Here is a 57671-nt window from a genome sequence, read left to right as displayed (position 1 = left end):
AAAGCTACAAAAAGAAGTACATTTCATATGTACCAAGCCTTACTCACATTAACTTAAAATAATCCATTTAAATAAAACAAAGACACTCTACAACTAATTAGTAAAATTACTACAATTCATTTTTGAAATACTACGTGAACGAAACTATCATGCGGAAATATTTTTACGTATAGGAACTCAATAAAATTAACCTGAAGAATATTTCATGTGGTGTAACTATTTTGGCAACATCACCCACTTTACAACAGTTTTCTAAATGATTCAAGTAAATTGTATGAACTTCAGACACAATTTAACCGGTAAAACGTTTTCATTTTTCGAATAAAACTAATAAAAAACGTAGCCAAAAAGCTACGTTTTTCTTTCATCATTTCGGTGTATTTTTATGATTCTTCAAAAACGGAAGCGGGAATTGCTTACGGAAATGTTCTTTAATCATATACTCTACACCGTTCTCACTATTTGAACGTGTAATCCAGTCAGCTGCTTGTTTTAACTCTACAGGCGAGTTCCCCATCGCTACCCCGAGTCCTACATTTTCAATTACTTCTAGATCTTCTAAACTATCTCCAATCGCAACCATTTCGTTTAGCGAAATATTTAAATGTTCTCCAAGCAATTGTAATCCACGTAATTTTGATACATTTTGCGGTAAAATTTCTATTCGTTTTGAATCACACTCAACATACTCTAAATCTTGGAACGCTTTTCTTAATGTATGGAGCCCTCGTTCTTTTTCACCTTTCGTTTGGAAAATAACATCAATTTTTGGCGCCGCTACTGGATGATCACGAAGTGCATCACCTAACGAGTCTACAAATTGAACTGGATAAAATAATGGATCTGCGCTTGATAATACAGTACGCGCAATTAAATTTGGTGTATTTCTCTCACGATTTCCGATTGAAAACCGTTCATGAGAAATGCGGACGTTACAATCAAAGTGCTCTAACACTTGCACAATGTTAAACGTCTTCTCTTCCGATAATCTTCTTTGAACATACGGCTTATCTAACGTTGCTGAAACGAAAGCACCGCCATGTGTCACTAATATAGAATCTAATTTTAACGCCTTTGCTACTTTATGAGCGGACTGAAAATTACGGCTCGTAAATAATGTAACGTATACATCTTTTCTTTTCACAAATTCAATTGTTTCTCGTAATCCTTTTGCAATTTTTCCGTTGTTGTATAGTAGTGTCCCATCTATATTAAGAGCTAGTAAGCGATAAATCATGTCGCACTCCCCCTCTTCGCTGTTGTACTCTATCCATAATTTATGAAATAAATGTAGCAAATAGAACGAGTTAGAATTACTACTGAAAATTTGGTTTACTATATACATATACACTTAGCAAAGGAGATAGTACAATGCAAGCACCTCCTTCCTTTTATGAAGGCGATACGTTAGAAGTCGCAAAGAAATTACTCGGACAAAAACTTGTACATACTGTAGATGGAATAAAAAGAAGCGGAATCATTGTAGAAGTAGAAGCATACAAAGGTCCCGATGATAAGGCCGCACATAGTTACGGCGGCAGACGGACTGATCGCACAGAAGTCATGTTTGGTGCACCGGGACATGCTTACGTATATTTGATTTACGGTATGTATCATTGCTTTAACGTCATTACAGCACCAGTGGGCACCCCGCAAGGTGTTCTCATTCGAGCCCTTGAGCCGGTAGATGGAATAGAAGAAATAAAACTAGCGCGCTACAACAAAACAGACATTACAAAAGCGCAATATAAAAACTTAACGAACGGACCTGGCAAACTATGCCGTGCACTCGGAATTACTTTAGAAGAACGAGGCATATCATTACAAAGTGACACATTACATATTGAACTCGTTCCAGAAGAAGAACACATATCATCACAGTATAAAATAACAGCAGGACCTCGTATTAACATCGACTATGCAGAAGAAGCTATACATTATCCGTGGCGTTTTTATTATGAAGGGCATCCGTTTGTTTCAAAGAAATGAACGATATCAACGATTTTTCGAATATATCTATCGTAATTTACAATATATCAACGATTTTTTTAATATATCTATCATAACTCAAAATATATCAACGATTCGACAAGAAATATCGATTTACCGACAAATGATGACAATTACGAATAAAAGAAGACTGTTCCAAAATGGAACAGTCTCTCCCTTTTACTCCGCACCTTCCGCAGTCGCAATATTATCCTCTAAGTTTTCTCTAGATAATTCAGCCGCCATAAAATCAGCTGTTTCTGGAAGTGCTAAATGCATATGAGCTTTTTGACAAATTTGGATTGTGCAGTTTTCAACAACATAATCGAAAACGTGCCCGCCTCCGCTTCTTTCATCATCAATATAATGTAAGTGGAAACCAGCTACACCAATACCTTGTGCATAATCTGGCGTCCAAAATCCAGCTAGCGTACCTTCTGTATATTTAAATGAGAAGATGGGTTGTGATTTCGTCACTTCAACGAGCGGTGTATACGGTTTTTCTTGTCTTGGAACAGTTCTCGTTCTTACTTCGCGGAATGTACCATCCATTCGAATACCATAAAATAGGTTTTTACTCGGCATTAATTCATGTAATAAAGCTTCCACTTCTTCACGATTCATCGGACGGTCTACCGTATAACTCATTTCTTTTTCAAAAAACGTTACAGTCGCAAATGGTGTTGTTTCTTCCGGCTCTACTTTTTCTGCTGAACCGTCTGAACGTAAATGATAAAATTCATTATCAAATGCGATCATTTCACCATCTAATTGATCAAATGTGCCGATACCGAAATCACCATGTTTTTTCAAATCTTCAAAGCTAATTACACCATCATATATACCATCTAATAGTGCAAGCATTGTAGATGTTTGATATACTTCGTTACTCGTTTTCGTTCTTTTTGCATCAATATCAATTAATTGCGCAACAGTCATCTCAAATCTGCCTCCATTAGTTTAATTGGTTTGGTAATAATTTTTCACTTAATTTAATGTTATCACGGTAATCGATTGGAATATCAATAATGACAGGGCCGTCTGCTGCTAATGCAGATTTTAACACACCTTCTAATTCATCAGGCGTGTTAACACGAAGACCTAACGCCCCGAAACTTTCCGCATATTTCACAAGATCAACATCACCAAACTCTGTAGCTGATGTTCTGCCGTATTTCATCATTTGTTGGAATGCAACCATATCATACGTACCGTCTCTCCAAACAAGATGGACGATTGGAGAATTTAAACGTACCGCTGTTTCTAACTCCATCGCTGAGAATAAGAAACCACCGTCACCTGATACGGAAACTACTTTTTTACCTGGTTCTACTAAAGTAGCTGCGATTGCCCAAGGAAGTGCAACACCTAACGTTTGCATACCGTTACTAAATAATAATCTACGTGGTTCATAAGAACGGAAACATCTTGCCATCCAAATAGAATGGGAACCGATGTCACATGTAACGGTTGTATCGTCACTAATTAAAGAACGAAGTGTACGAATCACTTGAAGCGGATGCGTAACACCTTCTGAAGCACGGTTTGGAACTTCTGCTTGTTCTGATAATTTCGCGCGTAATCGTTCTAACACTGCTTCTGATTTCGTACTTAATACAAGTTTCGGTAATTTCTCCGCAATGCTATTTACAGTTAAAGCGATATCACCAATTAATTCACGCTCTGGTTGATAATCGTGGTCGATATCTGCTTGATGGTCATCAAGATGAATAATCGTTCTGTCCCCAAGTTTATTCCAGAATTTCGGATCGTACTCAATCGGGTCATAACCGATCGAAATAACAAGATCTGCTTCTTCTAGTAAAATATCACCTGGTTGGTTACGGAATAAACCGACGCGGCCGAAGAAATGATCTTCTAACTCACGTGAAATGGCACCAGCTGCTTGATATGTTTCAACGACAGGAAGTTCTGTATCTGCAATTAATTCACGAACAGCTTTCGTCACTTCATTTGTGCTCGCTCTCATACCGAGTAAAATAACTGGTAATTTTGCTGACTTTATTTTTTCTACTACATATGTAATTTCATGTGTGGGAGCGATTCCAAGCTGTGGCTTAGAAAGCGCACCGATAGACTCTACAGTCGTTTCCGTAGTCATAACGTCTTGCGGAAGACTTACTAAAGTTGCTCCTGGATTTGTGGAAGTCGCACTTCGAAATGCATTACTTAATGCTTCTGGCACATTATCCGGATGCTCTACTTCTACGCTATATTTTGTGATTGGTTCGAATAGTGCAGCATTATCCATAGATTGGTGCGTACGTTTTAATCGATCCATACGTGGAACTGCACCAGCTAAAGCAACAACGGGATCACTCTCCGCATTCGCAGTAACAAGACCTGTCGCTAAATTTGATGTCCCTGGTCCTGAAGTTACAAGACATACGCCCGGTTTTCCTGTTAATCTACCAATCGCAGCTGCCATAAATGCTGCATTTTGTTCATGACGACAAACAATTAACTCTGGTCCTCTTTCTTGCAGTACATCAAATACAGAGTCAATCTTCGCTCCTGGAATACCGAAAACATGTGTAACACCTTGTTTAATTAAACAATCAACAACAAGATCTGCTCCTTTTGTTTTTGTCTTCACGTCGTTTGCTTTTACACTTGTCAAACTAATCATCCCTTTATTTCATAATGTGTGTAATAAAGATTTTTAATTTCACCTAGTTAATTAACGTGGTGAAGTATTGTTTATCATTATATTACAAATACATTATTTTTCCAATGATATGAATTTGACAGTTTTTTGACAACCATTAAAGAATCCGCTTACAAACCTTTATTTATCCTGAAATAATATTTTTATATCTCATCTAAAAATCCCCGAAAAACTTCCATCTCATCACAGTATTAAAAACATTACAGTACCTTGCAAAGAACACTAGTAAATGATACATTTGTAAATATTAGAATACCCATTAATTGGAACTCTCTTTTCAAAAATCAGATTCTCATCTGTAATTCATCATTTTATAAAGGAAGTGATTGTTATGAACAAAAATGAATTTTTGGAACAACTTAGTTCCTCCCTGCGGAATATGCCTAATGTAGAAAAGAAAGATATTATTTCAGAGTATGAAACTCATTTTATCAGCGGTAAACAAGATGGAAAATGTGAAGAAGAAATTGCTAGAAAACTAGGAAATCCTAAAACCATTGCTAAAGAACTTACTGTTTCCTATGCAATAAGCAATGCTGACAGTAAACGAAGCTTTAAAAATATAATAACCGCACTATTTTCTGTTATGAGCTTAAGTGTTTTAAACTTTGCCTTTATCTTTATCGCCTTTTTCGTACTACTCTTTTTATTACCGATTCTTCTAGCACTTATCATTGCCACGCCAGTATTAATTATTTCACCTATTTTATTAATAGGATTAGGATTCTTTAAAGGGTTTCATCAAATTAGTTATTCCGATGTTTATAATGTGTTCATCGCTTTTTGCGTCGGTTTACTCATATCCGTCATATCTTATCAATTGATAAAACATCTATACGCACTTTTAGTAAAGTATTTGAAATGGAATATTGCTATTTTACAAAGACACTAATGAATGTAAAAGGAGATTAAAATGAAGAAATATACTTTATATTCACTCATGCTACTTACAGTTTTATTTCTATCAGCTTGTTCAAACAGTGCAGAACCTAAGGAAGAAAACGATGTACAATCTATTAAAGATGTTACGGTTAAAATTCCGGAAACTATATTCACTTCTTCAAAAAAGAATGAAACGATTAATGAAGATGAAATGAAACAAAATATAAAAACGTATTTAAATTATAGCGGAGAGTTAGACGAAAACATCGTTCCACTTTCGTCAGCCATGTCTGATGAGGAAGTTACGGAATCCGATCGGGAGAAATTAAAACAACTAGTAGATTTAGCGCAACAAAATGATGCGAATTTCCATAATTTTATTAGTAACAATACGATCCCCGATAATTACAAACAGCCTTCGAAGGAAATTCATGAATATATTTCATCGTCTACGGCACTTTCAGTAGAACTAGAGAAAGAATTAGACAAGCTCGCTGAAGATGGTAACTTATTCAAAACTGATTTTTCTTTTACAAAACGCTTTGAGAAAGTGAATGGTAGGAAGCAAAAAGAAATTGAAAAGTTTTTGAAGGAGAAGAATATTGAAACGGAGTATTTCAAAAAATAAAAAATAACAAACAAAAAAGACGTGTGTAGAGATAATAAAGTTGTTTACTTCTTATAGAACTAACGAAGTAGTTTAATAGAAGAAGAATTTATAGTGAGTGTTATAATAATCAATAACTTAAGCAAAGGAGGCAGCATTTTTGCACAAACTCAATGCATTAATACCAGAGCTATCAGTTTCAGATATGGAGAAAAGTTTAAATTTCTATTCGGAAATTCTCCTATTTAAAATTGAATATCAAAGACCAGAGGATAAGTTTGCTTTACTGTCTTTAAATGACTGCCAGATTATGATTGAAGAAGTAAATGGTCATTGGAGTACTGGGGAGTTATCTTATCCCTACGGAAGAGGAATCAATTTTCAAATTATCATAAATGATATTGATTCACTATATGATAGTTTGAAAAAGAACGAGTATCCAATTAAATTTGATATTCAAGAGAATTGGTATAGAGCTGATACTAAATTAAAGGGACAAAAAGAATTTTTAATTATGGACCCTGATGGTTATCTATTAAGATTTGTTCAAAATTTAGGTGAAAAAGATGTTGAGGCAGATTAAGCTATGTAAAACAGGATGAAAATTTAGTAAATGGAGCAAGCTACTTTTTTTCAATAAGCGGCATTAGTTGAAAAAGAATTAACCAACTTTATTATTTTTATAAATTAAAGGCCACAACAATTAAATTTAGTCTTAAATAACTTTAAAACCACCTACAAGTTAATTTTAGTAGGTGGCTATTACATTTCTTATACTAAAATTAAATACCTTTATTGTCACTGAAAAAGACGCCCCTATACTAGGAGCGTCTTCACTATTACGCTTGTTGTTGCGCGTTATATAAATCTTCAAGTGGCTTCATGATAATTTTGTTAACGTCAGTGATAACGATGTTTAGGCGTTGTTCAGTTTCCATTAATTTTGTAATTTTAGCATCTTGTTGAATGCGAGCTACAACTTCTTGTGCTTTTTGGTTATCTTCTTCAGTGATTTCTTGACCTTGCATCATTTTTTGTTGTAGGCCAAGTTGCATTGTGCGGAACTCATCAAATAAGTTCTTTGAAGCTGCGTCACCTTGTACTGCTGCGTAGCTTGCTTTTAATGTTTGGAAATCTTCGTTTCCAGCGATTGCTTTTTGTAATTCATATGCAACATCATGAATGTTTTTTGTCATTTTATTTTTCCTCCTTTAGAAGGCTAGCACTTGTCATGCGCACTGCCTTTTCAGTACGTTTACATACGCACCTCTTCTTACCATATCAAACTATGCAAGAGATGTGAAGAAATTTCACTTTTATTTCTATGTACTTAGCTTATTATTTAAGGAACAACAGTAATAATCCTTGCACGATTCCAATCATCCCGCCTAATAGTGCTCCTAAATACGTAATCATTTTCAGTTCATTTTTTGTAATGGACAACACTAAATCTTCTAGTCTCTCCGTTGAAAATGTGGATACTTCTTGTTGGACAATTTCCGCAAGATGGAGATTCTTTAATATACTCGCTACGTTTTCTGTCCCCCACTTCAAACCTTTCGTTACTGCACTTGGGACTACCTTTTCCATAATTGTTTCTCGAACTGGCTCACATACTTGCTGCACAGATTGGTTTAAAAACTTACTCACTGTTTCCTCAACTTTAACTGCTGACAATATAGAGCTCACAATCATTTCTTTTTCTACAAACGTTTCTAATTCTTTTACATCTCTTCCTTTTAACTTTTCCCACTCTTTTTGCAGTACATCAGTTAAAAGTTGTTTCGTGCCTTCTTGCCCTAAAAACTTAATGACTTCTGGCTGCACACGATCCACTACACTTACATTCCCTAAAAACATTCCGACTAAGTTAAGCAATGTCCCGCGAGAAGCAAAGAAATCATCAATCATTTTTGAAAGACGTGCTTTCCCTTCTTCACTTTCAAAAAATTGAGTTGCTCTTCCTAAAATAAACGCCGAGACATTTGGGATCGCATTCTCTATTTTTTCATGAATAGAATGAGGTAAAGCTTGTTCCCATGTATATGTATAGTACTCTTCTAAAAATGCCTCAATCTTTTCTGTAATCACATGTTCGATTTTCCGGGTTGCCTCTTTTTCTACATGCGCTACATTCCATTTTTCTAACATATGTCGTAATGACTGTTCATTCGTCATTACTTTATCCACTTCTACTTGTGTCCATTGAATTAAACCTTTTTGGAACTCTTCATTTGTTAGCTTCTTTCCGATTCCTTCTGGCGTTAACAAATGCTCGACAACCATTTTTCCTAATTGAACAGCAAGCTCATCGCGTCGCTTCGGAATTAATCCTGGTGTAAATGGAACTTGAAATTTCCCAATATAAATAGGGCGATGAGGACGAAATAACATTTTTATCGCTAAATGATTTGTGAATCCTCCAATAATTGCTCCGAGCCCTGTCGTCGTTAACATACTTAACCATATATTCATTACAATCAACCTTTCGCTTCTCCAAAACTATAGCATATCATCATACGGACAAAAGTATAATGGTATAAAAACGTATTTGCAATATATAGCTTCGCCTATTGTGCCAACATTTTGTTAGTAAAGGAGTGATTTCGTTGGTTCTTGGTATTTTAACTTCTCAGCCTCATTATGAGCAAACGTATTACACCGAAATCGCTAAACGCGCTCGGCTTTATCATAATGTCGTTGCCCAGTTTACGCCATTTAGTATTGATCCTAAAACAGATCTTATTTCTGGTCTGATTTATGATACAGATACAGGAAAATGGAAAGAGCAAACATTCCCTATTCCTTCTTATATATACGATCGTTCTTCTTTTAACGAGGACACAGACTTTGAAAAAGCAAAGTCAATTATTCAATCATTACACAACCATCCTACCACTACCTTTTTAAATAACACACTCATTGACTTAAGTGAACTACATGATGTATTTCTCACGAATAAAAAATTATCTCCTTATATACCAAAATTTGAAATAGCGACGATACAAAACATTTTCAAACTGTTATTAAAAACAAAAGATATTATTATACGTCCTACTAACACACATTCCAATGAAAGTCTGTACCGAGTCGTTTATAAAAATAAAACGTTTCATATTGATACGATAAATACCGCATATCGTACTTCTGTTCCAATCAAACGGACAGATGAATTTATATCTTGGTACAAATCTAATATACGATCAGCACGTTACATTACCCATACAATGTTGCAACCACCAAATCAATTAACATACCCACTCCATATTCGAACCATTTTACAAAAAAATAAAGAACACAATTGGAACGCTATCGGTCAGTTTATACAAAAAAGCTCATTTCCGAATCAACTTTTATTTTCGGTAACAGATGATTCCTCGCTGCATTCATTTTCAAAAGTTAAATACGTATTATCTAGTACTGGTGTACAATTATTACAGGACGCTTTACACGATATTATAAATGAAGTGTTCCAAACATTAGATCAATCTTATTCTTCGTTATTCGAACTAGAGCTTTCCACCATTATGGATCAAAAGGGGGCAATTTGGCTTATGTATGTCAACACGATTCCCCCGTACGAACATTACATTCGTCATAGTGATTCATTAGCCGAAAAAATATATCACGGACCACTAAAGTTTAGTCGCTTTACACCATAATGAAAGGAGGTCATTTCATTTTGAAAGAGCACATATATACGTTAAACATTTCAGATGAGCATCCAAATAGTATTACTTTACCTTATATTTTTTCCATTACACCACCCATTACATCCCTTTCCTTCGGCGTACGCCATGTTGCAAGTGAAGAGGTGAAAATTCATTATTCCTTTACTCGTGAAATCATTATCGGAAAACAAATCGCAGAGAAACTTTTACTTCCTCATTCCACTACTATCCATGCATTCATACAAAATGAAACCATTATTTTCGGACCATTAATTGGCATATTTACAACTGGTTTTAACGATGACTCTTCTAATCCTTTAGGGAACCGTTCAACTTCTCTTGGCGAGTTACTAACGCCGCCATTCACCTTGCGACCATTTGTATTCGTTTTTGGTGTGCAACATATAGACTGGGAAGATGAAACAATTGAAGGATATTTCTTTCAAGAGAAACAGTGGATAAAGAAAAAAGTACCTTTTCCGAATGTCATTTACGATCGATTACCAAATCGGAAAGCCGAAAATTATAAGCCAATTGTAAGAGCAAAAAGAAAATTAGAACATGACTATGCGATTCCATGGTTTAATCCAGGTTTTTTTAATAAATGGGAAGTGCACCAACTTCTTATGAAAGATGAATCCATTATGCCGTTATTACCAAACACAGAAACATTTCAGCACTTCGAGCAAGTTGAACGATTTCTCGGAACGTATAAATCGATTTACATGAAACCGATTCACGGCAGCTTCGGTAGAAATATTCATCAACTATTTTATTCTCAAGCAGAGAATTGCTACTACTGTCGTTATCGCGAAAATGAAGAAAACAAACTAAGAAAGTACCAATCATTAGAAACGCTTCTAAACCATGTGTTAAAAGGACATGATTTAAAAAAGTTTATCGTACAACAAGGTATTCCATTACTTCGCTTCGATGGGCAACCTGTTGATTTCCGCATTCATACAAATAAAAATCATTTCGGCCAATGGATGGTCAGTGCAATCGTTGCAAAAATTGCTGGCAAAGGTAGTTTAACAACGCATGTAAATAGCGGTGGCGATACAAAACTACTACAAGAGCTATTTCCTGATTCAACGAAACAAGTTCAAATTGAAAACAAATTAAAACATACTGCCTTACAAATCAGTTACGCGCTCGATGAACAAGTAACCGGAAATATCGGAGAAATTGGTTTTGATATCGGTTTAGATACGCAGGAAAATCCATGGCTCTTTGAAGCAAACTCTAAACCTGGGCGAACTGTGTTCCAAGATGAAAAGTTAAAAGAACAAAGTGAACTGACGCGCCAATTATTTTACGAATATGCCATCTACTTAACTGAGCATTCTTTGCGCGATGCAAAAGAAAAAATGTCTCAAATAAAATCAGAGGCTTCCTCAAACACCGAGAATATCCCGTCCCCTATGATTCACTCACAAATAAGAAAACAAAAACTTCCACCTCATTCATAAGGTGGAAGTTTTCTATTTACACAAGTTTCACTACAACCTCTGTTTCCACATTACACATCCCGCAATAAAAAACATGATTACAGTACTCTTGTGAATTACTATGTGTTAAACCATCTACTGCACTTAATAATTCTTGATCCATATACGCACTATAATCGTCTATGTAATCTACAGTTTTCCCGTAATCTTGGAGTATACCTTCGCAATTTTGACAAGAATATGTTTGTGATTCTAATGCGTTGCAAAGCGGGCAAATTCCCATCACGATTCCTCCATACGTTATCATTTACAAGCAGATTGAAAAGAGCATCTAGCCGTGCATAGGAGCATTTTGTTCCGCTCCTATTCAAAATAGAACTATAAAGTTAATGATTCTCCCCCGAGTAGCGGGATACAAAAAACATATTTCATATCGCTCTTAGTTTAGCCTTCTTTCTAAAAAATACAACGATTACTCTTATTTCATAATTTACGAAATCACTAAGATTTTTTTACAAAATTTACAAATTATTATTTCGTATATCTTTCTAGGTAACATCCATACTATGAGTACAAACTTAATTACCGATGGATTAGCGCCAACCGGGGCGATAATCTGGTTCAACTCCAGCTAGTCCAACCAAAAAAAATTTTTATAACTCTAAGGAGGATATATTCCTATGGCAAACCAAAATTCTTCAAATCAATTAGTAGTACCAGGAGCAACAGCTGCAATCGACCAAATGAAGTACGAAATCGCTCAAGAATTTGGTGTACAATTAGGAGCAGATTCTACGGCTCGTGCTAACGGTTCTGTTGGTGGCGAAATTACAAAACGTCTAGTTGCAATGGCTGAGCAAAGCCTTGGCGGATTCCAAAAATAAATATATATGGCAAAAAGGTCTCAAGGCATATGCCTTGAGACCTTCCTTAATTTATTGCAACATTTGTAAAAACTTTTTCGTGCGTTCTTCTTTTGGATTTGTAAATACATCTTCTGGTGTACCTTGTTCGACAACGACACCGCCATCCATGAAAATAACGCGGTTTGCAATTTGATGTGCAAAGCGCATTTCGTGCGTTACAATAACCATCGTCATACCTTCTTTAGCAAGTTCTTTCATGACTTTCAGAACTTCTTGAACGAGTTCAGGATCAAGTGCTGACGTCGGTTCATCAAATAGTAACACTTCTGGCTCCATCGCAAGTGCGCGAGCAATCCCAACGCGCTGTTGTTGTCCGCCTGATAATTGGAACGGATATAAGTCTACTTTATCCGCAAGACCAACTTTTTCAAGGAAATAGTTTGCTTTTTTCTTCGCTTCTTCTTTCCCCATCCTTTTCACTGTAACGAGCCCTTCCATAACATTTTGAAGTGCTGTTAAATGCGGAAATAGATTATGGTGCTGGAATACCATACCTGTTTGCGTACGAAGATTGACAATATCTTTCTTCGTTACTTTTTGAGAGAAATTAAGCTCTTTATCGCCAATACGAATATTACCAGCGTTTGGCGTTTCTAGTACGTTAAGGCAGCGTAGAAACGTCGTTTTACCAGATCCAGACGGACCGATAATAACAACAACTTCTCCCTTCTCAACTGATAAATCTATATGCTTTAGTACGGTATTATCTCCGAAACTTTTTTGTAAATGTTGAATTGAAATCATAAAAACAAAAACTCCTTTTATGAAAGGGTTATTTTAGAGTGTAACGTTCTGAACGTTTTTCTAATATTTGTTGCACAATAGATAATAAGAAGCAAATTACCCAATAAATAAGACCTGCTTCGAAATAAACAATTAAAAACTCGTAGTTCATTGCCGCAATTTCCTGCGCTTTTCGGAACATTTCTGTTACTAAAATTAACGATGCTAACGAAGTATCTTTCACTAAACTAATAAATGTATTCGAAAGCGGCGGGATAGATACGCGCGTCGCTTGCGGTAAAATAACACGTTTTAGCGCTTGTGGATACGTCATCCCAATTGTGTAAGCTGCTTCCCACTGCCCTTTCGGAATTGAAAGGATAGAAGCACGAATAATTTCAGATGCATATGCACCGACATTTAATGAGAATCCAATAATTGCTGCTGTATATGGCTCAACTTCAATATTAAGAGTTGGAAGACCATAGAAAATAATAAATAACTGTACAAGAAGTGGCGTTCCGCGAATGATAGATACATAGATACGAGCAATCCATTGTAAAATACGACTACCTGAAATACGTGCAAGCGCCGTTAACGTCGCAAGTATAAGACCGATAATAAATGTAATAAGCGTTAATGGAATTGTCGTAAAAACAGCTTCCTTCAGCATAGGCATGAAGGAAGACTGCATAATATCCATCCAAGTAGACAATCGATCTGAAACCAACGCACTACTTAGATACATTTTCACCGAACCATTTTTTCGTTATTTTGTCATACGTACCATCTTTTTTCATATCTTCTAACGCTTTATCTACTTCTTGTACAAGCTTAGTGCTACCTTTACGGAATAAAAATCCACTTTCTGAAGCTTCTTTTTCTGTATCTACAATTTTAATTTTTGCATCTTTTTTCGTTTCTAAATAGTTTAACACTGATAATTTATCATTAATTGTAAAATCAACGCGTCCTGAAGCTAATAATTCTGCTGCTTGGCTAAATCCTTCTACACCAACAATTTCCGCACCATTTTTCTTAGCGATATCTGCATAGTTACTTGTTAAAGATTGTGCTCCTTTTAATCCTTTTACATCAGCAAATGTAGCAGGTTTATCTTTATCTTTTGCAATAACTAATGCCGCTGAAGATGAAACATACGGTTTAGAGAAATCATATTTCTTTTGACGATCTTCACGAATACCAACTTCATTCGCAACCATATCGAAACGTTTTGCATCTAGACCAGCAAGTAAGCTATCCCATTGTGTTTCTTTAAATACAGGTTTTACACCTAAACGTTTTGCAACTTCTTCTGCTAATTCAACGTCAAATCCAGTTAATTTATTGCTTGAATCGTGGAATGTGAACGGTGGATATGTACCTTCTGTTCCAATTACAAGTTCACCACTTTGTTTTATCTTTTGTAACGCATCTTGACTAGCTGTATCTTTTTTCTCTTCTTTACCGCAGCCCGCTACAATCCCGATCGCTAATGTAGTTACTGCAAGTACTGAAAATAATTTTTTCATAATGGTAATCCTCCAAGTATTCTGATAGGAATTTAAAAACTATATTGATTGTATGCAATCTTGAACAATTTTTCAATGAAAATGTTCTTATTTAGTTTATCCTTTTTCTTCATAATCAAACAAAAGGGGAAAATAACGCTACATACAAAAAATAAGTAACATTTTTTAATATAGCATTTATTGTAGGAAAGGTAAAACAATACTTCTTATTTAACTGCCCTGATTCACTAAAAAAAGAACTTGCGAAAATCACAAGTTCTCTCCCCTACCTATTAAGCGCTCTGATTACCTTCCATTTGCGTTTTGTACATATCGTAATAACGCCCGCGCTTTTTCATTAATTCATCATGAGAGCCTTTTTCTAAAATCGTTCCTCTATCAAGCACAATAATTTGATCTGCGCTTTTAATTGTTGAAAGACGGTGAGCAATAATAAATGTCGTTCTTCCTTTTTTTACAACTTCTAGCGCTTGCTGAATCATCGCTTCCGTCTCTGTATCGATACTAGATGTTGCTTCATCTAAAATTAAAATGGCTGGGTCAAAAGCGAGTGCCCTAGCAAATGATATAAGCTGACGTTCTCCGGTTGAAAGTGTACTTCCTTTCTCCGTAATTTCTTCATTTATATTGTTCGCAAATCTTTCAGCACCAACATCTCGCAATGCTTTTATGATGCGCTCTTTTGAAATAGTTTCATTTTCTAAACTTACATTAGATGCCACTGTTCCGCTAAATAAAAACGGATCTTGCAGTACGATTCCCATATGCTCACGAGTTGCTTGTTTCGGCATCTCTTTTACATCGTGACCGTCAATCGTAAGCTTTCCTTTTTCAAACTCATAAAACTGAAAGAGTACATTCATAATGGAACTTTTTCCTGATCCAGTATGGCCGACAAGTGCTACTGTCTCGCCTTGTTTCGCTTCAAAAGAAATATTTTTTAACACTTCATCTTTTCCATTATAAGAAAATGACACATTATCAAATTTCACATTTCCTTGTAAGCGAGGCATACGTTCCTCTTCTACTGCTTCCCCTTTTTCCTCTAGCAATTCAAAAACACGTTCTGATGCAACGCGCGACTGCTCTAAGTTAGCAAGCTGATTTACCATATTTGTAATTGGTGAGAACAATCGTGTTAAATAATCAACGAACGCATACAGTATCCCTAGTGAAATGACGCCTGAAGCACTTAATGAAGCACCACCGAAATACCAAATCACACCTGTGAAAGCAATATTTCTTAATACGGCTACTAAATTATGCGAAGTTGCTGCATTTAAATTTAAAATTTTATTTTGATACTTAAAATAATCGCCATTTAATTCTTCAAACTCTTTCTTCGTTTCACGCTCTTGACGAAACGCTTGAATAATTGGCATCCCTTGAATGGATTCATTCACTGTTCCGTTAATATCAGATAAACGTGAACGCATTTTATGATTGTATACAGACGCATACTTTCTATAAAGAATTGCCCAAACAATTAAAATCGGGATGATAAGTAAACATAACGTCGCCAATTTTACATCGAGTAAAAATAGTGCCGCAAATATCCCGATAATATAAATGATACTAGAGACGAATGTCGCAAGCACCGTTACATATAAATCCCGAATGGCTTCCGTATCATTCGTTACACGCGATACAATTTTCCCTGCTGGTAAATGATCGAAATACCGAATCGGCAACGTTTGAATATGAGAAAACACATCTTCCCTCATAATTTGAATAATTTTGTTCGCTGCCTTCTGTAAGAAAAATTGCTTTCCGTATGCAAATAATGAAACGACTACTAATAAAGCGAAATAGCCACCACCAAGTAATAATAGTCGGTTTATTTCTGGTTTATAAAACGCAAACACTTCTTCTTTCGTTAATGCTTTCGCTTTATACACTTGCACCGCCTTACCATTTTGAACGGTAATCATATCACCTTTTACAGTACGTGACCCTTCAGCATTCACTTTATTCGGCACAAAGTAATATTGAAAACCAACTTGCATCACGCGTACTTCTTTTCCTTTTTTCTCACCTTGTTCAAAGCGATCGCTTCGCTTATAAAAGGTGCCATTATACGAAACAGCCTCTTCACTCTTTTCTGTTTCATACCAAGGTTTCTCTATTCCAACGATATGATCGTCAATCATCGTTTTCGCGACGAAAGGACCAGCAAGCTCTGCGATAACGAAAATAAATAACATTAGCATCGCTGCGAAAATTGTCCCCTTCACTTTCATCGCGTATTGAAACAATCGTTTTGAAACGCTCATATTTTCACCCCACTATCCGCACTTTCACTTTCCCCTTGTTGTCTTTCGAACTGCTCAGCATACCAGCCTCCGCTTTTAATAAGCTGATCATGCGTACCTTCTTCCATTACTTGCCCCTCATCCATAACGAGAATCCAATCCGCATGTTGTACGGCTGATAAACGATGCGTCGTAATAATCGTCGTCTTTCCGCTTCTTTCTGTTCTTATATTTTCAATAATCGCTGCTTCCGTACGAGCATCAACAGCTGATAAAGAATCGTCCAAAATTAAAATTTCTGGATTTTGAATAACAGCTCGCGCAATCGAGATCCTTTGTTTTTGCCCTCCTGATAAAGAAACACCTTTCTCTCCGACGAGCGTTTCTAACCCTTCTGGTAAAAACTCTAAATCCTTTGTAAACGCCGCAATCTCAATCGCTTTCTCGAGTTCTTCTTCCGTCGCTTCCCTATTCCCGAATAAAATATTTTCCCTCGCTGTTTTTGAAAATAAAATATGTTCCTGAGGTACATACCCAATCCACCCGAGTACATTTTCGTTCGTTATGTTATTTAACGTCACATCAGAGACTGCAATATCCCCATCTCCAAGCGGATATTGACGAAGAAGCTGCCGGACAAGCGTCGTCTTTCCGCTTCCTGTTTTCCCAACAACCCCAAGCGTCTCCCCTTGTTTTAATGTAAACGAAACCTTCTTTAAATTTGTTTCAGTTGATAAAGGGTATGAAAAGGTAACATCATCAAACTGAATATAATCCGGCTCTTGTACAAGCTTTGGATGTTTCGGATCCTTTACATCTGGTTCATACGCTAACGTTTCATTCACACGGTCGAGTGAAGCATTTCCTCTTTGCATAACATTGATTAATTCGCCAATTGCAAACATCGGCCAAATCATCATCCCTAAATACACGTTAAATGAAACGAGTTCACCAAGTGTTACCTTTGATTGAAATACAAGGTACGCGCCATACACTAAACCAATTAAATAACTAAGGCCGACAAGCATTTTCACAGTTGGCTGGAATAATGCATCGATTCTTGCTACCTTCATATTTTTTTCGTAGACGTCATCTCCTAAATGATGAAATCTTTCTTGGTCTGCGTTCTCTTGTACATACGCACGAATAACGCGCACGCCAGCGATCGATTCTAGTACTTTATCGTTCATATCACCGAACGCATCTTGCGCAACTGTAAATCTCTCATGCAATTTCTTTCCATATATATTCATCGCATACGCCATAATCGGAAGCGGTATAAGTGCCGCAAATGTAAGCTCCCAACTAATTGTAAATCCCATCATAAAAACAATCGTAAGCATATATAAACTCGAATCCACGAGCGTTAATATACCGAAACCAGCTGTCATAGCGATTGCTTTTAAATCATTTGTCGCTCTCGCCATTAAATCACCAGTACGATTTTTTTGATAAAACGTCGGTGTCATTTTAAGTAAATGCCCCATAAATTTAGAGCGCATCGTCTTCTCCAGTACAAATGCACCACCAAACAGCTGATGTTGCCAAACGAAAGTAAGACCATATCCAACGATCGTAACCCCTACTAAAATAAGAATAGACTGCATAATTGCTTCATTCGATAACGTTCCTGTTTTTATATTATCAATCGTAACCCCTAACACTTTCGGGGGAATGACTTCAACTATATTTACAATCAAAAGAGCTCCGATGGCGATACTATATCTCTTCCAATGCTCTTTAAAAAACCATTTTAACTTTAGTAATACTGATAACAATGTAACCTCTCCCTTCTGGTTCTCGTTTCATGCCCATTTCTTTATCCGCTATCCAGACCCATCACATTTACATTTCGTAATCCATACAATCTCATCACATTTTTCCACCTTCCAAAGTTTTATATAGTAGCGTGGAAAACAAAAAAAAGCATACCGCCGCTTGACGATATGCACAGAAATGCATAAAAAGCGTACGTTACGATATACGCAACGTACGCTTTTTATAAGACAAAGATGCCCTATATATCCGTACGGGTTGCGTAATGATATGAATGTTTTTTGCCATTTAACAGAGCTAAGCCCATTACATTTACGATTACAATCATTACGCACACCCCCTTCATTTATTTTCCATTTATAATCTTACAACTTTATTGAGTATTCTGTCAATTGTTTTTTTACACACCGAATGAAAATATGCGCTACATCATTTCGAAATAAGAGAATGTTCTGTAAGAAAGGGCATACAAAATAAAAAAAGAATAAGAAATCGTTTTCACAAACATTTCATTTGAAAAATGTTATCAAACCCCCTACAATCACCTTATACTCACTCTTACAAGTTGCTATTTTAGGAGGACTAATCATGACAACTAGCAATACGTACAAATTTTATTTAAATGGAGAATGGAGAGAAAGCTCTTCAGGAGAAACAATCGAAATTCCATCTCCATATTTACACGAAGTAATTGGACAAGTACAAGCAATTACTCGCGGAGAAGTAGATGAAGCAATTGCATCTGCAAAAGAAGCTCAAAAATCATGGGCGGAGGCTTCTCTACAAGATCGCGCAAAATATTTATATAAATGGGCTGATGAGCTCGTAAATATGCAAGATGAAATTGCCGATATCATTATGAAAGAAGTCGGTAAAGGATATAAAGATGCGAAGAAAGAAGTTGTTCGTACAGCTGACTTCATTCGTTATACTATCGAAGAAGCTTTACATATGCACGGAGAAAGCATGATGGGCGATAGCTTCCCTGGCGGAACAAAATCTAAACTTGCGATCATCCAACGCGCACCACTTGGTGTTGTATTAGCAATCGCACCATTTAACTACCCAGTAAACTTATCTGCTGCAAAACTTGCACCAGCATTAATTATGGGTAACGCTGTTATTTTCAAACCAGCAACTCAAGGTGCAATTAGTGGTATTAAAATGGTTGAAGCACTTCATAAAGCTGGCCTTCCAAAAGGACTTGTAAACGTAGCGACAGGACGTGGTTCTGTCATTGGTGACTACTTAGTAGAGCACGAAGGCATCAATATGGTATCGTTCACAGGTGGTACAAACACAGGTAAACATTTAGCGAAAAAAGCTTCAATGATTCCACTTGTATTAGAACTTGGTGGTAAAGACCCTGGTATCGTTCGTGAAGATGCTGACTTACAAGATGCTGCAAACCATATCGTAAGCGGTGCATTCTCTTACTCTGGTCAACGTTGTACAGCTATTAAACGTGTACTTGTACACGAAAACGTAGCAGACGAGCTTGTTGGCTTATTACAAGAGCAAGTAGCTGAACTATCAGTTGGATCTCCAGAACAAGATAGCACAATCGTTCCATTAATCGACGACAAGTCTGCTGACTTCGTTCAAGGTTTAGTTGACGACGCTGTAGAAAAAGGTGCTACAATCGTTATCGGTAACAAACGTGAGCGTAACTTAATTTATCCAACATTAATCGACCACGTAACAGAAGAAATGAAAGTTGCTTGGGAAGAGCCATTCGGGCCAATCCTTCCAATCATCCGTGTTTCTTCAGATGAGCAAGCAATTGAAATTGCTAACAAATCAGAGTTCGGTCTGCAAGCAAGTGTCTTCACAAAAGACATTAACAAAGCATTTGCAATTGCTAACAAAATCGAAACTGGTTCTGTTCAAATTAACGGACGCACAGAGCGCGGCCCTGACCACTTCCCATTCATCGGTGTAAAAGGTTCAGGTATGGGCGCACAAGGTATTCGTAAGAGCCTTGAGTCTATGACACGTGAAAAAGTAACTGTATTAAACTTAGTTTAATCTTATATGTAGAAGCTGATCTAATTTTGGATCAGCTTCTTTTTATATACATGCTCCCAAAAATAATAGCGTATTTATTTCAAATTCCGATTTGGTTTTCCAAATCGAACTAAAACATGCCACAATAATTTTAATTCCTGAAGCACTTCCTCATAAGTTCCACGATCACTCCAAGATAATGGATTGCGTTTCAAATCCACTACAGCAGAGCCAATTATATTTGCATCGATACAATTATTTCGTGCAATACGTCTTGCCAAAGATGGCATTTTTGAACCTCTAAAATCCATTGGAACTTCATCTACCATCAGTACAAACCCCCTGTGCCAATACAAATCAATAGAATACTTCAGACAAATCTCTTCTAAAGTTCTACCTACATTCGTCCCTTTAAATGAAGGATCTACAACAAGCACTTCCACGTCTTCTTTAAGAGAAATCTCTCCATGAATCTGTGCTTCAATATAATGGTTAAGATTGCGAGCTGACTCTTTGTTTACGAAATCTATAAACGGCCTTTCCAGATTAGCCAGTAAATGATGAATGAGTCTTGTTGGAGTTAAATCCCCTTCACCAATTGCAAAATCTCTTACGAATGTCTCTTCCAAAAGAGCAGCTAAAATCATATCGAACTCTTCATAAGTACCCTTTTCTTTTGGATCTTGATGCGAATCTAAATACGTATATGTAGAGCGATAAGAGACTTTTGGAGATAAGAGAAAATAACATGATCCAAAGCGCGGGGCAGGCCCATCTGGATGTAACATTACATTTAGTGCCCCATATTTAGGCCGTTGATTATTCGTTACGCCTTCCAATTGATATGCGCCTCCAAATATTCTCTTTTCCCAAAGGTCACGTTCACCGCCGGGGTAGGCAGATACGCTTCCGTTAGATAACAATGTTTCAAACTGACTTTTATATATTCCTTGCTCAAACAATGCTTCAGCAATATTTTTCATATTCGAATCTAATCTGTCTGGGTGAAAGTGTAAAGCAATCCTTGCATGAGATTTTAAATTAGCGACAGCCTCTTCAAATATTTCATCTGTAATATTTGACATTTTAAGGATATGATTAATTGTTGCTTTAGCCCCACGTTTTTCGTTCTCTGCATATTTTGAAATATACTCTAAAGCAAATAATTGAGATCTTGATAATTCCATAATCAAACCTCTCCTTTCATTGAAATGACCTTAATCATTTCAATGAAAAGCTTATTCTTTCCTTCTTATGAAATGAAGCCTGTTTTAAAAAAATCGATGCCTCGGATTAAGATTTTCAGACAAAATTCTTTGTGCTGTAAAATTGTGCTTAACTCTATCGCTGTTTCTTCTGCACAACTAATAATCGTCACAGCCTCTCCTAAATCCTTTTTAATCACAAACTCTTCTCTATAATCTGATTATTAATATATCCATTGACGTATAAAAATACATTTGTTACTCTTAAAGACGTTAATTTAATATTTAAATCCTCATTCGTATCTCGGTGAGGTAGAGGTTGCAGTCATTAAGAGTATCATTTCAGGAGATGTAGTGGCATTGATGAAGAAATGAGAAAGGAATGATTGCCGAAGTAAGTCGTGTCCACCATGCACACTTGCTGGGTCTGCATTTAATAAGTGCAGAACTGTCACAAACGTTTCGTTTGTGGAGAGCTATCGAGAGGTATGTCGTGGGTTTCTTATAAGATAGAAAGCATGTAGCGGCAGATTACGTGCTTTTTTTGTTTTGTTTGGGACTTCTCTTCTCTACTAAGAAGACATACATATCTCCTCGCTTGACTTGGTTATACTAACTTTGGAGGTATTTTCTATGCAACAAAAAAAATGGGGCTTTTGGGTACTAACAGCTTTCGTTGTCGGTAACATGGTTGGCGCTGGGATTTTCATGGTGCCAAGTACGTTGGCACAAACAGCAAGCCCTCTCGGTGTCACTTTAGCTTGGTTAACAACAGGGTTTGGTGTTTTAATGCTAGCTCTTGTTTTCGGTAATTTAGCAATTCGTCGTCCTGATTTAACGACAGGACCACAAAGTCATGCATATGCTTTATTCTCAACACCAAAAAAGAAAAAAATGGCTGGTTTCAGTATGGTATGGGGATATTGGGTTGCAAACTGGGCAAGTAACGTTGCCATCATTACATCTTTCGCGGGATATTTATCGCTCTTCTTCCCAATTATGAAAGATACACGACTGCTATTTTCAATCGGTTCTTTTAACATAGAAGTCGGAAAACTAATTACATTTACGATTTGTTCCATCTTACTTTGGGGAACTCATATTATATTAACAAACGGTGTAAGCGGAGCTGGAAAGCTAAATTTCTTAGCAACAACAACGAAAGTAACTGGATTCCTTTTATTCATCGTCGTTACGTTATTTGCATTCGAAGCTTCTAAGTTTGGACAATGGTACACACCAATGATCGATAAATCAGGTGTATCACACGGCCTACTTTCACAAGTAAACTTAGCCGCTCTTACAACGCTTTGGGCATTTATCGGAATTGAATCAGCAGTTCTTTTATCAAACCGTGCTGTTTCTCCAAAAACGGTAAAACGTGCAACAGTTGCGGGATTACTTATTACAGTTGCGATTTACTTAGGAATTACAATTTTAACAATGGGTGTCCTTCACGTTGATAAATTACAAGCTTCTGAACGTCCATTAGCAGACGCACTAAACGCTGCAATGGGTCATGGCGGCGGGAAACTGATGGCATTACTTGCTCTTACTTCCCTATTCGGTTCCATCTTAGGCTGGATTTTATTAAGCTCAGAAGTACCGTATCAAGCAGCAAAAGAAGGTTTCTTCCCTTCCTTCTTCACGAAAACGAACAAAAAAGGAAGTCCAATTTATTCATTACGATTAACAAATATTATGTCGCAAGTTTTCTTATTCTCAACATTATCAGGAACTATTGCGGAAGCTTATACATTCGTTATTACCGTATCAACATTGGCCTACCTCATTCCATATCTCGTTTCACCAATCTTCCAGTTAAAACTAGTCGCAACTGGTGAAACATATAAAAATGAAATGCGGGCAAGAATTACAGATGGTATAGTCGCCGTGATTGCACTTTGCTACGCACTATGGGTTATTAAAACGGGTGCTTCCGATATAAAAACATTCCTTCTCGGAATTGGGTTATTCGTAATCGGCTTTGCCTTCTATCCATTAATGAATCGAGATCAGAAAAAAAATAACGAAAAGAAAAACGAGCAAGTTGCATAACGCAATTTGCTCGTTTTTTCTTTTCTAAAACATATATAATAGAACAAAGAGGTGAAAAACATGTCAATCGAATCACTATGGAGCAGCCGCTTCCAACAACATATGCAAAATATCATTACATACTTTGCACGTATGATTAACGGTTTACTATATAGCTTTATCTTTATTTCATGCGTTGGCGCATACTATTATGCTCAGTTTTTAAAAGCATCTCCTTCTAAAGGAGTATCTTTACTACTCATCACGATTGTACTTACATTCATTGTAACGAGATGCCCTATCCGTACATTTATTCAGAAACCCGATGCTGTCTATTTGCTTGCATTAGAAGAGAAATTAACTTCTTATTTCAAAAAATCTCTTCTATATAATTACATCATTCAGCTTTTTCCATTATTATTTACGTTCCTGATTCTCGTTCCGCTTGCACTGCAATCATTACAAGTAACGATACCTTTCTTATGTACAATCTTTATCTTTTTAATGATTATGAAAGCTTGGAACATGTACATACATTGGATGTGGCGTGATAGTCATGAAAAAAGCATATGGTTCATTATTCGTATTACTTGTAACGCCCTAATCATTTACATGCTGTTTTATGCGGCACATGTTCTCATATTAGGCGGATTACTCTTGCTACTTGCTTTCCTGCTTCTATACACAAAAAGACAGCCTACAAAACGAATACCGTGGGATTACATAATCGAACAAGAAGAAAAAATGAACGTTCGTTTTTATCAATTTGCTAGCATTTTCACCGATGTTCCGCAACTGAATAAGCAAGTAAATAAAAGAAAATGGCTTACCAATTGGATTGAACCTTTATTGCATAAAAAACGAGCAACTTTCTTCTATTTACATACACTCGCATTTTTACGCGGGAATGATTATTTCGGTATATATATTCGCTTAGGCTTAATCGGTGCCTTCTCCTTATATTTTATACCAAACATATACGTAAAAGGCGCTATCGCATATATCGTCCTATATATGATTTCTATGCAGCTCCGTTCCCTATGGAAATATTTTTCGGGAAATATTATTGTAGCATTATATCCGATTGATACTGAAAAAAGAATGAAGCAATTTCTTCACTTAATCTTTATATTGCTAAGCATTCAGCTCATTATATTTTCAATTGTTATACTCATTGCTACAGGTCAATTTTTACATAGCCTTTTCATTATGATTGTCGGGTTACTCTGGATCAAATTTATTATTGTACCAAAAACGAAGCAACGTGTTTCTTCGTTTTAACGAAAAGAATTATCTTAAAAGCCAAGGAGAAAATAAAGTATCTCCTTGGCTTTTTTATTTTCCTTCCTCAAACAAAAATTACTGAAACAACCGATATTTTATGATTTTTACATACAAAAACGATAATACATGTTTACGCCCTAATAAAAAGGGTATCTATTAATTAACAGCGTAAAGGAGGGGCCTATATTGTGAATAAAAAAATGGAGCAATTGGAACACCACGTTACGGATAATCAACGCAAACATGCTTTAACAACAAACCAAGGAGTAAAAATAGCCGAAGATGAATTTTCTTTAAAGATGGGCTTAAGAGGCCCAACCTTAATGGAGGATTTCCACTTTCGCGAGAAAATGACCCATTTTGATCACGAGCGAATTCCCGAAAGGATTGTTCATGCACGCGGAGTTGGCGCTCATGGTTATTTTCAGCTTTATGAATCGTTAGAAGCATATACGAAAGCAGATTTTCTTACCAATCCTTCAAAGAAAACACCTGTATTTGTACGTTTCTCAACCGTCCAAGGTTCTAAAGGATCCAACGACACAGTAAGAGATGTGCGTGGATTCGCTACAAAATTTTATACAGATGAAGGGAACTACGATTTAGTAGGTAATAATATGCCAGTATTCTTTATCCAAGATGCTATTAAATTTCCTGATTTTGTCCATGCGGTTAAACCAGAACCACATACTGATATCCCTCAAGGAGCTAGCGCTCATGATACATTTTGGGATTTTGTTGCGCATAATCCCGAGTCCACGCATATGGTCATGTGGCAAATGAGCGACCGTGCTATTCCGCGTAGTTTACGAATGATGGAAGGTTTTGGAGTTCACACATTTCGACTCATTAACGCAGAAGGAAAAGCCCATTTCGTAAAGTTTCACTGGAAACCTGCTCTTGGAGTTCATTCATTAGTGTGGGATGAGGCTCAAAAGATTGCTGGGAAAAATCCTGATTTCCATCGTCAAGATTTATATGAAGCAATTGAAAAAGGGGATTATCCGGAATGGGAGCTCGGATTACAGCTAATTCCAGAAGAAGATGAGCATGCATTTGATTTTGATATTTTAGATCCAACGAAATTATGGCCGGAAGAAGAAGTTCCTGTAAAACTAGTTGGGAAAATGACATTGAACAAAAATGTTGATAACTTCTTTGCGGAAACGGAGCAGGTAGCTTTCCACCCTGGTCATGTCGTACCAGGTATTGATTTTTCAAATGACCCTCTTCTGCAAGGAAGATTATTCTCCTATACAGATACACAATTATCTCGTTTAGGAGGCCCTAATTTCCATCAAATCCCTATTAATCAGCCCGTATGTCCTTTTCATAATAATCAACGTGATGGTATGCATCAAATGCAAATTCATCGCGGTCAAACAAGCTATCATCCTAATGGCTTAAATGACAATCAACCAGCAACCGTGCAAGCTGAACAGGGCGGATATGAGCATTATCAAGAAAAGATTGATGGACATAAAATTAGGGGGCGCAGTAAAAGCTTCCTTAACTTTTATTCGCAAGCTAAACTTTTCTACAATAGTATGAGCCCTATTGAAAAGCAGCATATAAAAGAAGCTTTTTGCTTTGAAGTTGGGAAGTGTAAATCAGACATGGTGAAGGCAAATGTAATTGCTCTACTGAATCATGTCGATCGTCAATTAGCAAAAGAAGTTGCTAACATGATTGGAGCTCCCTTGCCTAAGGAAAATCACGAAGTAAATTCAGATGCAAAATCACCTGCACTAAGTATGTCCAATACTATTTTTAAAGCTGATTCTAAAAATGTTGCAATTCTATTAAATGGTGACCCAAGTGTCTCCCTTCTGTCCGAATGGATTCAAGCTTTTGCACAGCATCGAATTAACTATAGCATCATAGATAATAAAATTTATCAGTTCAATGATTCCATTAAAGTAACTGATACTTATACAACAACAGACTCTTCCCTTTTTGATGCAGTATTAGTGTTTAGTAGCGAATCTGCCATTCACCCCCCTGTTTTAGAATTTGCAGAAACTACTTTTAAACATTTTAAACCGATAGCTCATGTCCTTAGTAATCCTCATGCTTTGGACAATAGTAAAATTAAATTAGATGGAGCAGGAATTTACAACTTAGCAAACACTTCAATTGAATCATTTATAGAAGGCATTGCCCAAGGACGATTTTGGAATCGATAATATAATGTAAGGAGCGGATTAGAATGAGTAAAAAAATTGCTATTTTAATAACGGATTATTTCGAGGACACAGAATACACAGAGCCAGCAGAAGCTTTTAAACAAAAGGGATATGAATTAACAACTATTGAAGCAGAAAAAGGTAAAACGGTACACGGTAAACAAGGAAAAAGTGAAATTGTAATTGATAAAGGTATCGATGATGTTTCTCCAGAAAACTTTGACGCACTCTTCATACCAGGCGGATTTTCTCCAGATATACTTCGTGCAGATGAGCGTTTCGTTCGCTTTAGTAAAGCATTTATGGATGCGGAAAAACCTGTTTTCGCTATTTGTCACGGACCTCAGCTACTCATCACTGCACAAACACTTGAAGGACGTGATGTCACTGGATATAAATCTATTGAAGTCGATTTAAAAAACGCCGGCGGAAACTTTCACGATAAAGAAGTAGTTGTATGCCAAAATCAGCTGGTCACAAGTAGACAACCAGAAGACATCCCGGCGTTTATTGAAGAATCGTTACGTATATTGAAATAGTTATTAGAGATTAATCAAAGTAGCTATTTAGCTACTTTGATTAACCTTTTTATTTGTATGAAAAACAAAAAAGAATCTTATTTTTAATGATCTTTTCATACACCCTCTTTTTTCTCTCCAAAACTTCTAATCACTTTTCATAGGCAGTTCTCATATAGTGAAAATGACTATACGATTCCTATCCATAAGTTAAATAATGATTTCACACATACAAAATAAAAAGATGGGAGCCCTATTATGAATAATACTCCACCTTCAACGCCCCCAAATCCTACAGAAACAAATAATCGTGAAGTGAGCTTACAAACGTTACGCGTCATCGGGCTTATTGTTCTAATTAGTGGCTACATATTAGTCGCTCTTTCTGAAGTAGGCACATTAAAAAACCTTTTGCTACAGCCGAATACCACTCCGAATTTAGCTGAAGTTGATCCGTTTTAAAATTCATATGAAAAGCGATTCTCAGCATCGCTTTTCATATAGTTTTATCCAATCTGAGAAATCTGCCTCTCATACTTCTCTTTCCCTATCGCCTTCATAAATAATAAAATACTGCTCATACCAACGATAAAGTACAGAGCACTCATGCCCCAAGATGCGATAAATGAACCTAGCATAACACCTAATGCCCCGTTCATTTTTGCCACTTGAAAGACCATTCCGTTAATCGCCATATATGAACCTCTCGCCTCATTCGGCACCATATCTGCCATAATAGATTGACGCACTGGCACATACATCATCTCGCCTACTGTTTGGAAAAGCCCTGCAATTAATAAAATCCATAAGCTATTGCTCGTTCCGAGTATTGTAAATCCAATTGTATAAATGAATAAACCTACATATAGGATTTTTAAATCATTAAAGCTTTTCAGCATTTTTATAAGAAGTGCCGAACATAAAACAACTAAAATTGTATTCTCTGCTGAAATCCAGCTCAGCATGCGAATACCTGTTAAATCAAAAGTAAAACCATTCCCGAAGAAAAAGTGCACCGTTTCAAATTCCTTCTGCAAGCGTACTCCTAAATAATTATTAATTTGAAACTCTAACGATAACGTACATATACTCGCTGCACAAAAAATTAAAAACGCTCTATCTTTCATTACAACTTTATAACTATCCGCCATATCTTTTAATACATTTTTCTTCTCTACTGTTTTTCTCGCTACATACACTTCTTCCATATATACAGCCATCACGTATAAAGTAATAATTGCAACAAGCGTTAATACGATAAACAATTGTAATCTATAGTTTTCAAATAATAATCCGCCAAATATCGCTCCAATTGCAATGGATAAATTAATCGCCCAGTAGTTAATGCTGTACATCAATTTTCGATTCTCAGGTGTACTCACATCAATTAACATCGCTTCCGTCGCTGGATTCATAAGTCCAGACCCTAAACTATTCACTAACATAAATACAAATGTTAGCCACGGTGAATCTACATAGTCCGAATTCGCAACTCCCATACAAGCAATGGAAATGACTTGTGTACTTTGGCCAATAATCATCACCTTTTTACGACCGAGCCGATCTCCAACATATCCACCATATAAACCAATTACTAATGAAGCTATGACATTAATAAGTAGTAACGCACCAGCAATCGCACTACCTAACTTGATTGAAAAGTAAATCGCCATAAATGGAAAAATCATCGTGGACACAGTACGTGTTAAAAACGAAGTTATAATTCTAATCTTTATATTTCGATGCATACTCCAAAATCCCATTGTTTCCCCCTCCTTATGCTTACTTATTTTACTTTGAAAAAGAGGAAGAAAAAGGTTAGAATATTCTAAAGAGTTTCCCCTTTTATGATAGAAGGAAGTGTATATATGAAAATTATGGACTATTACATTAGACTAAGACTACATGTACAAGATCAACAACACATACGAAATAGCTTACAAGAATTAGCGGATGTCTTATATTGCAGTACGAAAAACGTAAAGATTTTATTAAAGAAAATGAGTGAGGAACAATTAATTAGCTGGACTCCAGGGCGAGGCCGCGGGAATAAAACAGAAATTCTATTTATACATAATTTCGTAGAAGCGATTGAGTCCTATACAGATGAACTGTTAGCGCAAGAAAAATTAAAGGATGTTTTTCTTCTTTTAAAAGAACCACTGCCTCCTGCACTTCATAAAAACATTGAAAGTAAACTTCATCATCATTTTGGATACGAACCTTCAAATGATATGTACGACATATTAAAGATTCCTATATCAAGAAAGATATTCCCATTAGATCCGGCTTTTGTAGCTGTAACTACGGAGAGCCATCTTACGAGTCAAATTTTTGACACGTTAGTCGTTTATAACGATGTTACTGGAACAATGGAACCACACATTGCTCATACGTGGGAATTAAGTGAAGACGGGTTGACGTGGACCTTTTATTTACGAAAAGATATTCATTTTCATAACGAAACAGTTTTAACTTCTAAAGATGTACGATTTTCATTTGAAAGACTAAAAGAAGTTCACTCTCCTTTCGAATGGTTAACAGAAGAAATTGTTCAAATTGAAACGCCATCACCACTGCAAATCCAATTTCATTTAGCAAAACCAAATCTATTTTTCTTACACTATGTAAGTTCCATACAACTAGCAATTTTGCCACATGATGTGAGTATTGAAAATCATCATTATATAGGTACTGGGCCTTTCAAACTTTTTCATTACTCTGAAGATAATATCGTACTCGAAGCGTTCACCCATTATTTTAAAGAGCGGGCTTTATTAGACCGTATTGAATTTTGGGGTATTCCTGATCATGTGCAAATCGATGCTGATTATGAACTACCAAATGAAGAGGAAAATGAAAGGCATGATATACAAATAGAAGAAATTGGTTGTATTTATGCTAGCTTCAACTTTACAAAACCTGGTCCACATCACGACATGTACTTTCGAAAAGCTTGGAGAGAACTATATGACGTTGAAACGATACTTCGCAGCATAGAGGGTAGACGAACAATTGCTGCATCAAGCTTTTTCCCTGAAAGAAGTCGCCAAGCTTCTAAAAGATCCTACTCTTTAGAAAAAGCGAAAGAGTATTTAAAAAAGAGCACCTATAATGGCGAAACGATACATATTTACTTCTTCGCATTTAAAGATAGTGAAAATGACGCACATTTCCTAAAAGAACGGTGTGAAAGTTTAGGTATACAAGTAGAGCTTCACCCATTTCTCGTTTCAGATTATATGGATCATTCTATTGATAGGCACGCCGATATTATTTTCATGGGAGAAGTGTTTGCTGCCGATCATGAACTTGCATTCTTAAATGTATTTAAAAATAAAAGCTGCTTCGTAAGCCGTTTCATGAACCCGCACTATGAAAATCAAATTAACTGTTTACTTGATACCTTTTTATTAGAAGAAAATAAAGAGAAACGCTATGAACTCATGTATGAAATTGAAGAGTTTTTACAAGCAGAACACATCATTTTATTTAACTATCACGTTTTAAAAAGAAAAACATACCCTTCTTCTTTAAAAAACGTAACAATTGATTCATTCGGCTGGGCAAATTTTGCGAAGTTATGGATACAGCCATCCACGTATTAAAGTTTGAGTTTTTATATAAGGAGACGAGCCATGAAACGCACCCTAGAAAAAAGACTTTCCTATCTATACACAGGTGAGTTATTTTCAGTCATTACTTTTATTTTCACAAGTTACTTACTTAATTATGCTTATCCTACTTTACATTTATATTCCCTGTATTCTTTTTGGGCCTCATTTCTTCTTTTAGAGTTTATCTTATTACAAGGAACACTTTACTGGTACGTAAAGTGGAAACGACTAAAAAAAGAGAAAACATCTGTTACGCCTATTAGGATGATTCAATATTTAAAAAGACTTAAAAAGATAACTATTGCATTCATTATCACAGGATTTATTACGTTTACTATTGATTTTATAATTTGGTATCCCCACTTACCTTTAGGCGGGCTATCATTCACTCTATTTATTTATATTTTTGCATTACTTGAGTACATTAACTATTATCATACTCAGCTTTCATACGATAACATCTCTGATATTAAACATTTAATCAAATCAAAAAAAATAAAGCAGTCCTGTATAAATAAAGATTTTCAACGTATTTCACAAAATAAAACTTAATTAGTGAGAGTTTTGTTCATCCCCGCTAAGTATTCACCCGTACCAATCAGGCTTTTACGGGCAGCCCGACTCCCACAAATAGCAGGATAAAACAAAAACCCCTTACCGTCATAAGGGGTTTGATTACTTCGCAAAACTTTCAGCTAGCTGTTTCTCTCTCCACATAAATGTAATGCCGAGACCAACTATTAAAACAACTCCTGAAAATGCATATGGATAATGAATATTCATATCAAATAATATTCCGCCCATCGCTGGTCCTGCGATATTTCCTAAACTCGTATAAGTCGAGTTCATACCAGCAACGAATCCTTGTTCTTTTCCGGCTGCTTTTGATAAAAACGTCGTTAAAGCTGGACGAAGTAAATCAAATGCTAAGAAAATGAAGCAAGTAACGAGAAGTACAATCCAATAATTAAAGACTACAGTTGAAACGAACGCTAATACTGCACCTACAATTAAACAGATTTGAATTAACACTTTTTCCCCGAAAATATCAACCAATTTACCAAACATAAATACTTGCACAACTACCCCAAAGATTGAACTAATTGTAATAATTGCCGCGATATCTTTCGGTGTGAATCCAAACTTATGATCAGAAAACAGACTAAACACAGTTTCATACGCTGATAATCCGAATGCGAGTACAAATACGATAATAAATGCAATTGCATACATTGGATGTAATGATTTCTTTAAATCACCAATAAAACTTGATTCTTTCGTATTAGCAGAAATCTCTGCAAGCTCTTCCTTAGTCAACGGCTCTTTCAAAATAAAGATCGAAATGACACATGCTATAAAAGCAATTGCTGCTGCAACGAAAAACGGTACACGTATACCGTATTCTGCAATAAATCCGCCAATTCCAGGCCCTATAATAAATCCGGTACTAATAGCAGCAGATAAATATCCCATCGCCTTTGGACGTTCCTGCATAGATGTAATATCCGCAACATATGCCGTAACACCAGGCATAATAAATGCAGCACTAATTCCGCCTAACACCCTTGCTACATAAAGCATCCATACATCTGTTCCTAATCCAAAAAGAAGCTCTGAAACACCAAAAATAAATAATCCAATGATTATCATTTTCTTCCTGCCGTACAGGTCAACCCACCGGCCTGTAATAGGTGAAGCAATAAGCTGAGCCATTGCAAACACTGCAACGAGATATCCCATCGTCTTACCTGTTAAATGCATGTCATTCATAAAGGACGGCATAACCGGAATAATTAATCCAATCCCTAAAAAAGCGATAAATATATTACTCAAAAGAATGACCAATACCATCTTTTGTTCTTTTATCGGTTTCTTCACTTTTTAACACCTCTTCCCGTAAATTCCTCTCAAAAATAATGCCCAAGAAGCTTTTTCTTTATCCTGCTATTTATGGGCTAATAATGAGTGAAGATGCCCACTCATTAGAATTTCACTCTATCCTTTCACACATACATAAGTATTAGATGAATGACTATCATTCAGTTTTCCTCAAAAATGAACCTACCTTTTCAGACAGGTTCATCTTACTACTTCTTTATATGTAGTGCATGTGTTAAAAAATCTAGTACTTCTGCCTTTTGTAGCTCGACTTGCTCATCATCTTTATGATCATATAAATAAACTTGTTCCGCTGCCGATTCAACAAGAGCGATAAATAACTTTGCTGTTCGCTCTGCATGAACCGAATCACGAATTTCACCAGCTTCTTTCGCCTCATTTAAAAATTCACTTAGCCACATATAAAGAGGCTCATACACAGCTTCCCATTCTTTTATATGTTCTGTAGATGCAAGCCCCGCATACATTAAAGCTTGTATTTCACGATATTCCGCTATAAAGTGAAACACCGCATCTATTACTTGCGTCACTTTACTTGAGAAAGGCGCATCGTTTTGCACTTTTGCTTTCACTGCAAGTATCATCTTTTCAACCATCACTTCTGCTATTGCAGGCATAACAGATAACTTAGAAGGAAAATATAAATAGAAAGTTCCTTGTGCAATGCCAGCCAATTTCACGATATCAGAAATCTTCGTTTTTTCAACGCCCTTTTCCTGAAACACTTCAATAGCTGCATAGACAATTTTCTCTTTTTTATTCATCATCTAAACCCTTTCAAACACGTATTGAATGACTGTGACTCATTTTATAAGATAATCGATTGTACTGTCAATGATAGTGAACTCTAAGAGGAAATCATTTTTTAATAATAAAAATCTCCTAACAAACAATTAGGAGACAAAATGCAATATATCTTTAAGAAAGAGCCTTTAACCCTGTTACTCCGCATACAATAAGAACCACACTAATGATACGTGCTTTACTTTTCGACTCACCAAACAGGAACATGTTTAATAAAACGGCTCCCGCTGTTCCAATACCAATCCAAACCGCATACGCGACACTTACTTGTAAGAATAAGAAAGATGTATACAAGAATGCGAAGGATGTAGCAAATCCACCTATATAAAGTGCCCCATTTGCTAACGTTTTATCTTTACTATACATTTTAAGGCCAATCACACCGACTATTTCACTAATTGCAGCACAAAATACGAAAAACCAACCCATCTTTAAGCAGCTCCTTCCACAGTTTCTTCTTTATTATCAGCTAGCTTTAAACCGATAACGCCAGCTACAACCATCACGATAAAGAATAATTTCCCTACACTGAAACTTCCGCCGAAAAGGAATACATCCATTAAGAACGTACCTACCGTACCAGCTCCGGCGAACACAGCATATACGGTTCCTGTTGCAAGATGTTCACACGCTTTAGAAAGGAAGTGAAAATCAACAGCGATAACTCCTAAAATGATAATCCAATGCCACCACGTATTGGCCGTATTAAAACCAAACACCCAAAAAACTTCAAAGATACATGTTAATATGACATATAACCAAGCTTTATTTTTCATACCTCTCACCTCTTATGACTGACTATCAGTCATTTTTGTTTTAAAAAAATATATTCTTTCATCTCTACTATATAAAAACAACTATCATCCTCATTTACCATTTATATTTGTTCCGTTTCCAAGCAAATTACATCCTGCTATTTTCAAAAATGACTGAATGTCATTCATGTGTATTGTACATGAATATTTTAAAAACTGTCAATGCCGAAAGTTTATTTAAAATTTCTTTCATCCGATTTGTATATTTCCTAATAATCCGTCAATACTGCTAGTAACATAATATTTTCTCCACTCCCCCTTGGAGAGATCCCTTTAATAGAGCAGTTAGCGTTTGCTAGCTGCTCTTTTTTACATTTATTTCACCCAACATACCGAATCATCGCCACCTCATCACAATAATCCACCTTTGGACAATGCCTACAATCAATCCATACTTTCTCTGGTAACGCCTCTCTATTCACAAAATCAAACCCGCACTTTTGAAAAAATTCCGTTTCATATGTTAAAGAAATGACTCTACTCACTTTTATTTTCGCTGCCTCATTTATTACATGGTTCACTAGCATACGCCCGATTCCCTTCCCTGCATATGTATGCGGAACGACTAATGACCGAACTTCTGCAAGATCCTCCCCTAACACATGTAAACCAGCAACTCCAACGATTTCTTCCCCTTCTTTCATAACATATAAACATTGTAAATATTGATAGAGAGATAAAAGAGAACGCGGTAAAACCACGCCCTCTTTTGCATAAGCTTCAATGAGACTATAAATTTCTTTCACATCACTCGTAACTGCATTACAGATTTTCATATTCTATCCCTTTGCCCCCAATATTAATATTTATAAACTGTAGTGAATTTTAATTCATAATTTTATATAATAATACATCTCTCTTCTCTCCTCGTCAATCACTTTATACAAACAAAAAACCAAGCAATCTAATCGATGCTTGGTTCCTCATTTCGTATCGGCAATACCGTCGAATATTTAATTTCCCGAAGTGCTAAACTCGTCTGTATCCGTGTAATACCAAGCTTATTTAGCTTTCTAATAAACTGCTCTAATTCTTTACGATCACGATTGGCAACCTTCAATAAATAATCATACTCTCCTGTTAAACAGTGACATTCTAACACTTCCGGCATCGCTTCTAATTCTTTTTCCAACACTTCAAGCTTATCTGATTGATGAATATTCGTACTCATAAAAATGAAACATAACAAATCAAAACCAAGCTTTTCTTGATTTAAAATGGCTACTTGCTTATCAATGAAACCTTCTCCATCTAACCTTTTAATTCTTGCATGCATTGCAGCTGGTGATAAATTAACGCGGCGTGCTAGTTCTGCATTACTTACTTGTGACTCCTTCTGCAATATATCTAGAATTTGTATATCTAAATCATCCAATACTTTAATAACAGATGACTCCATCAAAATTCCCCCTTTTTATTACCGATGATTATTCGAAAAAACACCTTATAACTTATATAAAACTGAATATCCTTCTTTAAATATTATTCACAACAAAACATTTTATCGACTTTTATCCATTATACAAAAGAATATATTACACAACAAAGAAAAATGCTAAAATTATTTACAATTCATATTGATTACAACAAAGGGGATTTTAATATGCCTTATTTTTATGTCTTTTTACTATTACTAACGAGCTTATTGTGGGGAGGAAATTTCGTTGTTGGAAAATCGCTCGTCGATCACGCGTCTCCGATGACACTTACAAGTTTAAGATGGATGATTGCGATCGTTTGTTTATTACCGATGGTATGGTTTAAAGAAAAGAAAATCATTCCGCCTCGCGCTGCAATACTTCCGTTAATACTAATGGGAATTTCAGGGGTCGCTCTTTTTAACATCTTTCAATTTCTAGCACTAGAAAAAACATCCGCAACGAATGTAGGGCTTATTTCTACATTAAATGCGATTTCAATTGCACTATTTTCAGTATTATTTCTAAAAGAAAAAGTAAACACACTTCAAATTCTATCCATGATTCTTTCATTCTTTGGGGTTATTCTTGTCCTATTAAAAGGTGAGTTTTCACTTTTATTTTCATTACATTTTAATAGCGGAGATTTATGGATGATTGCAGCTGTTTGTATTTGGGGAATCTATTCTGTTTGTAGTAAATGGGCAACAAAAACAACTACACCGCTCATGGCGACGCTTTACTCTGGTATTTTCGGTGTTATTTTATTACTACCATTTAACATAGGGAGCTTCACTGTTACAAATATAAACACTTCTTTCATCACATCCCTTTTATATACAGGGCTTATTTCCACAGTTCTTTGCATGGTATTTTGGAATATTGGCGTACAAAAATTAGGAGCAACTACATCAGGAATTTTTCTAAACTTCAATCCGATTTTCACAGCTATTTTAGCATTCCTTTTCCTCGGTGAAGAACTAACGTGGATACAAATTTTCGGGACAATGATCGTTGTGACAGGATGTTATTTATTTTCTCATTTCAAAACAGTTACTGTTCAGCCAACTAGAGCTTTAATGCGGAAACATTCTTAACTAAAAAACATCGCCACCAAAGTGGCGATGTTTTTATTTACCTTTCATTTCTTTCACATACTGCTTTTCTTCTTCTGGCGATAATCGTTCTGTTGCCTTTCCAGTATCACCACCTTGAATTTCCCACAAAAAGTTATGCTCCTCAACCGTTTGTGAAAAGTCCCCTTTTTCCCAGCGCTCTAAAGTGGCAAGTAGCTTTGACTTATGTTTAAAATTTGTACTGCTTTCTACTGCCTTCTTGGCACTAACAATTTCCTTATTTGTCATTTCAATAAATCCCCATTTTTCAGAGGATTTCACTTTTTGATGTACCATCCTATGCATGGTAGAAATAATTTCATCTTCACTAAATTGTGGCTTCTCTTCCTCAACTTTCTTTTCCTGTTGGCCCATTACTTTTTGTGTTTTAAGACTCTTCTCCTCTTCCTCTATATAATTAAGAAGTTTAGTAGTACCGAATACAGCCCCTATCACAATTACAATCATTGTAATTGTCCCTATTATCCATTTTTTCATATTATGTACTCCCCATTCCCCTAATAATCACATAAACAAATGGAATCGCCTGGGCACAGTCGATTCCATTTGTTTCCTTATTTCATTTTAAACCTTCATTGCTTCTCGTACAATATAACTATCCACATATTGCTTGAATTTTACAATTTTTCCGTTCTCAAGTTGCCATACATGAACAAATTCTGCTTCAAATGATTTTCCCGTTTCTTTATAAACTCCTGAATAAACACCTTCAGCAATAATTACATCTTTTCCGCTTACTTCATGATATGTATTTACACTTGCTTTATAATCATCCCATTCTGATCCTAATCGGCTAAATACATTTTCCATGATCGCTTCTACACCTATATAAGTCCCACCGTACGGGAACCCTTCTGCCTCTGTCCATTCTGCTTTTTCAGAGAGGGCTTCTGCTAAATGCTTTGCATTCGAAGAAGCGGATCCTTCATATGTACTTCGAATCATTTCTAAATTTGATTTAGGCATGTTACTTCCTCCCATTTTATTTATTTTTACACATGTTGTAACCTTTAAAGTTACAACATGTGTAAAAAAATATTTAAATTGTTTCACTCTTAATCTATATGTTGTAATCATTATAGTTACAATATTGATTCAAGTCAACATTTTATAAATAAGTTTACTTCTTTTTCATTACTTTCTCTTTTAAGAAACGATCTACATATCCTTCTGCTTTTACAACGAATAAATACGCACCCATTGCTAGTAATGCAAGATCTAATTCATATCCTGGATTCTTTCCATCTCCTAATAAACCTGCTGCTCCATTTACCTTTACGATAGCTCCAGCTAAAATAAGAGCGAATAACAACCCTACATATCTTACGCCTAAACCGATAATTAATAATATACCACCAACTAATTCAACTGTTGCTACGCCATATGCAAGACCGCCTGGTAAGCCAATGCTTGTAAACCATCCTGCTACGTTATCGATACCCGATTGAAACTTCGCTAAACCATGTGCAAAGAACGTTACTCCTAACACGATACGAATAATTAAATTACCAATGTATTGATTCATTTTGAACTCTCCTTTTTGTTTTGTTATGGTGAACTTTTATTTACAAGTCAAAACAATACGGTATTTCATTTCATTCGTCAAATACTTTTTTAAAGAAAACAAAAAACATTATCCCTTTTACGGATAATGTTTTCCTTCAAAATAGCGCTAATTCAAGCTTTTACTCTATCGCACAAAAAAGTTGAAACATTTTTCCAGCACCAACATACGACAATAAAGACAAATCCTCTTCTACGACCATCCCAACAACATTCACTTTCTCATCTACAGGCAAATCATGTTTGGCAACTTGCATCTCTCCTGCATATCTACCGTACAATTCATTATCAATTGTAATGCTGCCTTTCTTTCTTGCAATTGCATGCATTGGCTGTAACACGAATTTATTTTCTTCTCGTGATTCTACAGAACGAATGACATCACGAGCTGGATCTAATCTATTTGTATGCACTTGTTCTACCATTTTTAATACTTCATTTTTCTCGATCAATGGCTCATACCGCAGCGGAATAATTCCTCTACTCGCACTCGCTATCTCTTGTACACTTTCTATACTTCCGCTTATATCCCCGATTAACACCTTATCGACACCACAATCTTGTACAAGTTCTAAGTACGCTTCAAGCGGGCGCATATTGCGGTGCTTTTCTAACGTTGGTAAACCTTCACATAGCGGACCACGTTTTTCACCATCTCCCGGAATAAATGCCATCGTTTTTATTCCGCACGCATGTAAGTATTCGTTTTGTTTTTGTAAGAATGATTTTGCTAGTCCTGTTTCTGGGCGCGGATAAAAATTATGCCACGCTTCCACATTCTCTACCCGTATCTTTTCAGTGATTAACTCTTTCCAAAATGAATCTGTAATCGTACTCGCATTTAAAGCTACTTTCATTTTATAAGATACGCGTGCGATTTCTTTCGGCGTGATGCCATAATCCATTCGTAAACCAGTAATGCCCCAGTCTACTAACTCTTCGACATTTTCGTATGTCATACCTAAATGGTGTAAAGATTTTGGAGAAACATCGACCATTAATTCCATTTCATTTTCGAGAGCTTGCTTTCCAAGTATTTGAATTAACTCTTTATACGTATTTGGATCATCTTCTGGAATGTGCAATGATGTAAAAATAGATGAAAACCCGTTTTCCTTCGCTACTTTTAGCCACTCTTCTTGCTTCTTTACTCGTTCGTTTGAAAGATAAATTGAAACTCCGATCATATGAATCTCCCTTTCTATGAGTAGAAAAAGAGAAAGGAATCCCTTTCTCTATATGTTTTCTGCCATTTCTTCTTTAAATCCGAAGAAGTACGTAAAGATAAATCCAAAAGTATATGCCACTACTAATCCAAGGAAATATAATAAATATTTATTATCAGCAATTAACGGAATTAATGATAATCCTGATACACCAATTCCAAGTGCAGCTGTTTGCATAACTGCTTGGAATGCACCGCCGACAGCTGCCCCTAAACAAGCAGTGAGAAACGGTTTCCCAAGTGGTAATGTAACCCCGTATAATAACGGTTCACCAATTCCTAAAAAGCCAACTGGTAATGCACCTTTAATTACGTTACGAAGTCGTTTGTTTTTTGTTTTCACATAGATAGCAATCGCCGCCCCTACTTGCCCAGCTCCAGCCATTGCGAGTACCGGTAATAAAGGCGTTACGTGCGTCTGATTAATAAACTCCATATGAATCGGTGTTAAACCGTGATGTAACCCGACCATAACGAGCGGTAAAAATGTTCCAGCAAGTACTGCTCCAGCAAACGCTCCGCCAATACTTAAAATACCATTAATTCCATTTGTAATTCCTTCAGATAAGAAACCTGCTACCGGCTGAATCGCTAACATCGTAACGATACTTACGACTAACACAGTAATAAGTGGCGTTATGATAATATCAACTGCATTTGGCACTGCTTTTCGAACTTGTCTTTCCACTACAACCATAAGCCACGCTGCAAAAATAACTGCAAATAATCCGCCCCGTCCAGGTACTAACGCTTCACCGAATAATTTTACATTCGCCATTGCCGGGTTGAAAATTAAAATACCAGCAATCGCCCCAAGAACTGGAGTCCCGCCAAACTCTTTCGCCGTATTCCAGCCGACTAAAATGCCTAAGAATGTAAAGATACCGCCGCCAATAAGTAGTAACATTTGTAGCCAAGTTGCATTCGGATCAGCACCTGCGTTTTTCGCAAAGTTAGCGACCCCGTTTATAATTCCTGACGCAACAAGACCTGGAATTAACGGAATGAAAATACTTCCTATTTTTCTTAAAAAGTTTTTCACTGGTGTATTATTTTTCTTCTTAATCTCTGACTTCATCTCTTGCCCAAGGTCTTCAAGGTGATGATCTGCCACCTCACCAATTCGCAGTCCCGTTAAACTTTCCATCTCAGCTGCTACTTTGTTTACCGTTCCTGGACCAACAACAACTTGAAGCGTCTCATCTTCAATAACACCCATAACCCCTTCAACCTTTTTCAAAAGATCCATGTTTACTTTACTTTCATCATGAAGCGTTAATCGCAGTCTCGTCATACAATGAGCAATGCCACGAATATTTTTCGCTCCCCCAAGTTGCTCTGAAATCTCTTTGGCCATTCTCTGTTCTTTCTTCATAATAGAATCCCCCTCCCTATTATTTTATAGTGCCTTCTTAACAAACCCTTTCGCTTCTTTTAATTTCTCCAGTGCCTCCCCATACTCACACTGCAATAGCACCATAACAATCGCAGCTTTCACATTACGTTCTGCTTTTTCATAATGCTCTGCTGCTACTTCATAACTAACCCCTGTTGCTTCCACAATAATTCGTTTTGATCGTTCTACTAACTTTTCATTCGTAGATTGAACATCTACCATTAAGTTTTTATATACTTTCCCTACACCAATCATAGAAGCTGTTGAAATCATATTGAGCACTAATTTTTGCGCTGTACCAGCCTTCAAACGCGTTGAACCTGTTAAAATTTCTGCGCCCGTTTCTACTTCCACATTTAGTTTTGCATATTTACTTATTTCAGCATTTTTATTACAAGAGATACTAGCTGTACTCGCTCCCACTCTCTGCGCGTACTTCAAGCCGCCAATTACGTAAGGAGTTCGACCACTTGCCGCAATTCCAATCACAGTATCTTTCTCATTTAATCCAATACTTTTCAAATCTTCTTCTGCTAACTCTTCGCGATCTTCGGCACCTTCTACCGCCTTAGTAAACGCTTTCAATCCACCTGCTATAAATCCTTGCACCATTTTATCATCTGTACCAAATGTCGGCGGACATTCCACTGCGTCTAAAATACCTAAACGACCACTCGTACCAGCCCCAATGTAAATTAAACGTCCCTCTTCTTCAAAAGATTGAATAACAGCCCCTACAACCTTTTCAATTTGTTCTATCTCTTTTTCAACTGCTAATGCAACAGTCCGATCTTCTTCATTCATACTTTGCAGAACTTCTTTTATACTCATCTCATCTAAATTCATCGTCTTCTCATTACGATGTTCTGTCGATAAATTCTCTAACATATTTACCACCCACTCTGAAATTTAATTTCATACTTTTATTATAACTTTAAGAAATTTAAAATCAATATTACTTTATTATTTTATGAAATTTTATTTCTTTTCATGACGAATTTATGTCCGTCCGTATGCAAAAAAAGATGGGTTTCCCCATCTTCTCATTTCAGCTTCCGTAATCGCAAAGCTTCTTCTCTTGTTTCCATAAATTGATCCAGCACTTTATTACCAATGCGATTAAAAGTAATCACATATAGAGCATCTATCATGTTCAATTGCGTCATTCTTGAAGCAATACTTGCAATACGATGATCTTGTTCTACATCTGGCATACAAAGGCGAATATCCGCTTCTTTATATAACGGTGATGATTGATCAAGCTTCGTAATCGCAATTACTGTTGCACCTTGTCTCTTCGCATATTGCGCCATTTCAAGTACATCTTTCGTACGACCAGATGTTGAAATCGCAACAAATATATCGCCCTCTTTTAAATTCGTCACAAGCGGTAACATCATATGAAAATCAGATAGCATCATCGCTGTAAATCCGAGCCTTGTAAATTTATAAGCCCCGTCCATCGCTGGAGTAGCTGATCCGCCTACTCCGTAAAATATAATTTTGCCCGCATTTACAATACGATCTGCAGCTTTCTCAAGTTCTTTTTTATCTATCGCCGTAACGCTCGCCTCAATTGCAGCTTTATTCACATATGTAACTTTATTAAACAAGTCGTACGGGCCATCTTCCGTATTCATCACTGAAAAATCATTAATATTATAATCAGCAATCGTTAATTCACGAACGAGCGCGATTTTAAATGCTTTAAAGCTTCCGATTCCAATCGACTTACAAAAGCGAACAACACTCGCCTCACTTGCGCCTGCATTTGTTGAAACTTCTTTCGTCGTTAAGTTCGGAACAATCTCTGCATTCTCCATTATGTACATGGCAACCTTCTTTTCAGCTGGTGAAAATTGATCCATATTACTTTCAATTTTAAATAGTAATGTTGAAGCTTTCACTATTTAACCTCCACTTCTTACGGTTGCGTTCACTTATTTTCTCTTGCTTCAAGAAGGTAAAAACCATCATCACCAGGAGGATGAAACACATTTACAATGCGATTCCCTTTTTGATAAACAGTTCTTTCCCCTTCTGTCCACTTCTTTTCCCAACCGTTCATCCAAATCGCAACATCAGGTAAAAAAGCAGTATATTTCAGCTTCTGGTCGTACTCACCATCTGCTTCTTCCGAGAAAATAGAAACCGGAAAATCTTTCACTTTTGATTCTTTCCATGCAGTAAATGGTATGCACAATAAAAGAAGCATAATTACACCTATAATTTTTCCCTTCGTAATCCTCAAACACTTCCCTCTCCTTGTCATATCACATACATAGATTTTACCATAATTACAAACCTTTCATGCCACATGACTATTGCTTTTTGCAATAAAAAAGAGCTTACCTACTTCAGATAAGCTCTTCCTCTTTACACGAAATATTTCTTTAAAAGCGGCGGCGTAATAATCGTCGTTAATATAACAACAATAACAATTGCTGTGAAATTTTCTTTCGCTAATAAATTCGCCGCAAGTCCATTCGCTGCGATGATAAGCGCCACTTCTCCGCGCGATACCATCCCCGCACCAATACTAATAGAAGATTGAAGGTTGAATCCTGTTAGTCTTGCTCCTAAACCTGATCCAATTAACTTTGTGAAAATCGCAATAAGCGTCATGATGATAATGAACCAAAGCTGGCTTCCAATACCTTGAAATGTAATCTCCATTCCGATACTTACAAAGAACACTGGGACAAATATTGCATATGCAATTGGTTCAATTTTATGCTCTACTTCGTGCTTATACTCTGTTTGCGAAATGGCAATTCCGGCTGCAAATGCTCCGATAATACCTGCAATCCCCATCATTTCACTGTAATACGAAAATGAGAAACAAATAATAAGAGCCGCACTAATTAACGCTTCTGTTACGCGAAGTGGCACGAGCATTTTCATAATCCACGGAACCACTTTCCAAGAAATGAAAACGATACTTACAAAAAAGATAATTTTCTTTGCAATGACAAGCGTTACATTTACATCTTGTGTACCTAAAAAACTCATCACAAATGCTAATAAAATAACAACAATTACATCATCAAATACAGCTGCCCCTAAAATCGTCGTACTTTCTCTCGTATTCATTTTCCCTAAATCTCTTAATGTTTGAACAGAAATACTAACTGAAGTGGCACAAAGTAATAACCCTAAAAAGATCGCATGCGACTGTAACATTCCAAACGCAAGTCCTGCTAAATACCCACCAAGGAATGGGAAAATAATTCCTCCCATCGCTACTGCGAATGCAGATTTCAAATTCCGATTTAACTCTTCTAAATCTGTTTCAAGTCCTGCCATAAACATAAGTAGTAAAACACCAATTTCACTCAGTTCATCGATCAATTCAGAACTATTAATAATACCGAGTACAGCCGGACCGATAATAATACCAACAATTAATTTACCAAGTACAGAAGGCTGGCCGAGTCTCACACTAATATCACCAGCTAATTTCGTACAAAGTAAAATGACGACAAGTTCAAAATAAAATAGCATAGCATCTTCTCCTACTTTAACTTTAATCAGTGGGTTTTCTCCATCCGAATAGATTGGTAATCCCCGTCCATTCCTGCAAGTAGTTTCCCCTATTCATTCGCATTTTATTTGTCACATTTCTATTTGACAAAATATTCTGAATTATAATAAAATGAACCCAGCAATTCCAAAAACTATATACCATAACTGTACCTCCATTTACTTACATACTCTTTTCTAGTGGGCTCATACTACATTCGCAGTTATGGAAATGAAAAAACGGGGGGAGAGTCCAAAGTGAAGTCATTATTACGAAAAAAAGCGCTTAGTACTGAATCACCGCGGCAGCTAGAACGGACATTAACAGCACTCGATTTAACATTCTTAGGAATTGGCGCCGTAATTGGAACAGGGATTTTTGTATTAACAGGTATTGTCGCAGCGAAACATTCTGGTCCTGGTATTATGCTATCATTCCTTATTGCTGCATTTACTTGTGCATGTGTAGCCTTTTGTTATGCCGAATTTGCTTCTTCTATTCCTGTCTCAGGAAGTGTGTATACTTACGCATACATGACAGTCGGAGAAGTCGTCGCCTTCATCGTTGGCTGGTGTTTAATGCTCGAATATTTACTTGCAGTCGCAGCAGTAGCTGTCGGTTGGTCTGGTTATTTACAATCTTTACTACAAGGGTTTAACATCCATCTGCCTGCCATAATCGCCTCGGCCCCTGGCGTAGGAAAAGGTGGTCTCATCGATTTACCAGCTGTTTGTATTTTACTACTCATTACGGGACTTTTAAGTTTTGGTATACGTGAAAGCGCACGCATTAATAATATTATGGTTCTTATCAAGTTAGCTGTTATTATCGCCTTTATCGTAGCAGGCGCAAAATATGTAAAACCTGAAAATTGGACTCCTTTCATTCCGTTTGGATACGACGGTATCATTACTGGAGCTGCCACTGTGTTCTTCGCCTTCTTAGGATTTGATGCAATCGCAACCGCTGCGGAAGAAACGAAAAAACCACAGCGCGATTTACCAATTGGCATTATCGGTTCCCTTCTTATTTGTACTGTTTTATACATGATTGTATCTTTCGTTTTAACAGGTATGGTTCCATATACACAATTAGATGTTTCTGATCCAGTTGCGTTTGCCTTACATTTCGTTGGCGAAGATACAATTGCAGGACTACTCGCTGTTGGAGCAATGACTGGTATGACAACCGTTCTCTTAGTCGTTATGTATGGACAAGTTCGCGTTTCTTATGCGATGAGCCGCGACGGTCTACTTCCAAAAGCGCTAGCACGTGTGAATAATAGAGTAAAAATCCCTTTATTAAACACGTGGATCACTGGTGTTGTTGCCGCTTTATTAGCAGGACTGTTAGACTTACATTTACTAGCGAATTTAGTAAACATCGGTACGTTAACAGCCTTTACATTCGTTTGCTGCGCGGTACTTATTTTACGAAAAACACACCCTGACTTAAAACGCGGATTCCGCACACCATTCGTACCTGTATTACCTGTTGTCGCGATTCTTTGCTGCTTATATTTAATGATTAATTTGTCTAAAACGACATGGATTAGCTTTATCGCTTGGCTTATAGTCGGCTTATGTTTCTATTTCTTCTACTCTAGAAAACATAGTCATTTAGCTGCTGAAAAAACAAGTGATGAAGAGAAAAAAGCATAACAAAATAGCTCGCCGATAAAATGGCGAGCTATCTTTCTGTGTTATTATATTTTCTCGTTAACGAGTGTAAAATGAAAAATATGCCGATGCAAGCTGTAAACGATGCCCAATTTCCTATCGGTGTAGAATATTTTAAAACGCCAATACCTACAAGCACTATGAAAAGAATCACCTGATATATAAGCTTCCACTTTTGCATATATTCCCTCCTTTACTTCGTTCCCTTCTTTTTCTTCTTCCATGCATTCACACTATCAAAGAAGAAGTTAATAAATAACGTACCTAGACCTGCTAATAAGAAAGTCATTAAAAATAAAATCCAAATACTTTTATCTTTTAATAAATAATATCCTACAAGGAGCACAACCGCGATCCATACATATTCAAGAATTCTTTTTAGCTTTTTCTGTTCCAAATTATTCGCTCCTTTTTTCTATGCTATTTTTAGTATAACAAAAAAGAAGCCTATCATGATAAGCTTCTTTTTCTTCTCTCTTATTTGTTCATACTTTTTTCAACGAGTGAAATCGCATATTCTAACGTACGATTCATTGATTCTACATACTCAGTTTTTGCTTTTGCATCTTTTAATACAGCTTCTGCTACTGTGATTTTTTGGCTCAATGATTTCACTGAACCGTCCGTTACATTTGCATCTTGCGCTTTTTTTACTACTGCTTTTGCAGATTCAATATTGATTTGTAATTTTTCTTTCGGTGTTTTCGGTTGTTCTACTACTTTAGATTGTACAAATGTTACATTAGCTGTTTTTAATTCGTTATACGTTTGAACGATTTGCTCTCCCGTACTCCCTACATTTTCAAATGCTTGCTTTGCATTATTATAGCTTTTCTCTAATTCTTGAAATGCTTCTTTTGAATATTGACCTGGCTTGTCGCCAAACTCATACGTACCAGCTAACACTTCTTTCACTTTTCCAAGCTCTTCATATAACGCGTTCACTTGCTCTAACTTTGTACGGTTAGAAAACTCATTGTACGCCGCTAATACTTCTGAAGAACTTAACGATTTACTATATAATCTCGCAAGCGCAATTTGTCCGTTCAACGGAATACCACCATTTCCTTTGCTATCAGGGTCAGCTCCAAATGCAAATGGTACGTTCGGATGAGACACTTTCCCTTTAGCTGGCTGGCTATTTACTTTTTTACCATCGACATAAATAGCTACTTCACTTCCGTTATATGTTCCTGTTAAGTGATATGTTTTGTTCGCTTCTAATTGAACGCCAACACGTTTATAACTGCCACCAATATGAGCCCACAATTCAACATATCCACTTCCTGTAGATTCAAAGCCAATTCCGCCGCTCTCTGTATTTTGTAAAATACCTTGTCCGCGAATTTCATTCATTGAAAATACAGTTTCTAGCGTGAACGTATTTGCTACTTTCTCTTTTTGTGCTGCTGAAAATGAAAGGTACCCAAATGTATTAGATTGTCCGTTTAACTTCATAACATTCTTTTTCAATGCTTTATCATATTCAATAGTCACATTGCCCTTCACATCACCTTTTGTTCCAAATGGTGAATTGTCTTTAAATGTACCATCTGCAAAATTCACATCAAAAACATCAGCCCTTGGTACTTTTACATTCGGATCAATATCATCTTTTTTTGTAGTAATTTCTGCCGTTAACGGCTGCGCACTTTCATTACCGAATGAATCGATCGCAACGACTTCAAGCGTATATGTTTTTCCGCCATCTAATCCTGCAAGCGTAAACGTAAGATCTTTTGGCACTGGATCACGATAAAACTCTGAGAATGCTAACAATTTATTCTTTATTTCTCCCGTTTGCTTATCTCTAGCTTGTACACGATAAGAGTGAACAAGAAGGTTGTCCAATGCTTGTGGGAATGTTACTGTTGCTGCATTTTCTGTTACATTTGATACTGATAACTTCGCATCTGTCGAAAAAGATGGTTTTTCTTTATCACGATCTTCTACATGTGTAAAAGTTTCTTTCTTTGCTGGTAATTTAATTTTCCAAGGCTCACCTGTCCAAGAATTTGTATGAAAATCACGACGATTAATCGTTACTTCTTCATCATCTACTTCTACTAATAAACCTTGGCTTAATGTGCTAGCTCCTGGCGGGATATTCCCTTGTACTTTACCACCTTCAACTTCCATGTAACTTATAGAAGATGTACCAACTGATGTAAAGTCTTTTTGATGAATCGATCTTGGATCATCTAGCGGATAATGTGAATGACCTGAAAACGTAATAGCCTGCGGATATTCTTTTAATACCGCATTAATTTTTGCGCTATCTTTTGTTCCCCATTCATGACTACCGTAAACTGTCTCTTTAATGTGTTGGTGTAAAAATACGAAAATTGGTTTTTCTGGATCATCTTTTTGCGCTTTTGCCATTTCTTCTTTTAACCAATTAATTTGCTTGTCTGAATAATATCCATGAGTTGTACCGTCCTCCGGAGACATAACAAGGAAATGATACCCTTTCACCACTTTATGATAATAAATCGATTCCATACCTGTTTTTTCTAAGAAACGCTTCTGTGCGCCCTCTACAGATAAACCGTTCCAATAATCATGGTTACCAAGAGAATTCATTCGCACGGCATCTTTATTTGCATTTTCATTATACACTTGCATGAAACGATCATATTGTTGTACCGATCCTGTATCTGTGAAATCACCTACGATAACAAATGCATCTTGCTTTGGTGCAAGGGTATTGAGCTGTTCAATCGCTCGTTTCCAGCGAAACGTATCATCCGTTCCACTATTTTTAATATGTACATCACTTACGACTGGAAAAACTATCTTCTTTTCACTTGGTGCCTTTTCTTGCTTCTTCTCTTCCGCTTTGACTGATGTACTCCACGGAAATGATACGAATGCTAATACAAAAACCATTAATAATCCAATAAGACCTTTTACTTTTCGTAAAGCTGTTCTTTCCACGTGAATCCTCCTCATAATAATTGATTCATTACAAGGGCTATTTTATCTAAAACATGTTAATGTCGTTTAAATAACAAATGAATTTTATTAGATTTTTGTAAATATACAGTTAATTAGAGGTTAAGTCCAACATTCCTCGTACTTGTATACAACCACCTTTTGTCTAAAAGAGTCTGATCATTCTTTTCCTATGACTATTCACATATAATCTTTTCTATAACACTAATGATAAGTTAAGGTTTAAGCCTATTAGACAATTTTAATTTTTAATATTTCCTTCTTTTTTAACACATCGGCCATGCTTTTACATTTAATAGTAGTAAAAGACAACTTAAAAGGAGGGGTTGTATTGAAGAATAAAAAAAATATTGGCTGTTTCGCTCCTTTATCTATCATTTGTCCAGATCCTTGTCCACCGCCCCCTCCTCCAAATCCAAGTTGTGAGCGAGTAACAAATGAATTTGCAGGGAATTTCCTCATAACGAACAACACCATTCCCTCTACCAAAGATGCACTACAATCAATGATACTGTGGCAAAGTGATGGGATACTACTTATATCAGGCACTGTCTCGGTTTACAATAGTACTAGCAGCACAGAAGCAATTACAATTCAAATCGTTGGAGCAATAACCAATATTTTTACTGTGTTTCCCGGCAATACAATATCTTACACAGGAAAAGACTTACAATCAGTCAGTATTATTAATATACAAAGTAATCCTTCACTATATTTAGAAGGCAAGTACTGTTGCCAATTTACATGTTGCTTATGAACACTCCCCCACTTAGAAAAGCTTGAAGTGGGGGTTTCTAACGTTCCGATCTAACGGACGATTAACGTCAGGAGAGTTAACACATTAGCGAGCTGTTTCACGCCTAACCCCTCTATCCCATTTTTCCATGCATTTGGGATTACTTTTCGTAAAATGTTAGCCGCAGCATTTACATCTGCATGAATTAAAGTTTTATTTGCTGAACGATATATGCCGCGCTTTATTCGTTTTCCTGAAAAAGTTGTATTTTGGTCATTTTCTCCATCACGTTCACTTACGTTTAGAGGTGGGAGTCCTCTCGAAAGGCATGATAGAATACCAATTTTATTACTTTCTCAATTAAAAAAAGCATGCCATTTATGGTATGCTTTTTTATGAAATCGGATAACGTACAGTAATACAAAACTCTCCTTGATTAACAGTTGTTCCTGTCGTAGTAATTCGAACAGTCGTAAAATATCGGACAGTGAAAGTACCACTACTTTGTGGTTGTACAGTAATTGTGTCAACTACTGTTGCACCTACTAAAAAGTCAACTGTAATCGGAGCAGCTCCTACATCATATTTCACGTATCCTGAACCATATACTTCTTGCGTGATATTATTTGTATATACAATTTGAGTACCAGCACCTGTAATAGACCAGTCTGTACATACTTGATCTTGCACAAGCGTTTTACTCGAACAACAAGACAAACTGGAACTTCTTATTCCCATCTTGATCCTCTCCTATTCTGCTATGAAAGTGGATAACGTGTTGTAATACAAAATTCTCCTTGATACGTTCCAGCAGGTGTTGCAGGTAACACAACTTGTATACTATCAAAGCGGCGATACGTAAAAGCAATACTAGTTCCGGGGTTTAATGTTTGTGTATCAATTGTAGCCCCAGCAGAATCAAGAGCTTCTACAGTAATTGGACCTGGACCAACATCATATTTAACAAAACCAGTACCCACTACGTTTTGGCTAATATTATTTGTATAGAGAACATTATCAATTGCTGTTGCAACTACAGTAGCAGACCACGGACTACACACTTTATCTTGTACATAATTTTTATCTGGACAGCAAGTTAATGCTGTCCCTGAGCACTCACAAGACATAGTTGTTTCCCCTCTCTCTTTTATATTCCCTATATGTGTATGTCCTTTAGAGTCTTTTGCCTGTACTATTCATCTATTTTCAAAAAATATTCAAATGACTAGATAGATTCCGTTTTTTTTCTTTTTTTCATATATTTATAGACAAAGATACTAGCCACGATAAGCAGAACGCCTCCTAGTATCGGTAACATATATTGCCCCACAACATCCGCCGCTTTTTCCCAATGCGGACCTAATTTCATTCCAAAATAGACATATAAAGTCGTTAACGGGAACATTGCTACAAATGTATAGATGCTAAATTTCCATATGTTCATTTTCGCCATACCACATGGAACAGAAATAAGCGTTCGAACACCAGGTACAAAGCGTCCAACAAATGCTACAACTGGTCCATATTTCTCAAAGAAATCATCTGCTTTTTGAATTTGTTCTTCTTTAATAAAGAAGTATTTCCCGTATTTTATTAATAGAGGACGACCACCGTAATAACCGAGTGCGTATAACGTTAATGGTCCTGTCGTTCCGCCAAGTGTCCCAGCTAATACAGCTAGCCAAAAATTCATATCTCCCTCATACACCCAATATCCAACCATAGGCAAAACGACTTCTGCTGGAATAAATTCAAACGTTAAAGCTAGTACAACTCCAAAATAAGAAAACTGCTTTAAAAACTCAATTATATCTAAAATAATTTGCTCCATATTTTTAACTCCTATCCGATATTTACATTATGCTTTTCTTGCAATTGCACTGGCGCCATTTTGACAATTCGGTTCAAAATAAACAACACAATTCCAATATCATCTAAAATACCGATAAACGGTAAGAAGTCTGGAATTAAATCGAGCGGCATCGCTACATAACCAACTAAAAAAGCAACGGATAAGATTTTCTTCTTTATTGAAACCTCTTTTGAAGTAAAAAAGTCAAATAGGAATGGAACGAAACGGCGAACATGAAATACAACTCTTAATCTACTAATAAGTTTTTTCATTTTTATTTCTCCTCTCTTTGTATACAAAAAGGACCCTACCAAATATGGTAAGGGTCCTAAAAAAGACAAGAAGGGGCCTTTACCATTGCTGGTAAAGGTCTCACTAACAACGAAACGTTGCCAATAAAGCCGAGGGTTTCTCCCTGTAATGACGACTTTACTGTAATAAGTTACTCCCCTTTATATACACAATTTTATACAATCACATTAAAATATTTTGGAGGGCTTGTCAATATATTTTATATCCCAATCCCTCCTGCTTAACCTTCCGTAAAAACAAAAAACGTATAGGAAATTTCTTACTATCTCATAATATACATAATCATTTTTGAATGAAAGGAGAGGTTTCATTTGCATACCGTATGGAAAGGTGCACTTTCACTTGGACTATTAAATATAGGAATTAAACTATATAGCGCTGTAGAAGAAAACGATATAAAATTTTTAAGCCTTCATAAAGAATGCTTAACACCTATTAAATATAAAAAATTCGCTCCTGATTGTACGGATGAAGAAATTGATGATAAAGATATTGTAAAAGCCTATGAATACGCACCTCATAAGTACATTATTATGGATGAAAAAGAATTATCTGCGTTGCAAAAAGCTCACGAACCACGATCTATTCGTATTATATCTTTTATCCAAAATAACGAAATTGATTCTGTTCTCTATGATCGTTCTTATTTTATAGGTCCTACTCCAGGACACGAAAAATCGTATTTATTATTAAAAGAAGCTCTTGAACGTACGAATAAACTTGGTCTTATCCATATTTCCATTAGAAAAAAACAACATTTAGCTATTATCCGTAACTTTGAAGATGGGCTTATGTTGCAAACTATTCACTATCCTAATGAAATTCGCGATATAACAAATATACCTAACTTACCAAGTAACGAAAATTATCCGATTCAAAAACAAGAACTCACCGCAGCAATCAACTTAATTCACCATCTTACAAACCCTTTCGAACAAGAGTTATATACAGACGAATATAAAGAAGCTCTTACCGAATTAATCGAAAATAAAATTGAAGAACAAGAAAAAACGGAAACCATCTCTCCTGCTCCAAACATCATCAATATTATGGAGACATTACAGGCAAGTATTGAACAAGCAAAAATAAAAAGAGACAATAAAACAGAAAAAGAGGCCAAATAAAATTGACCTCTTTTTCTTTAAAGCGGATTACATTTCGGCATTTCGAGTCCAGATGATTGGGCTAATTTTAATAAATAATAACATTCCTCTCTTGCCATATGATCTGCCATTCTTGCTGATAATGCACTTAATATTTCATTTGATAACTCCAATTCTTCAACTTCATGTAAAAAATGTGAAAATAATTTTAGTTCAAGTGAAACATCTTTTGTAAACTTCTTTAATGCAGGAAAATGATGAAGCTCTGTTCTTAAATACCCCGTCATTTCAACTGCCTTCAAATAAAATTGTTCAAAGTGCTTCTCGAATTCTTCACTTTTCTCTTTCAACCTTTTTTCAACAAGATCTAGCCCACCAGAAATAGAGCCCGCATGACCTGCCGCATCCGTTAACCAAACGAGATGATAATGCAGTTCATGAAAAACAGGTGGAACTTCCCCCTTCTTCAAAAACTCTAAAACCGTTATATACTCTTCCACTTCGTTTACCATATGATTAATAAAAGTTGGCGTAAAATGAATTGTAATTTTCCCTTCCAACTGTTTCTGTATAATATTTAATTTAAACGTCCGAATCTCCTTAGCTGCTTGTTCCGCCTCTTTGGAAAATGCCACGAGATTCACATTACGAACTTTATTTAACAGATTCGTAAATAGCTCAACAAAATAAGTAGCTTTTTTTATATCTTCTTTTTCCTTTGGAGCTAACGCATCAAGTAAAAATTGCGCATGATCACTCAGTACTTTTAGCCAAAATTGATGCTCAAACAACGCACTTTCTTCATAATTTCTCTCCACCAAATCCCCTCCGTTTATTCATCCTTCTCTACCACTTGAAGTTTATATCCATCTGGGTCTTGTACTACAATACTCCTCGCACATTCATTTTCTGTATATAAAATTTCATAAAACGCTAGCTTCTTTTTCAATTTCTCTATGTTAGAAATCGTAAATGTTAAAACCTCACATGAATCTGTAACACTTTTTTCCCGCCCACCTAACATGCGATTCATGACAAAACTAATTCTCGTTGAATCAGCATCATACCAAACCCCTGTTACATCTAATTGAGGTCTTTCTAAACTAGGTTTAATTCCTAAAATCCCTTCATAAAAATACAAAGTTTCCTTTAAGTTCTTCACTTCTAATACAATACATTGCCCCACATTCATTCCCCCTGTACCTATTACCTTTTTATATGTGTCATAAATGCCTATTATGTCTGAATACAATACGTAGTGATGAAGAATATAGGGAGGTTTATTAATGGATAAATATATGAAATCATATGTGCCATATCATAGTCCTCAAGATCCTTGTCCTCCTATTGGTAAAAAATATTACTCTACCCCTCCTAATTTATATTTAGGTTTTCAACCGCCAAATTTGCCACAATTCTCACCGAAAGAAGCACTACAAAAAGGAACTTTATGGCCTGTTTTTTATGACTATTACGAAAATCCTTATAAAAAAGGGCGGTGACGACTGACGTGAACCAGCCACTACCAGAAGAATATTATCGACTTTTAGAGAATCTCCAAGAATTAGACTTTGTACTAGTCGAACTAACACTTTACTTAGACACCCATCCAGACGATACAGCAGCTATTAACCAATTTAATGACTTTTCCTATAAACGAAGAGTACTAAAACAACAGATGGAAGAAAAATATGGACCACTTCAACAGTATGGAAATAGCTATTCTAATGCCCCTTGGGAATGGAGTAAAGGTCCTTGGCCATGGCAAATATAAAGGAGAGAAACTATGTGGATTTATGAAAAAAAATTACAATACCCTGTTAAAGTAGGAACTTGTAATCCAGCGCTTGCAAAATTATTGATTGAGCAATACGGCGGTGCAGATGGAGAGTTAGCTGCTGCACTCCGTTACTTAAATCAGCGTTATACAATTCCTGATAAAGTCATTGGCCTCCTTACCGATATTGGCACAGAAGAATTTGCGCATCTTGAAATGATTGCTACGATGGTTTATAAACTAACGAAAGATGCAACTCCTGAACAAATGAAAGCTGCTGGACTTGACCCTCATTATGTTGATCATGATAGTGCACTTCATTATCATAACGCAGCCGGTGTTCCATTTACTGCAACCTATATACAAGCTAAAGGTGATCCGATTGCCGACCTATACGAAGATATTGCCGCTGAAGAAAAAGCACGTGCCACATATCAATGGCTCATTAATCAATCAGACGATCCCGACATAAATGATAGCTTACGCTTTTTACGTGAACGAGAAATTGTCCATTCACAACGTTTCCGAGAAGCTGTAGAAATTTTAAAAGAAGAACGCGATCGAAAAATTTATTTTTAACACACGTATCTTAGCGATATGTGTTTTTTTTACGTTTGAAGTTAAATCCTTCCTATTAAACATATAAATAGTATATTTATTCGATTTAATGTATTATTTTTTAATTTTTTCAAAATTCCCTATTGCTTTCTAGTCATCAGACCTTTAAAATAGTAACAGTTACTCGACAAATTATTTGAATTTTCGACAAAAACACTCATTAGGAGGATTTTCTTTATATGCGTACAACTTTAAAACCAGCGCAAATACTTTCGATTAGTTTATTACTATTCGCAGTTTTCTTCGGTGCTGGTAATATGATTTTCCCGCCCCTTCTTGGTCTTTCTTCCGGAGAAAATATGTGGATTTCCATTACAGGATTTATTATTACAGACGTCGGTTTATCTTTACTAGCTATCGTCGCTGTTGCCCTTGCCGGTGGTAGTTTCAACACTTTAGCAAGCCGTGTTCATCCAAAATTCGCAGCAATATTCGCTATCATTATTTATCTTTCAATCGGCCCACTATTTGTTATTCCACGAACTGGATCTGTATCTTACGAAATTGGGATTGCACCACTTTTCCCAGATCAATGGTATTCTATGTTAATTTTTAGCGCGATTTTCTTTACAGTCGTTTACTTCTTATCATTAAATCCATCAAAATTAGTAGATCATATCGGAAAAATATTAACGCCAATTTTACTTGGGATTATTGCAATTATGGCAACAAAAGCGATTCTTTCACCAGGAACATTTGCAGAACCTATTGGTGACTATAAAGAAATCCCATTTTTCAAAGGTTTTCTTGAAGGATTTTTAACGTTAGATGCAATTGGTGCTCTCGTATTATCAACAATTGTTGTAAATGCAATTCGTCAAAACGGTATACAAGAGAAGAAATCGATTGCGAAATATACAATTATTTGCGGAAGCATTGCCGCTCTATTCTTAACAATTGTTTATTTCCTACTAGGTTATATCGGCGCTTCAAATGGCAATCTAGGACAATTTGAGAACGGTGGTCAACTATTAGCTACTGTTATGTACCAATTCTTTGGGACAAGCGGTAATATTTTATTAAGTATCGCCATTATCTTCGCTTGTTTAACGACAGCAATCGGTGTTGTAAGTGCATTCGCCAACTATTTCGCAACAGTGCTAACTAATGTTTCTTACAAAAAGCTCGTACTATACGTTTGTATTTTTAGCTTCATGATTTCAAACTTAGGCTTAAGTTTATTAATTAAAATTACCTTACCTGTATTAATCATTTTGTATCCAATTACAATCATTTTAATTTTCGTATCATTTATCGATAAATATACGAAACGTAAACCTTCTGTCTACATCGGAGCAATGATCGCTGCATTCATTATTAGCTGTATTCATGCACTTGATAATGTGGAAATGATACCAAACTTTATTGCTAATATCGTACACACCATTCCTTTTTATAACTTAGGAATCGGCTGGATTATCCCAGCAATCATCGGTGGTATAATCGGTTACTATATTCCGCAAACAGAAGCTGAAGGTGAAGTTTCTACAAAATAAAAAGAAGCAAGC

Annotated in this window: 60 protein-coding genes, 2 pseudogenes and 1 riboswitch; of the genes and pseudogenes, 23 read left to right on the top strand and 39 right to left on the bottom strand. The window is 36.2% G+C overall.

The window, feature by feature from the left end; genetic code table 11:
• Positions 1–367: 367 nt before the first annotated feature.
• On the bottom strand, positions 368–1237 hold the full coding sequence (locus tag KI369_RS12165) for a Cof-type HAD-IIB family hydrolase (RefSeq protein WP_212956107.1): 870 nt from the start codon (positions 1235–1237) through the stop codon (positions 368–370).
• Positions 1238–1371: 134 nt separating this feature from the next.
• Between KI369_RS12165 and KI369_RS12160 the strand changes: the two genes are divergently transcribed.
• Complete coding sequence (locus tag KI369_RS12160) at positions 1372–1989, top strand: DNA-3-methyladenine glycosylase (protein WP_212956106.1); 618 nt, start codon at positions 1372–1374, stop codon at positions 1987–1989.
• Between the two features lie 180 nt (positions 1990–2169).
• On the opposite strand, the gene alsD is transcribed toward KI369_RS12160, so the two are convergent.
• Together alsD and alsS are read right to left on the bottom strand one after the other, a co-directional pair.
• Positions 2170–2928: an acetolactate decarboxylase gene (alsD, locus tag KI369_RS12155; protein ID WP_212956105.1), complete on the bottom strand. Its 759-nt coding sequence runs from the start codon at positions 2926–2928 to the stop codon at positions 2170–2172.
• A gap of 16 nt (positions 2929–2944) precedes the next feature.
• Positions 2945–4639 carry an acetolactate synthase AlsS gene (gene alsS, locus KI369_RS12150; protein WP_212956104.1) on the bottom strand — a complete coding sequence of 565 codons (1695 nt, stop codon included), beginning with the start codon at positions 4637–4639 and terminating at the stop codon, positions 2945–2947.
• 370 nt (positions 4640–5009) lie between these two features.
• Between alsS and KI369_RS12145 the strand changes: the two genes are divergently transcribed.
• The 3 genes from KI369_RS12145 to KI369_RS12135 all read left to right on the top strand — a co-directional run bounded on the left by KI369_RS12145 (position 5010) and on the right by KI369_RS12135 (position 6750).
• Positions 5010–5570, top strand: a complete 561-nt coding sequence (locus KI369_RS12145) for a DUF1700 domain-containing protein (protein WP_212956103.1) — start codon at positions 5010–5012, stop codon at positions 5568–5570.
• Positions 5571–5591: 21 nt separating this feature from the next.
• On the top strand, positions 5592–6188 hold the full coding sequence (locus KI369_RS12140) for an NDxxF motif lipoprotein (RefSeq protein WP_212956102.1): 597 nt from the start codon (positions 5592–5594) through the stop codon (positions 6186–6188).
• Positions 6189–6327: 139 nt separating this feature from the next.
• The gene (locus KI369_RS12135) at positions 6328–6750 is read left to right on the top strand and encodes a bleomycin resistance protein (RefSeq protein WP_080468595.1); all 423 of its coding nucleotides are present in this window, start codon (positions 6328–6330) and stop codon (positions 6748–6750) included.
• A 256-nt stretch (positions 6751–7006) separates the two neighbouring features.
• Here the strand turns inward: KI369_RS12135 and KI369_RS12130 are convergent, their stop codons facing one another.
• Positions 7007–7363 carry a YlbF/YmcA family competence regulator gene (locus KI369_RS12130; protein WP_212956101.1) on the bottom strand — a complete coding sequence of 119 codons (357 nt, stop codon included), beginning with the start codon at positions 7361–7363 and terminating at the stop codon, positions 7007–7009.
• A gap of 142 nt (positions 7364–7505) precedes the next feature.
• Entirely contained in the window at positions 7506–8642 is a 1137-nt protein-coding gene (locus KI369_RS12125; protein WP_212956100.1) for a DUF445 domain-containing protein, read from the bottom strand.
• Positions 8643–8776: 134 nt separating this feature from the next.
• On the opposite strand from KI369_RS12125, the gene KI369_RS12120 reads away from it, so the two are divergent.
• Both KI369_RS12120 and KI369_RS12115 read left to right on the top strand, forming a co-directional pair.
• Positions 8777–9829: a YheC/YheD family protein gene (locus KI369_RS12120; protein WP_212956099.1), complete on the top strand. Its 1053-nt coding sequence runs from the start codon at positions 8777–8779 to the stop codon at positions 9827–9829.
• A gap of 20 nt (positions 9830–9849) precedes the next feature.
• Positions 9850–11310 carry a YheC/YheD family endospore coat-associated protein gene (locus KI369_RS12115; protein WP_212956098.1) on the top strand — a complete coding sequence of 487 codons (1461 nt, stop codon included), beginning with the start codon at positions 9850–9852 and terminating at the stop codon, positions 11308–11310.
• Positions 11311–11326: 16 nt separating this feature from the next.
• Here the strand turns inward: KI369_RS12115 and KI369_RS12110 are convergent, their stop codons facing one another.
• Positions 11327–11572, bottom strand: coding sequence for a hypothetical protein (locus KI369_RS12110; RefSeq protein WP_212956097.1), 246 nt, complete (start codon positions 11570–11572; stop codon positions 11327–11329).
• Between the two features lie 397 nt (positions 11573–11969).
• On the opposite strand from KI369_RS12110, the gene sasP reads away from it, so the two are divergent.
• Positions 11970–12173 (top strand): small acid-soluble spore protein, SasP family, encoded by a 204-nt coding sequence (sasP, locus tag KI369_RS12105; RefSeq protein ID WP_000013339.1) that lies wholly within the window; start codon positions 11970–11972, stop codon positions 12171–12173.
• Positions 12174–12224: 51 nt separating this feature from the next.
• Here the strand turns inward: sasP and KI369_RS12100 are convergent, their stop codons facing one another.
• The 5 genes from KI369_RS12100 to KI369_RS12080 all read right to left on the bottom strand — a co-directional run bounded on the left by KI369_RS12100 (position 12225) and on the right by KI369_RS12080 (position 18500).
• Complete coding sequence (locus tag KI369_RS12100; protein WP_212956096.1) at positions 12225–12959, bottom strand: amino acid ABC transporter ATP-binding protein; 735 nt, start codon at positions 12957–12959, stop codon at positions 12225–12227.
• Positions 12960–12987: 28 nt separating this feature from the next.
• The gene (locus KI369_RS12095; RefSeq protein WP_212956095.1) at positions 12988–13686 is read right to left on the bottom strand and encodes an amino acid ABC transporter permease; all 699 of its coding nucleotides are present in this window, start codon (positions 13684–13686) and stop codon (positions 12988–12990) included.
• On the bottom strand, positions 13673–14470 hold the full coding sequence (locus tag KI369_RS12090; protein WP_000732846.1) for an amino acid ABC transporter substrate-binding protein: 798 nt from the start codon (positions 14468–14470) through the stop codon (positions 13673–13675). Before KI369_RS12090 ends, KI369_RS12095 begins: the two co-directional genes overlap by 14 nt.
• A gap of 272 nt (positions 14471–14742) precedes the next feature.
• On the bottom strand, positions 14743–16743 hold the full coding sequence (locus KI369_RS12085) for an ABC transporter ATP-binding protein (RefSeq protein WP_212956094.1): 2001 nt from the start codon (positions 16741–16743) through the stop codon (positions 14743–14745).
• Entirely contained in the window at positions 16740–18500 is a 1761-nt protein-coding gene (locus KI369_RS12080; protein WP_212956093.1) for an ABC transporter ATP-binding protein, read from the bottom strand. Before KI369_RS12080 ends, KI369_RS12085 begins: the two co-directional genes overlap by 4 nt.
• A 586-nt stretch (positions 18501–19086) precedes the next feature.
• Here KI369_RS12080 and gapN point away from each other — a divergent pair.
• Positions 19087–20526, top strand: a complete 1440-nt coding sequence (gene gapN / locus KI369_RS12075) for an NADP-dependent glyceraldehyde-3-phosphate dehydrogenase (RefSeq protein ID WP_212956092.1) — start codon at positions 19087–19089, stop codon at positions 20524–20526.
• 74 nt (positions 20527–20600) lie between these two features.
• On the opposite strand, the gene KI369_RS12070 is transcribed toward gapN, so the two are convergent.
• Both KI369_RS12070 and KI369_RS12065 read right to left on the bottom strand, forming a co-directional pair.
• On the bottom strand, positions 20601–21692 hold the full coding sequence (locus KI369_RS12070) for a DUF3626 domain-containing protein (protein ID WP_212956091.1): 1092 nt from the start codon (positions 21690–21692) through the stop codon (positions 20601–20603).
• A gap of 87 nt (positions 21693–21779) precedes the next feature.
• A pseudogene (locus KI369_RS12065) lies at positions 21780–21916 on the bottom strand (glutamate racemase); the annotation flags it as partial.
• Positions 21917–22015: 99 nt separating this feature from the next.
• Positions 22016–22197: riboswitch (Lysine riboswitch) on the top strand.
• A gap of 146 nt (positions 22198–22343) precedes the next feature.
• Here KI369_RS12065 and KI369_RS12060 point away from each other — a divergent pair.
• The 5 genes from KI369_RS12060 to KI369_RS12040 all read left to right on the top strand — a co-directional run bounded on the left by KI369_RS12060 (position 22344) and on the right by KI369_RS12040 (position 28197).
• A complete protein-coding gene (locus tag KI369_RS12060; RefSeq protein WP_016082719.1) occupies positions 22344–23768 on the top strand; it encodes an amino acid permease in 1425 nt (474 codons plus the stop codon).
• 60 nt (positions 23769–23828) lie between these two features.
• Positions 23829–25028 (top strand): ABC transporter permease, encoded by a 1200-nt coding sequence (locus tag KI369_RS12055; RefSeq protein WP_212956090.1) that lies wholly within the window; start codon positions 23829–23831, stop codon positions 25026–25028.
• Positions 25029–25219: 191 nt separating this feature from the next.
• Positions 25220–27217 (top strand): catalase, encoded by a 1998-nt coding sequence (locus tag KI369_RS12050; protein WP_212956089.1) that lies wholly within the window; start codon positions 25220–25222, stop codon positions 27215–27217.
• A gap of 23 nt (positions 27218–27240) precedes the next feature.
• Entirely contained in the window at positions 27241–27756 is a 516-nt protein-coding gene (locus KI369_RS12045; protein WP_212956088.1) for a type 1 glutamine amidotransferase domain-containing protein, read from the top strand.
• 237 nt (positions 27757–27993) lie between these two features.
• The gene (locus KI369_RS12040) at positions 27994–28197 is read left to right on the top strand and encodes a hypothetical protein (protein ID WP_001066490.1); all 204 of its coding nucleotides are present in this window, start codon (positions 27994–27996) and stop codon (positions 28195–28197) included.
• A 44-nt stretch (positions 28198–28241) separates the two neighbouring features.
• On the opposite strand, the gene KI369_RS12035 is transcribed toward KI369_RS12040, so the two are convergent.
• The gene (locus tag KI369_RS12035; RefSeq protein WP_212956087.1) at positions 28242–29498 is read right to left on the bottom strand and encodes an MDR family MFS transporter; all 1257 of its coding nucleotides are present in this window, start codon (positions 29496–29498) and stop codon (positions 28242–28244) included.
• An 84-nt stretch (positions 29499–29582) separates the two neighbouring features.
• Between KI369_RS12035 and KI369_RS12030 the strand changes: the two genes are divergently transcribed.
• Complete coding sequence (locus KI369_RS12030; RefSeq protein ID WP_212956086.1) at positions 29583–31343, top strand: SgrR family transcriptional regulator; 1761 nt, start codon at positions 29583–29585, stop codon at positions 31341–31343.
• A gap of 30 nt (positions 31344–31373) precedes the next feature.
• The gene (locus KI369_RS12025; RefSeq protein ID WP_212956085.1) at positions 31374–31904 is read left to right on the top strand and encodes a general stress protein; all 531 of its coding nucleotides are present in this window, start codon (positions 31374–31376) and stop codon (positions 31902–31904) included.
• 123 nt (positions 31905–32027) lie between these two features.
• On the opposite strand, the gene KI369_RS12020 is transcribed toward KI369_RS12025, so the two are convergent.
• The 6 genes from KI369_RS12020 to KI369_RS11995 form a co-directional block, all read right to left on the bottom strand.
• Entirely contained in the window at positions 32028–33230 is a 1203-nt protein-coding gene (locus tag KI369_RS12020; protein WP_212956084.1) for an MFS transporter, read from the bottom strand.
• Between the two features lie 209 nt (positions 33231–33439).
• Positions 33440–34018 carry a TetR/AcrR family transcriptional regulator gene (locus KI369_RS12015; RefSeq protein WP_212956083.1) on the bottom strand — a complete coding sequence of 193 codons (579 nt, stop codon included), beginning with the start codon at positions 34016–34018 and terminating at the stop codon, positions 33440–33442.
• 151 nt (positions 34019–34169) lie between these two features.
• Positions 34170–34484: a DMT family transporter gene (locus KI369_RS12010; RefSeq protein WP_029437584.1), complete on the bottom strand. Its 315-nt coding sequence runs from the start codon at positions 34482–34484 to the stop codon at positions 34170–34172.
• A gap of 2 nt (positions 34485–34486) precedes the next feature.
• Positions 34487–34831, bottom strand: coding sequence for a DMT family transporter (locus tag KI369_RS12005; RefSeq protein WP_000790630.1), 345 nt, complete (start codon positions 34829–34831; stop codon positions 34487–34489).
• A 359-nt stretch (positions 34832–35190) separates the two neighbouring features.
• Entirely contained in the window at positions 35191–35646 is a 456-nt protein-coding gene (locus tag KI369_RS12000) for an N-acetyltransferase (protein ID WP_212956082.1), read from the bottom strand.
• A 128-nt stretch (positions 35647–35774) separates the two neighbouring features.
• Positions 35775–36269 carry an Lrp/AsnC family transcriptional regulator gene (locus tag KI369_RS11995; RefSeq protein WP_212956081.1) on the bottom strand — a complete coding sequence of 165 codons (495 nt, stop codon included), beginning with the start codon at positions 36267–36269 and terminating at the stop codon, positions 35775–35777.
• Between the two features lie 204 nt (positions 36270–36473).
• Between KI369_RS11995 and KI369_RS11990 the strand changes: the two genes are divergently transcribed.
• Positions 36474–37385, top strand: coding sequence for a DMT family transporter (locus KI369_RS11990; RefSeq protein WP_212956080.1), 912 nt, complete (start codon positions 36474–36476; stop codon positions 37383–37385).
• Positions 37386–37418: 33 nt separating this feature from the next.
• On the opposite strand, the gene KI369_RS11985 is transcribed toward KI369_RS11990, so the two are convergent.
• From KI369_RS11985 to KI369_RS11945, 9 genes are all read right to left on the bottom strand, one after another.
• Positions 37419–37901: a PRK06770 family protein gene (locus tag KI369_RS11985; protein WP_212956079.1), complete on the bottom strand. Its 483-nt coding sequence runs from the start codon at positions 37899–37901 to the stop codon at positions 37419–37421.
• 87 nt (positions 37902–37988) lie between these two features.
• Positions 37989–38390, bottom strand: a complete 402-nt coding sequence (locus KI369_RS11980) for a nuclear transport factor 2 family protein (RefSeq protein WP_212956078.1) — start codon at positions 38388–38390, stop codon at positions 37989–37991.
• Positions 38391–38544: 154 nt separating this feature from the next.
• On the bottom strand, positions 38545–38949 hold the full coding sequence (locus KI369_RS11975) for a DoxX family protein (RefSeq protein ID WP_212956077.1): 405 nt from the start codon (positions 38947–38949) through the stop codon (positions 38545–38547).
• Positions 38950–39109: 160 nt separating this feature from the next.
• A complete protein-coding gene (locus KI369_RS11970; RefSeq protein WP_212956076.1) occupies positions 39110–40174 on the bottom strand; it encodes a DUF871 domain-containing protein in 1065 nt (354 codons plus the stop codon).
• Positions 40175–40222: 48 nt separating this feature from the next.
• The gene (locus KI369_RS11965) at positions 40223–41587 is read right to left on the bottom strand and encodes a PTS transporter subunit EIIC (RefSeq protein WP_212956075.1); all 1365 of its coding nucleotides are present in this window, start codon (positions 41585–41587) and stop codon (positions 40223–40225) included.
• 24 nt (positions 41588–41611) lie between these two features.
• Positions 41612–42496 (bottom strand): N-acetylmuramic acid 6-phosphate etherase, encoded by an 885-nt coding sequence (gene murQ, locus KI369_RS11960; RefSeq protein ID WP_212956074.1) that lies wholly within the window; start codon positions 42494–42496, stop codon positions 41612–41614.
• 155 nt (positions 42497–42651) lie between these two features.
• Entirely contained in the window at positions 42652–43515 is an 864-nt protein-coding gene (locus tag KI369_RS11955; protein ID WP_048526333.1) for a MurR/RpiR family transcriptional regulator, read from the bottom strand.
• A 29-nt stretch (positions 43516–43544) separates the two neighbouring features.
• Complete coding sequence (locus KI369_RS11950) at positions 43545–43859, bottom strand: outer surface protein (RefSeq protein WP_212956073.1); 315 nt, start codon at positions 43857–43859, stop codon at positions 43545–43547.
• A gap of 125 nt (positions 43860–43984) precedes the next feature.
• On the bottom strand, positions 43985–45112 hold the full coding sequence (locus KI369_RS11945) for a cation:proton antiporter (RefSeq protein ID WP_000899803.1): 1128 nt from the start codon (positions 45110–45112) through the stop codon (positions 43985–43987).
• A 276-nt stretch (positions 45113–45388) separates the two neighbouring features.
• Here KI369_RS11945 and bcaP point away from each other — a divergent pair, with 276 nt between their 5' ends.
• On the top strand, positions 45389–46792 hold the full coding sequence (gene bcaP, locus KI369_RS11940; protein WP_212956072.1) for a branched-chain amino acid transporter BcaP: 1404 nt from the start codon (positions 45389–45391) through the stop codon (positions 46790–46792).
• Between the two features lie 28 nt (positions 46793–46820).
• Here bcaP and KI369_RS11935 read toward each other — a convergent pair whose 3' ends face one another.
• The 3 genes from KI369_RS11935 to KI369_RS11925 form a co-directional block, all read right to left on the bottom strand.
• Positions 46821–46991, bottom strand: a complete 171-nt coding sequence (locus KI369_RS11935; protein ID WP_212956071.1) for a hypothetical protein — start codon at positions 46989–46991, stop codon at positions 46821–46823.
• A 12-nt stretch (positions 46992–47003) separates the two neighbouring features.
• On the bottom strand, positions 47004–47207 hold the full coding sequence (locus KI369_RS11930) for a hypothetical protein (RefSeq protein WP_212956070.1): 204 nt from the start codon (positions 47205–47207) through the stop codon (positions 47004–47006).
• Positions 47208–47287: 80 nt separating this feature from the next.
• On the bottom strand, positions 47288–49747 hold the full coding sequence (locus KI369_RS11925; protein ID WP_212956069.1) for a LamG-like jellyroll fold domain-containing protein: 2460 nt from the start codon (positions 49745–49747) through the stop codon (positions 47288–47290).
• A gap of 349 nt (positions 49748–50096) precedes the next feature.
• On the opposite strand from KI369_RS11925, the gene KI369_RS11920 reads away from it, so the two are divergent.
• A complete protein-coding gene (locus KI369_RS11920; RefSeq protein ID WP_212956068.1) occupies positions 50097–50522 on the top strand; it encodes an S-Ena type endospore appendage in 426 nt (141 codons plus the stop codon).
• A gap of 50 nt (positions 50523–50572) precedes the next feature.
• Here the strand turns inward: KI369_RS11920 and KI369_RS11915 are convergent.
• The 5 genes and pseudogenes from KI369_RS11915 to KI369_RS11895 all read right to left on the bottom strand — a co-directional run.
• Positions 50573–50785: pseudogene (locus tag KI369_RS11915) on the bottom strand (RNA-guided endonuclease InsQ/TnpB family protein); the annotation flags it as partial.
• A gap of 109 nt (positions 50786–50894) precedes the next feature.
• A complete protein-coding gene (locus KI369_RS11910) occupies positions 50895–51239 on the bottom strand; it encodes a DUF3992 domain-containing protein (RefSeq protein WP_212956067.1) in 345 nt (114 codons plus the stop codon).
• 20 nt (positions 51240–51259) lie between these two features.
• Complete coding sequence (locus KI369_RS11905; protein ID WP_212956066.1) at positions 51260–51628, bottom strand: DUF3992 domain-containing protein; 369 nt, start codon at positions 51626–51628, stop codon at positions 51260–51262.
• Between the two features lie 98 nt (positions 51629–51726).
• The gene (locus tag KI369_RS11900) at positions 51727–52332 is read right to left on the bottom strand and encodes a DedA family protein (protein ID WP_212956065.1); all 606 of its coding nucleotides are present in this window, start codon (positions 52330–52332) and stop codon (positions 51727–51729) included.
• Between the two features lie 11 nt (positions 52333–52343).
• Positions 52344–52625: a YkvA family protein gene (locus KI369_RS11895; RefSeq protein WP_000733851.1), complete on the bottom strand. Its 282-nt coding sequence runs from the start codon at positions 52623–52625 to the stop codon at positions 52344–52346.
• A 351-nt stretch (positions 52626–52976) separates the two neighbouring features.
• On the opposite strand from KI369_RS11895, the gene ku reads away from it, so the two are divergent.
• The gene (ku, locus tag KI369_RS11890; RefSeq protein ID WP_074564993.1) at positions 52977–53789 is read left to right on the top strand and encodes a non-homologous end joining protein Ku; all 813 of its coding nucleotides are present in this window, start codon (positions 52977–52979) and stop codon (positions 53787–53789) included.
• A 17-nt stretch (positions 53790–53806) separates the two neighbouring features.
• Here the strand turns inward: ku and KI369_RS11885 are convergent, their stop codons facing one another.
• Together KI369_RS11885 and KI369_RS11880 are read right to left on the bottom strand one after the other, a co-directional pair.
• Positions 53807–54586: a DUF2935 domain-containing protein gene (locus KI369_RS11885; protein ID WP_071729225.1), complete on the bottom strand. Its 780-nt coding sequence runs from the start codon at positions 54584–54586 to the stop codon at positions 53807–53809.
• 14 nt (positions 54587–54600) lie between these two features.
• Entirely contained in the window at positions 54601–55020 is a 420-nt protein-coding gene (locus KI369_RS11880; RefSeq protein ID WP_212956064.1) for a VOC family protein, read from the bottom strand.
• A gap of 34 nt (positions 55021–55054) precedes the next feature.
• Between KI369_RS11880 and KI369_RS11875 the strand changes: the two genes are divergently transcribed.
• The 4 genes from KI369_RS11875 to brnQ2 all read left to right on the top strand — a co-directional run bounded on the left by KI369_RS11875 (position 55055) and on the right by brnQ2 (position 57659).
• Positions 55055–55270: a spore coat associated protein CotJA gene (locus KI369_RS11875; protein WP_000362188.1), complete on the top strand. Its 216-nt coding sequence runs from the start codon at positions 55055–55057 to the stop codon at positions 55268–55270.
• Positions 55271–55278: 8 nt separating this feature from the next.
• The gene (gene cotJB, locus KI369_RS11870; protein WP_001075543.1) at positions 55279–55542 is read left to right on the top strand and encodes a spore coat protein CotJB; all 264 of its coding nucleotides are present in this window, start codon (positions 55279–55281) and stop codon (positions 55540–55542) included.
• Positions 55543–55554: 12 nt separating this feature from the next.
• Positions 55555–56124, top strand: a complete 570-nt coding sequence (gene cotJC / locus KI369_RS11865) for a spore coat protein CotJC (protein WP_000265278.1) — start codon at positions 55555–55557, stop codon at positions 56122–56124.
• Between the two features lie 218 nt (positions 56125–56342).
• A complete protein-coding gene (gene brnQ2, locus KI369_RS11860) occupies positions 56343–57659 on the top strand; it encodes a branched-chain amino acid transport system II carrier protein BrnQ2 (protein WP_212956063.1) in 1317 nt (438 codons plus the stop codon).
• Positions 57660–57671 lie beyond the last annotated feature (12 nt).

It is taken from the genome of Bacillus sanguinis, assembly GCF_018332475.1.
Classification (GTDB): domain Bacteria; phylum Bacillota; class Bacilli; order Bacillales; family Bacillaceae_G; genus Bacillus_A; species Bacillus_A sanguinis.
This window is presented reverse-complemented; position numbering and strand designations above follow the sequence as displayed.

Excerpts from the sequence above, each read along its gene's own strand:
- KI369_RS12145 (WP_212956103.1), top strand. The coding sequence starts at position 5,010 with ATGAACAAAAATGAATTTTTGGAACAACTTAGTTCCTCCCTGCGGAAT.
- murQ (WP_212956074.1), bottom strand. The coding sequence starts at position 42,496 with ATGTTAGAGAATTTATCGACAGAACATCGTAATGAGAAGACGATGAAT.
- KI369_RS11980 (WP_212956078.1), bottom strand. The coding sequence starts at position 38,390 with ATGCCTAAATCAAATTTAGAAATGATTCGAAGTACATATGAAGGATCC.
- KI369_RS12060 (WP_016082719.1), top strand. The coding sequence starts at position 22,344 with ATGCAACAAAAAAAATGGGGCTTTTGGGTACTAACAGCTTTCGTTGTC.
- KI369_RS12030 (WP_212956086.1), top strand. The coding sequence starts at position 29,583 with ATGATAGAAGGAAGTGTATATATGAAAATTATGGACTATTACATTAGA.
- KI369_RS12000 (WP_212956082.1), bottom strand. The coding sequence starts at position 35,646 with ATGAAAATCTGTAATGCAGTTACGAGTGATGTGAAAGAAATTTATAGT.
- alsS (WP_212956104.1), bottom strand. The coding sequence starts at position 4,639 with ATGATTAGTTTGACAAGTGTAAAAGCAAACGACGTGAAGACAAAAACA.
- KI369_RS11895 (WP_000733851.1), bottom strand. The coding sequence starts at position 52,625 with ATGAAAAAACTTATTAGTAGATTAAGAGTTGTATTTCATGTTCGCCGT.
- KI369_RS12125 (WP_212956100.1), bottom strand. The coding sequence starts at position 8,642 with ATGAATATATGGTTAAGTATGTTAACGACGACAGGGCTCGGAGCAATT.
- KI369_RS12010 (WP_029437584.1), bottom strand. The coding sequence starts at position 34,484 with ATGGGTTGGTTTTTCGTATTTTGTGCTGCAATTAGTGAAATAGTCGGT.
- KI369_RS12165 (WP_212956107.1), bottom strand. The coding sequence starts at position 1,237 with ATGATTTATCGCTTACTAGCTCTTAATATAGATGGGACACTACTATAC.
- gapN (WP_212956092.1), top strand. The coding sequence starts at position 19,087 with ATGACAACTAGCAATACGTACAAATTTTATTTAAATGGAGAATGGAGA.
- KI369_RS12110 (WP_212956097.1), bottom strand. The coding sequence starts at position 11,572 with ATGGGAATTTGCCCGCTTTGCAACGCATTAGAATCACAAACATATTCT.
- KI369_RS12095 (WP_212956095.1), bottom strand. The coding sequence starts at position 13,686 with ATGTATCTAAGTAGTGCGTTGGTTTCAGATCGATTGTCTACTTGGATG.
- KI369_RS11900 (WP_212956065.1), bottom strand. The coding sequence starts at position 52,332 with ATGGAGCAAATTATTTTAGATATAATTGAGTTTTTAAAGCAGTTTTCT.
- KI369_RS12015 (WP_212956083.1), bottom strand. The coding sequence starts at position 34,018 with ATGATGAATAAAAAAGAGAAAATTGTCTATGCAGCTATTGAAGTGTTT.
- KI369_RS12070 (WP_212956091.1), bottom strand. The coding sequence starts at position 21,692 with ATGGAATTATCAAGATCTCAATTATTTGCTTTAGAGTATATTTCAAAA.
- KI369_RS11970 (WP_212956076.1), bottom strand. The coding sequence starts at position 40,174 with ATGATCGGAGTTTCAATTTATCTTTCAAACGAACGAGTAAAGAAGCAA.
- KI369_RS12055 (WP_212956090.1), top strand. The coding sequence starts at position 23,829 with ATGTCAATCGAATCACTATGGAGCAGCCGCTTCCAACAACATATGCAA.
- KI369_RS12085 (WP_212956094.1), bottom strand. The coding sequence starts at position 16,743 with ATGAGCGTTTCAAAACGATTGTTTCAATACGCGATGAAAGTGAAGGGG.
- KI369_RS11875 (WP_000362188.1), top strand. The coding sequence starts at position 55,055 with ATGGATAAATATATGAAATCATATGTGCCATATCATAGTCCTCAAGAT.
- KI369_RS11935 (WP_212956071.1), bottom strand. The coding sequence starts at position 46,991 with ATGCAAAAGTGGAAGCTTATATATCAGGTGATTCTTTTCATAGTGCTT.
- KI369_RS12100 (WP_212956096.1), bottom strand. The coding sequence starts at position 12,959 with ATGATTTCAATTCAACATTTACAAAAAAGTTTCGGAGATAATACCGTA.
- KI369_RS12040 (WP_001066490.1), top strand. The coding sequence starts at position 27,994 with ATGAATAATACTCCACCTTCAACGCCCCCAAATCCTACAGAAACAAAT.
- KI369_RS11965 (WP_212956075.1), bottom strand. The coding sequence starts at position 41,587 with ATGAAGAAAGAACAGAGAATGGCCAAAGAGATTTCAGAGCAACTTGGG.
- KI369_RS12160 (WP_212956106.1), top strand. The coding sequence starts at position 1,372 with ATGCAAGCACCTCCTTCCTTTTATGAAGGCGATACGTTAGAAGTCGCA.
- KI369_RS11945 (WP_000899803.1), bottom strand. The coding sequence starts at position 45,112 with ATGCTATTTTATTTTGAACTTGTCGTCATTTTACTTTGTACGAAATTA.
- KI369_RS11975 (WP_212956077.1), bottom strand. The coding sequence starts at position 38,949 with ATGAATCAATACATTGGTAATTTAATTATTCGTATCGTGTTAGGAGTA.
- sasP (WP_000013339.1), top strand. The coding sequence starts at position 11,970 with ATGGCAAACCAAAATTCTTCAAATCAATTAGTAGTACCAGGAGCAACA.
- alsD (WP_212956105.1), bottom strand. The coding sequence starts at position 2,928 with ATGACTGTTGCGCAATTAATTGATATTGATGCAAAAAGAACGAAAACG.
- KI369_RS11910 (WP_212956067.1), bottom strand. The coding sequence starts at position 51,239 with ATGGGAATAAGAAGTTCCAGTTTGTCTTGTTGTTCGAGTAAAACGCTT.
- KI369_RS12005 (WP_000790630.1), bottom strand. The coding sequence starts at position 34,831 with ATGAAAAATAAAGCTTGGTTATATGTCATATTAACATGTATCTTTGAA.
- KI369_RS11905 (WP_212956066.1), bottom strand. The coding sequence starts at position 51,628 with ATGTCTTGTGAGTGCTCAGGGACAGCATTAACTTGCTGTCCAGATAAA.
- KI369_RS12140 (WP_212956102.1), top strand. The coding sequence starts at position 5,592 with ATGAAGAAATATACTTTATATTCACTCATGCTACTTACAGTTTTATTT.
- KI369_RS12025 (WP_212956085.1), top strand. The coding sequence starts at position 31,374 with ATGAAACGCACCCTAGAAAAAAGACTTTCCTATCTATACACAGGTGAG.
- KI369_RS12035 (WP_212956087.1), bottom strand. The coding sequence starts at position 29,498 with ATGGGATTTTGGAGTATGCATCGAAATATAAAGATTAGAATTATAACT.
- cotJC (WP_000265278.1), top strand. The coding sequence starts at position 55,555 with ATGTGGATTTATGAAAAAAAATTACAATACCCTGTTAAAGTAGGAACT.
- KI369_RS11985 (WP_212956079.1), bottom strand. The coding sequence starts at position 37,901 with ATGAAAAAATGGATAATAGGGACAATTACAATGATTGTAATTGTGATA.
- brnQ2 (WP_212956063.1), top strand. The coding sequence starts at position 56,343 with ATGCGTACAACTTTAAAACCAGCGCAAATACTTTCGATTAGTTTATTA.
- KI369_RS11995 (WP_212956081.1), bottom strand. The coding sequence starts at position 36,269 with ATGGAGTCATCTGTTATTAAAGTATTGGATGATTTAGATATACAAATT.
- KI369_RS12090 (WP_000732846.1), bottom strand. The coding sequence starts at position 14,470 with ATGAAAAAATTATTTTCAGTACTTGCAGTAACTACATTAGCGATCGGG.
- KI369_RS11990 (WP_212956080.1), top strand. The coding sequence starts at position 36,474 with ATGCCTTATTTTTATGTCTTTTTACTATTACTAACGAGCTTATTGTGG.
- KI369_RS12130 (WP_212956101.1), bottom strand. The coding sequence starts at position 7,363 with ATGACAAAAAACATTCATGATGTTGCATATGAATTACAAAAAGCAATC.
- KI369_RS12045 (WP_212956088.1), top strand. The coding sequence starts at position 27,241 with ATGAGTAAAAAAATTGCTATTTTAATAACGGATTATTTCGAGGACACA.